General features: G+C 50.1%; 52 protein-coding genes (1 of these 52 running past the window's edge). 48 read left to right on the forward strand and 4 right to left on the reverse strand.

The window, feature by feature from the left end:
- Window positions 1-322 precede the first annotated feature (322 nt).
- From B5G27_RS08535 to metG, 23 genes are all read left to right on the forward strand, one after another.
- Window positions 323-2,554 (forward strand): ATP-binding protein, encoded by a 2,232-nt coding sequence (locus B5G27_RS08535; protein WP_087178501.1) that lies wholly within the window; start codon window positions 323-325, stop codon window positions 2,552-2,554.
- A gap of 58 nt (window positions 2,555-2,612) precedes the next feature.
- Window positions 2,613-3,860 carry a hypothetical protein gene (locus B5G27_RS08540; RefSeq protein ID WP_087178502.1) on the forward strand — a complete coding sequence of 416 codons (1,248 nt, stop codon included), beginning with the start codon at window positions 2,613-2,615 and terminating at the stop codon, window positions 3,858-3,860.
- Complete coding sequence (locus tag B5G27_RS08545) at window positions 3,857-5,014, forward strand: nucleotidyltransferase domain-containing protein (protein WP_087178503.1); 1,158 nt, start codon at window positions 3,857-3,859, stop codon at window positions 5,012-5,014. The genes B5G27_RS08540 and B5G27_RS08545 overlap by 4 nt, the downstream gene beginning before the upstream one ends.
- A gap of 28 nt (window positions 5,015-5,042) precedes the next feature.
- Window positions 5,043-6,497: an LCP family protein gene (locus B5G27_RS08550; RefSeq protein WP_087178504.1), complete on the forward strand. Its 1,455-nt coding sequence runs from the start codon at window positions 5,043-5,045 to the stop codon at window positions 6,495-6,497.
- A gap of 303 nt (window positions 6,498-6,800) precedes the next feature.
- Window positions 6,801-6,980 (forward strand): hypothetical protein, encoded by a 180-nt coding sequence (locus B5G27_RS08555; RefSeq protein ID WP_087178505.1) that lies wholly within the window; start codon window positions 6,801-6,803, stop codon window positions 6,978-6,980.
- Between the two features lie 50 nt (window positions 6,981-7,030).
- Window positions 7,031-9,898 carry a hypothetical protein gene (locus tag B5G27_RS08560; RefSeq protein ID WP_087178506.1) on the forward strand — a complete coding sequence of 956 codons (2,868 nt, stop codon included), beginning with the start codon at window positions 7,031-7,033 and terminating at the stop codon, window positions 9,896-9,898.
- A complete protein-coding gene (locus B5G27_RS08565) occupies window positions 9,899-11,179 on the forward strand; it encodes an SIR2 family protein (RefSeq protein ID WP_087178507.1) in 1,281 nt (426 codons plus the stop codon).
- A gap of 80 nt (window positions 11,180-11,259) precedes the next feature.
- Window positions 11,260-11,832 carry a toll/interleukin-1 receptor domain-containing protein gene (locus tag B5G27_RS08570; RefSeq protein WP_087178508.1) on the forward strand — a complete coding sequence of 191 codons (573 nt, stop codon included), beginning with the start codon at window positions 11,260-11,262 and terminating at the stop codon, window positions 11,830-11,832.
- Window positions 11,829-13,307 (forward strand): hypothetical protein, encoded by a 1,479-nt coding sequence (locus B5G27_RS08575; RefSeq protein ID WP_087178509.1) that lies wholly within the window; start codon window positions 11,829-11,831, stop codon window positions 13,305-13,307. The genes B5G27_RS08570 and B5G27_RS08575 overlap by 4 nt, the downstream gene beginning before the upstream one ends.
- Window positions 13,304-14,248 carry a hypothetical protein gene (locus tag B5G27_RS08580; protein ID WP_087178510.1) on the forward strand — a complete coding sequence of 315 codons (945 nt, stop codon included), beginning with the start codon at window positions 13,304-13,306 and terminating at the stop codon, window positions 14,246-14,248. Before B5G27_RS08575 ends, B5G27_RS08580 begins: the two co-directional genes overlap by 4 nt.
- A 43-nt stretch (window positions 14,249-14,291) precedes the next feature.
- Window positions 14,292-15,011 carry an SH3 domain-containing protein gene (locus tag B5G27_RS08585; RefSeq protein WP_087178511.1) on the forward strand — a complete coding sequence of 240 codons (720 nt, stop codon included), beginning with the start codon at window positions 14,292-14,294 and terminating at the stop codon, window positions 15,009-15,011.
- A gap of 304 nt (window positions 15,012-15,315) precedes the next feature.
- A complete protein-coding gene (locus B5G27_RS08590) occupies window positions 15,316-16,059 on the forward strand; it encodes a LytR/AlgR family response regulator transcription factor (RefSeq protein WP_087178512.1) in 744 nt (247 codons plus the stop codon).
- The gene (locus B5G27_RS08595; RefSeq protein ID WP_087178513.1) at window positions 16,056-17,441 is read left to right on the forward strand and encodes a sensor histidine kinase; all 1,386 of its coding nucleotides are present in this window, start codon (window positions 16,056-16,058) and stop codon (window positions 17,439-17,441) included. Before B5G27_RS08590 ends, B5G27_RS08595 begins: the two co-directional genes overlap by 4 nt.
- The gene (locus tag B5G27_RS08600) at window positions 17,438-17,764 is read left to right on the forward strand and encodes a PqqD family protein (protein WP_087178514.1); all 327 of its coding nucleotides are present in this window, start codon (window positions 17,438-17,440) and stop codon (window positions 17,762-17,764) included. Before B5G27_RS08595 ends, B5G27_RS08600 begins: the two co-directional genes overlap by 4 nt.
- Window positions 17,757-18,794 carry a radical SAM protein gene (locus B5G27_RS08605; protein ID WP_087178515.1) on the forward strand — a complete coding sequence of 346 codons (1,038 nt, stop codon included), beginning with the start codon at window positions 17,757-17,759 and terminating at the stop codon, window positions 18,792-18,794. The genes B5G27_RS08600 and B5G27_RS08605 overlap by 8 nt, the downstream gene beginning before the upstream one ends.
- Before the next feature lie 6 nt (window positions 18,795-18,800).
- Window positions 18,801-19,226, forward strand: coding sequence for a hypothetical protein (locus B5G27_RS08610; protein WP_143449667.1), 426 nt, complete (start codon window positions 18,801-18,803; stop codon window positions 19,224-19,226).
- A 215-nt stretch (window positions 19,227-19,441) separates the two neighbouring features.
- Complete coding sequence (locus B5G27_RS08615; protein ID WP_087178517.1) at window positions 19,442-20,026, forward strand: hypothetical protein; 585 nt, start codon at window positions 19,442-19,444, stop codon at window positions 20,024-20,026.
- A gap of 111 nt (window positions 20,027-20,137) precedes the next feature.
- Window positions 20,138-21,898: an ABC transporter ATP-binding protein gene (locus B5G27_RS08620; protein WP_087178719.1), complete on the forward strand. Its 1,761-nt coding sequence runs from the start codon at window positions 20,138-20,140 to the stop codon at window positions 21,896-21,898.
- A 68-nt stretch (window positions 21,899-21,966) separates the two neighbouring features.
- A complete protein-coding gene (locus B5G27_RS08625; protein WP_087178518.1) occupies window positions 21,967-22,806 on the forward strand; it encodes an immunoglobulin-like domain-containing protein in 840 nt (279 codons plus the stop codon).
- A complete protein-coding gene (locus B5G27_RS08630) occupies window positions 22,803-24,257 on the forward strand; it encodes a polysaccharide biosynthesis tyrosine autokinase (protein ID WP_087178519.1) in 1,455 nt (484 codons plus the stop codon). Before B5G27_RS08625 ends, B5G27_RS08630 begins: the two co-directional genes overlap by 4 nt.
- Before the next feature lie 4 nt (window positions 24,258-24,261).
- Window positions 24,262-25,785, forward strand: coding sequence for an AAA family ATPase (locus B5G27_RS08635; protein ID WP_087178520.1), 1,524 nt, complete (start codon window positions 24,262-24,264; stop codon window positions 25,783-25,785).
- Entirely contained in the window at window positions 25,724-26,503 is a 780-nt protein-coding gene (locus B5G27_RS08640; protein WP_143449669.1) for a tyrosine-protein phosphatase, read from the forward strand. The genes B5G27_RS08635 and B5G27_RS08640 overlap by 62 nt, the downstream gene beginning before the upstream one ends.
- Window positions 26,504-27,001: 498 nt before the next feature.
- The gene (gene metG, locus B5G27_RS08645; protein WP_087178522.1) at window positions 27,002-28,939 is read left to right on the forward strand and encodes a methionine--tRNA ligase; all 1,938 of its coding nucleotides are present in this window, start codon (window positions 27,002-27,004) and stop codon (window positions 28,937-28,939) included.
- A 142-nt stretch (window positions 28,940-29,081) separates the two neighbouring features.
- On the opposite strand, the gene B5G27_RS08650 is transcribed toward metG, so the two are convergent.
- Window positions 29,082-30,173, reverse strand: coding sequence for a pyridoxal phosphate-dependent aminotransferase (locus B5G27_RS08650; RefSeq protein WP_087178523.1), 1,092 nt, complete (start codon window positions 30,171-30,173; stop codon window positions 29,082-29,084).
- A gap of 127 nt (window positions 30,174-30,300) precedes the next feature.
- Window positions 30,301-31,167: a DegV family protein gene (locus B5G27_RS08655; RefSeq protein WP_087178524.1), complete on the reverse strand. Its 867-nt coding sequence runs from the start codon at window positions 31,165-31,167 to the stop codon at window positions 30,301-30,303.
- Between the two features lie 261 nt (window positions 31,168-31,428).
- On the opposite strand from B5G27_RS08655, the gene mgrA reads away from it, so the two are divergent.
- The 16 genes from mgrA (at window position 31,429) to B5G27_RS08730 (ending at window position 47,940) form a co-directional block, all read left to right on the forward strand.
- On the forward strand, window positions 31,429-32,418 hold the full coding sequence (gene mgrA / locus B5G27_RS08660; protein ID WP_087178525.1) for an L-glyceraldehyde 3-phosphate reductase: 990 nt from the start codon (window positions 31,429-31,431) through the stop codon (window positions 32,416-32,418).
- 240 nt (window positions 32,419-32,658) lie between these two features.
- Window positions 32,659-33,954 carry an MATE family efflux transporter gene (locus tag B5G27_RS08665; RefSeq protein ID WP_242958288.1) on the forward strand — a complete coding sequence of 432 codons (1,296 nt, stop codon included), beginning with the start codon at window positions 32,659-32,661 and terminating at the stop codon, window positions 33,952-33,954.
- Between the two features lie 464 nt (window positions 33,955-34,418).
- The gene (locus tag B5G27_RS08670; RefSeq protein ID WP_143449671.1) at window positions 34,419-34,766 is read left to right on the forward strand and encodes a hypothetical protein; all 348 of its coding nucleotides are present in this window, start codon (window positions 34,419-34,421) and stop codon (window positions 34,764-34,766) included.
- Window positions 34,736-35,188 carry a hypothetical protein gene (locus B5G27_RS08675; protein WP_087178526.1) on the forward strand — a complete coding sequence of 151 codons (453 nt, stop codon included), beginning with the start codon at window positions 34,736-34,738 and terminating at the stop codon, window positions 35,186-35,188. Before B5G27_RS08670 ends, B5G27_RS08675 begins: the two co-directional genes overlap by 31 nt.
- 243 nt (window positions 35,189-35,431) lie before the next feature.
- On the forward strand, window positions 35,432-35,908 hold the full coding sequence (locus B5G27_RS08680) for a helix-turn-helix transcriptional regulator (protein WP_087178527.1): 477 nt from the start codon (window positions 35,432-35,434) through the stop codon (window positions 35,906-35,908).
- A gap of 2 nt (window positions 35,909-35,910) precedes the next feature.
- The gene (locus B5G27_RS08685) at window positions 35,911-36,216 is read left to right on the forward strand and encodes a hypothetical protein (protein ID WP_087178528.1); all 306 of its coding nucleotides are present in this window, start codon (window positions 35,911-35,913) and stop codon (window positions 36,214-36,216) included.
- A gap of 306 nt (window positions 36,217-36,522) precedes the next feature.
- Window positions 36,523-36,870 (forward strand): hypothetical protein, encoded by a 348-nt coding sequence (locus tag B5G27_RS08690; RefSeq protein WP_143449671.1) that lies wholly within the window; start codon window positions 36,523-36,525, stop codon window positions 36,868-36,870.
- Window positions 36,840-37,316 (forward strand): hypothetical protein, encoded by a 477-nt coding sequence (locus B5G27_RS08695; RefSeq protein WP_087178529.1) that lies wholly within the window; start codon window positions 36,840-36,842, stop codon window positions 37,314-37,316. The genes B5G27_RS08690 and B5G27_RS08695 overlap by 31 nt, the downstream gene beginning before the upstream one ends.
- 55 nt (window positions 37,317-37,371) lie before the next feature.
- Window positions 37,372-39,963, forward strand: coding sequence for a UvrD-helicase domain-containing protein (locus tag B5G27_RS08700; RefSeq protein WP_330399023.1), 2,592 nt, complete (start codon window positions 37,372-37,374; stop codon window positions 39,961-39,963).
- The gene (locus B5G27_RS16755) at window positions 39,848-40,483 is read left to right on the forward strand and encodes a 3'-5' exonuclease (RefSeq protein ID WP_330399024.1); all 636 of its coding nucleotides are present in this window, start codon (window positions 39,848-39,850) and stop codon (window positions 40,481-40,483) included. The genes B5G27_RS08700 and B5G27_RS16755 overlap by 116 nt, the downstream gene beginning before the upstream one ends.
- 181 nt (window positions 40,484-40,664) lie before the next feature.
- Window positions 40,665-41,495, forward strand: a complete 831-nt coding sequence (locus B5G27_RS08705; protein ID WP_087178530.1) for a CvfB family protein — start codon at window positions 40,665-40,667, stop codon at window positions 41,493-41,495.
- Window positions 41,496-41,604: 109 nt separating this feature from the next.
- A complete protein-coding gene (locus B5G27_RS08710; RefSeq protein WP_087178531.1) occupies window positions 41,605-41,844 on the forward strand; it encodes a polya polymerase in 240 nt (79 codons plus the stop codon).
- A 122-nt stretch (window positions 41,845-41,966) separates the two neighbouring features.
- Entirely contained in the window at window positions 41,967-45,440 is a 3,474-nt protein-coding gene (locus B5G27_RS08715; protein WP_087178532.1) for a DNA polymerase III subunit alpha, read from the forward strand.
- Between the two features lie 96 nt (window positions 45,441-45,536).
- Window positions 45,537-46,556, forward strand: coding sequence for a 6-phosphofructokinase (gene pfkA / locus B5G27_RS08720; protein ID WP_087178533.1), 1,020 nt, complete (start codon window positions 45,537-45,539; stop codon window positions 46,554-46,556).
- A gap of 64 nt (window positions 46,557-46,620) precedes the next feature.
- On the forward strand, window positions 46,621-47,442 hold the full coding sequence (gene murI / locus B5G27_RS08725; RefSeq protein ID WP_191375052.1) for a glutamate racemase: 822 nt from the start codon (window positions 46,621-46,623) through the stop codon (window positions 47,440-47,442).
- A 3-nt stretch (window positions 47,443-47,445) separates the two neighbouring features.
- A complete protein-coding gene (locus B5G27_RS08730; RefSeq protein ID WP_087178535.1) occupies window positions 47,446-47,940 on the forward strand; it encodes a DUF1934 domain-containing protein in 495 nt (164 codons plus the stop codon).
- 133 nt (window positions 47,941-48,073) lie between these two features.
- Here B5G27_RS08730 and B5G27_RS08735 read toward each other — a convergent pair whose 3' ends face one another.
- Entirely contained in the window at window positions 48,074-48,505 is a 432-nt protein-coding gene (locus B5G27_RS08735; protein ID WP_087178536.1) for a hypothetical protein, read from the reverse strand.
- 121 nt (window positions 48,506-48,626) lie between these two features.
- Here B5G27_RS08735 and B5G27_RS16020 point away from each other — a divergent pair, with 121 nt between their 5' ends.
- The 4 genes from B5G27_RS16020 (at window position 48,627) to B5G27_RS08750 (ending at window position 52,396) form a co-directional block, all read left to right on the forward strand.
- Window positions 48,627-48,782: a hypothetical protein gene (locus B5G27_RS16020; RefSeq protein WP_162611224.1), complete on the forward strand. Its 156-nt coding sequence runs from the start codon at window positions 48,627-48,629 to the stop codon at window positions 48,780-48,782.
- A complete protein-coding gene (gene cls, locus B5G27_RS08740) occupies window positions 48,770-50,245 on the forward strand; it encodes a cardiolipin synthase (RefSeq protein ID WP_087178537.1) in 1,476 nt (491 codons plus the stop codon). Before B5G27_RS16020 ends, cls begins: the two co-directional genes overlap by 13 nt.
- Before the next feature lie 108 nt (window positions 50,246-50,353).
- Complete coding sequence (gene tig, locus B5G27_RS08745) at window positions 50,354-51,427, forward strand: trigger factor (RefSeq protein ID WP_087178538.1); 1,074 nt, start codon at window positions 50,354-50,356, stop codon at window positions 51,425-51,427.
- A gap of 99 nt (window positions 51,428-51,526) precedes the next feature.
- Window positions 51,527-52,396 carry an aldose 1-epimerase family protein gene (locus tag B5G27_RS08750; protein ID WP_087178721.1) on the forward strand — a complete coding sequence of 290 codons (870 nt, stop codon included), beginning with the start codon at window positions 51,527-51,529 and terminating at the stop codon, window positions 52,394-52,396.
- Between the two features lie 120 nt (window positions 52,397-52,516).
- Here B5G27_RS08750 and B5G27_RS08755 read toward each other — a convergent pair whose 3' ends face one another.
- On the reverse strand, window positions 52,517-53,134 hold the full coding sequence (locus tag B5G27_RS08755) for a TetR/AcrR family transcriptional regulator (RefSeq protein ID WP_087178539.1): 618 nt from the start codon (window positions 53,132-53,134) through the stop codon (window positions 52,517-52,519).
- A 255-nt stretch (window positions 53,135-53,389) separates the two neighbouring features.
- Here B5G27_RS08755 and B5G27_RS08760 point away from each other — a divergent pair, with 255 nt between their 5' ends.
- The 5 genes from B5G27_RS08760 to B5G27_RS08780 form a co-directional block, all read left to right on the forward strand.
- The gene (locus B5G27_RS08760; protein ID WP_087178540.1) at window positions 53,390-53,731 is read left to right on the forward strand and encodes an SCP2 sterol-binding domain-containing protein; all 342 of its coding nucleotides are present in this window, start codon (window positions 53,390-53,392) and stop codon (window positions 53,729-53,731) included.
- 149 nt (window positions 53,732-53,880) lie between these two features.
- On the forward strand, window positions 53,881-54,825 hold the full coding sequence (locus B5G27_RS08765; RefSeq protein WP_087178541.1) for an alpha/beta hydrolase: 945 nt from the start codon (window positions 53,881-53,883) through the stop codon (window positions 54,823-54,825).
- Entirely contained in the window at window positions 54,825-56,228 is a 1,404-nt protein-coding gene (locus tag B5G27_RS08770; protein ID WP_087178722.1) for a condensation domain-containing protein, read from the forward strand. The genes B5G27_RS08765 and B5G27_RS08770 overlap by 1 nt, the downstream gene beginning before the upstream one ends.
- A gap of 65 nt (window positions 56,229-56,293) precedes the next feature.
- Complete coding sequence (locus B5G27_RS08775) at window positions 56,294-56,530, forward strand: acyl carrier protein (RefSeq protein ID WP_087178542.1); 237 nt, start codon at window positions 56,294-56,296, stop codon at window positions 56,528-56,530.
- A 93-nt stretch (window positions 56,531-56,623) separates the two neighbouring features.
- On the forward strand, window positions 56,624-57,671 hold the 5' portion of the coding sequence (locus tag B5G27_RS08780; RefSeq protein ID WP_087178543.1) for an AMP-binding protein. The gene runs 461 nt beyond the window's last position; only the first 1,048 of its 1,509 coding nucleotides appear in the window; the start codon lies at window positions 56,624-56,626; its stop codon lies off the right edge, out of view.

Here is a 57,671-nt window from a genome sequence, read left to right on the forward strand (position 1 = left end):
GTCTTATGACAGTATACAGAGCAATCCGCTGACAGGCAAGTAGATCATAAATATGCTATTTTAAGAAATCAACAACAGATAAAACCAGTTCTTCGAACTTCCCACATTTCAGATATGCAGGATCATTCGAGCAAAATCCGATATCCCAATCGAGCAGCAGGTCGTCCTCAATCGGGATTCCATCTTGCGCCTAAAGCTTTGGCTCCATCTTTAATCAGAGAATCATGAAGAAGATGTTGTGCTCTTTTTTTATCTATTGTAATATGAGGATATATACGCAGAGGCATCGATGTTTTCAGAGCGCTTAGTGAGGAGCAGGCATATGGAACTGGTTTATCTTTATATTGATAATTACAGAAACTTTAAGGAAGCAGAATTTAATTTCGGACAGGACGTCAGGCTCCATTTTGACAATGATACAAAGAAGCTGACAGCCAGACGGTGTGACCCTGCCCTTCCGGATGGATTCTGGGGCGGGAATATTAAAAATCTTACGACCCTGATCGGGAATAACGGATCAGGTAAGACAAGTGTGTTCCAGTTTATCATCCTTCTCCTGAAGGAGATGTGGGGTGAACTCTATGGGACATCGATCCAGGGAAATGGGATCATTGCTTTTAAAGAAAATGAAACTATATTCTGGTATGCAAATCGTTCATTCGAAGAGACCGGACAGATCCGGGCTGAGTGTGATACGGATCTGGCAGGCCGCAGTAGGGCAGAGATGTACAGAATGAGAAATTTGATATCAGATGAAGTCCCTGATATTATGGGAAAGGCCAAGTTTATTTATCTGACCGGTTCTCTGTCCCGGGAGGATTATCAGCGGGGAATGCTCAATGGATCCGGACGTTACGATCATCTGTACGATGCTTCACTGGGAAATCTGATCAGTCAGGATATGGGGATGGATGTAAACAGAGCACTGCGCCTGAGGCCTCTCCGATATCCGCAGGGGAAGGGCACGGCATATTTTTCTGAGATAGAGACGTACTTTGCATATGAACAGTATAAGCAGATCAAGTATGTATTTGACAGAAATCAGTTCAACATTATCAGGAAGATGCGGCAGGAGGGGTATCCTGTTCCTGTACCGGATGTGCTTCATATAGAGCTTAGAGCATGGAGCGGGACAGATGATATCCTCTGTCAGAAAAAGCTCCCCCAAAAGATATCTTTCAGGGATATGGAAGAAGCTGTCTGCGGAGAGACGATCAGCCATTTCATCGAGTCTTTTCCCCGTCCGTCTGTCTGGGATGAGCAGGAGAAACAGCAGTATTTTATTGGATTATTACGCTTTCATCTGCAGCTGTCAGGGATCATCTGTGCCTTTCGCAGCGCAGCCCGCCTGATGGATGAGGGAGATCTGTATATTATGTTTCGGGACCTTCCCCAACATTTGGACATAAGGGAAGGCGAGGAGGAAGATTTTGAACAGCTTTTCGAATCTCTGTGGGAGGCTGTGATCACTTCGGCAGGTGAACGGACGAAAGCAGCGCCGGGATGGGAGGCTCTGAAAAGATGCCGGAGGTGTTATATAGACTACCTTGAATTTATTAAAGCGGCAGATTTAGGACAGCATTTCTTTGCGGAAACAGAACTGAGCGGAGATATAGCTCATGATATGGACGAACAGGTATTAAGGTTTTATGTCCGGACATCTGATGCCGAGTGGTTTATGGAATTTGTACAGAAGTACCGCTATATATGCAATCCGGATTATTTCCTTGATTTCCAGTGGGGATTGAGCAGCGGGGAATACAACCTGCTGTCGATGTTTTCCACGCTGTATTACATATTCGACGCTGATTACACGAATAAAAAGAACGGAGAATATACGATCTGGAACTGCGGGCCGTATGGATCGATACGGACACAGAAGACAGCGTGTGACAGTGTGGTGCTGATGATCGATGAGGCGGATCTGTCATATCATCCCGAGTGGCAGCGGCAGTATATTTCTATCCTGACAGCATTCCTTCCACGGATATATCCCAGGGAATGCTGCCGTGATATACAGGTCGTCCTCTCCACGCATTCGCCATTGCTGCTCGGAGATGTGCCGCAGGAGAATGTCATCTATCTCAGCTGCGGCGGGGAGGGGGATCCGGTATGTGTGGCAAAGAGGGAAGGCTGCGGAACTTTTGGGCAGAACGTGCATCTGCTTTTTAAAGACAGCTTCTTCCTGGAGAATGGCACGATCGGCCAGTTCGCGCAAAGTAAGATCAACGGGACATACAGAGAACTGCTTGATCTTGAGCGTGAAATAGACAGGGCGAAACAGGACAGGCAGGGATGGGCGGAAAAGAGGGCAAAATTGATATCAGACCTCAGCGGCCGATACCGGAAGTTGGCGGAGGTGATCAGTGAACCGCTTATCCGGGAAAAGATGAAGGAGAAGATCGGTTCGCTGCTGCGGCAGCTGGATGCGCCTGTACAGAGGCCGGACGCAGCAGCGGAAGGATATGGGCGGATGACGGAGAAGGAACTGCGCCGGCAGCTTGCCCTTATCGAAGAGGAGCTTGGAAAGAGAAGCCGGAAAAGAGAACTCTGAAAAGAGGAATCTGAAAAGAGAAATCTGAAGACTGCGAGATGAGGTGGAGAGAACACAAATGATAAAGATAAGGCCATATTACGATCACCCGGCTCATAAAAAGATCATTGACCGGTATTTATATCTTGCAGCCCTTGTCCTGCCTTTTCCTCCGGAAGCTGTGATCGGGGATGAGAAGCTGACAGTGGACGGAATAGAGATCACGGCAGAGACGGTGCTGGAGGAACACCTGCAGAGGTGCAGGAAATATCTTGGGAAAAAGTCTGAAAAATATCAGGAAGCATTGGCGGCATATTCGATCACGGGTACTCCGGGAGACGAACAGGAGCTGCTCGCTCAGGAACAGCTCCTGGCGGCAAAGGTCATCCAGGCAGCGAGCCAGGATTTATATGGTTATTTATATGAAACTGGAAATACAGGAGTAAGTCCGGCGAAAGTGCCGCCCATGAATAAGGAACATGTACGGAGACTGCTCACGGTCCCCATGAATGCACTGGATGCTGATCTGAAAAGGATCGGGCAGATTACAGGAGAGCATAAAAGGCCAATACAGAGCAAGACAATAAACGGGTCAATAAACGGGAAAATATACAAAAGACAAAGAAGCGATGAACTGCTGGATTTTGTGTTCCGGTATGAGTCATTTTCCCAAAGAGCGCAGGCGTTCAGGCTTTTGAAAGATATGGACGTCAATGTGTGCCCGTACTGCAACAGGATCTACACGGTGACTCTGACGAAGAACGGACACAAGTCCAGGCCGCAGTTTGACCATTATATGAGTAAGTCGAAGTATCCTTATTTTGCTGTCTCCCTTTTGAACCTGATCCCCTGCTGCGGGCTGTGCAACCAGGCGAAGAGTGATAAAGAAGATCAGATACTTTATCCCTATTTTGAAGAGATGGGGACGGATGTCCTGTTTCGGACAAAGGCGGAAAACGGGCTGACCTACCTGACGGGATGTCCGTCCGCGCAAGATGAGTTCAGTATTTCGCTGGAGGCAAAGGAAGGCACAGCGCAGGAGTTAAGAGAAAAAGTTAAAAATTCGGATGAAGTTTTTCATTTGACGGAACTGTATAATGAGCATAAAGATTATGTGCTTTATCTCTATCGGAAAAGATATATGTTTTCTGATGAATACCTGCAGATGATCTGTGATACCTTCCCGGAAATGGCGGGAAGATTTGATGAATTGAAAGGTCTTCTGTACCTTATGGATCTGGAAAAGGAGCAATGGGGCAGAAGGCCGCTGGCGAAGCTGACGCATGATATTGATCTCCAGATCACAGAAGAAAGGAACAACCCATGAACAATACTCAGATCTATCTTCTCACCCTGGTGCGGTGCGCCCTGGGTGAGAAAAACCTTCCAACAGAATTACGCTCTTTGTCCACGGATGAGAAAATAGAGATCATCCGGTATGCACAGAAGCAGGGGCTTCTTACGTTCCTGCAGTATTTTGACATATTTATGGAAAAAGACTGCAGGGATATTTTCTTCCCCAGGGCCGCAGCTGCGGTCTGTGAGGATGTGAGGCAGGCTTCGGAGATCGTGCAGCTGTTGGAAGCTTTTGAAAAAAACGGGATCTACTGCATCCCTCTGAAAGGGATCCGGACTAAGAAGCTTTACCCGTCGTCAGAACTGCGGACAATGGGGGACCTTGATATACTGTACCGGAAGGAGCAGACAGACGGATTGCGACGGGTCATGGCAGAACAGGGATATACATGGAGCGGCGAGGCGGCAAAGCATGACCACTATGAAAAAGGCGGACGGACTGTGGAGATGCATAAAGAGCTGCTCTCTTCAGAGAGCCGGGCGTATGATTATTTTCTGAAGATCTGGGACAGGGCTCAGCCGGAAGAGGGAAAGCGGTATTGCTGGCAGATGTCCATGGAAGACCATTATCTCTTTACGCTGTACCATCTTATCGAGCATTTTATCCGGGGCGGCATCGGGATACGCATGGTCCTGGATATCTATATCCTCAGCGGGTTCCCGGAACTGGACAGGGACAAGACGGCAGAAGAGCTTAAGAAGTTAAAGATCGACAGATTCGAAAAGAATATCCTGGACATTGCGGGAAAATGGTTTGATCCCTCCCGCGGGCTCCAGGGGACAGGGGCGTTGTCAGGGCTGGAGGAGATGGAAGAATATATTGTAAATGGCGGGATTTTCGGCAATACTGTAAATGAACAGGCAAATAATGCCCTGAGATATGGGAGTAGAGGGAAGTTCCTTAAAAGTGTGATATTTCCTTCCTATAAAACAATGCAGTCGGTATTCCCGGATCTGGACAGCCCCATCCTGCTTCCGGCAGCATGGGTGAGACGATGGTGGAATGTGTGGACGAAACGGAGAGGAAATGTCCGGAAGCAGCTCGGCCGGGCAGGGCAGATCGGACAGCAGGACAGCGGATACATAGAAAAGCAGAGACGTTTTTTTCAGCGCTGCGGGCTGTGAAAAGAACTCAGGATAAGGGAGTGGTCAAATGAAAGAACAGACAAACAGGAAAAAACATAAAAAAATACGCCGTTACCGCAAAGTCGGATATTCGTTCCTTTCCGTCTACGCAGTGGCGGCAATGATACTGATCACATTCTGCGTCAGGCTGGGCATGGTACCGGGGGGATATCTGGCAGCCCTGGGCGGAGTCCTCGCTGTTTTGGGCGGGCTGTTTGTGCTGATGCAGAGAAGGAAAGTGTGGTCCATTATTTCGGATGTGCTGTGCGTGCTGCTTACAGTGTGCTGCATCGCAGGATGCTTTTATATCGGAAAGGCTGATACGACAGTGCGGGATGTGGCGCGTGTGACCTCAGAGACAGACGAGGTGGGGGTCTATGTGCTGACGGATGATCCGGCGCAGGATATAGAGGATGCGGCGGACTACCGCTTCGGTATGGCTGAGGCAGTGGACAGGGAGAACACAGACGCAACGGTTGCGGATATAGAGGAAGAGTTAGGCAGAGAGCTGGATATCGGCGGATACGGAGATATGTTTAAGCTCCTTGACGCGCTGAAGGAGCAGGAGGTCAGGGCGATCATCCTGAACAGCGCATATGTCCCGGTCGCGGCGGACGCGGGGAACTATGCGTGGGTGACGGACGGGCTGCGCCAGATCGCGTCCTATACACACGAGACCGGGGAAGAGACTGCGGCGGAACCGTCGGAGGATAACAACTCCTTTATCGTATACCTGAGTGGGATCGACACATACGGAGAGGTGTCGGCGCGCTCGCGGAGCGACGTGAATATCCTTGCGGTCGTTAACACAGAGACTAAGAATGTGCTGCTCTTATCGACACCGAGGGATTACTATGTGGAGTATTCAGCGACCGGCGGTGCGAAGGACAAGCTGACCCATGCGGGGATCTACGGTGTGGACGCGTCCATCGACGCACTGGAACGGCTTTACGGAGTGGATGTCAATTATTACCTGCGGGTGAACTTCACCGGTTTTACCCAGATCATCGATGCGCTGGGCGGGGTGGACGTGTACTCGCAGTATGATTTCACTGCGGGCGGCAGGCAGTTTTCCCAGGGATATAATACGGTCAACGGTACGGAAGCACTGTCCTTTGCGAGAGAGAGGTACAGCTTTGAAGACGGGGACATCCAGAGAGGACGGAACCAGATGGAAGTCATCCGCGCTGTCATCAAAAAAGCGGCATCTTCTTCTCTGCTCGCTAATTATGCGGCGGTAATGGATGCAGTATCAGGAAGCTTCGAGACAAATATGCCGCAGGAGAAGATCGCAGAGCTCGTAAGGATGCAGCTCTCGGATATGGCGTCATGGAATATTACGACCTATACAGCGGCAGGGCAGGTCTCCACCGGGGAGACATACTCAGCACCCGGGGAGATGCTCTCGATCGTCATCCCCGATGAAGCCAGTGTGCAGGAAGCGAAAAACATGATCAACTCAGTCCTGAACGGGGGAGAATGAAGGAGTGATGCTTTTGATCGAATGAATAGGTGTATATATATTCGCCGAGAACAGAAAAGAAATATTTATGCAGAGTAAAGATTGGTAAAAATATACAAAAAAAACTGCTTTTTATGAAAAATATTGATATAACAGATTGTTATCGGTATAATATCACTGTGGTGTATCTTTTGGGGGATCATGGGCATACTTTGGTACGGAGGAGGCATTGATTCACAGATTAAAGATGAGCGTTATAGCGCATTTACCACAGAGGTATGGGGACCCTTGCGTGAAGAAATCGGATTGATTAGGAGATTTAATATGAAAATTAGACAGATGCAGCGGGGTGGCGGCGCAGAGCTGCCTCGCGCCGGGAAGAAGAGAAGCCTGCATTCTTCAGCGGGTGGAGTGAAACTGCCGGTGAAAAAGGAAAATTCATATGATGCACCGACACAAGATTACAGCCATTCATTTGGTTGGAAGCATTTTGATAAGAAATAGACTGCGGAAGCGGTCTTTTTTTTTACTAAAAATGATGAAGAGGGGAAAAGATGAACAAGTTCAAAGGGATGTTGTTTACCTTAAAGAAGAGAATAGAAAACATTTCTGAAAATGATAATGATTATTATAAGTATATGATGATGGGATACTATGATGGGCTTGATATTAATACTGTAGAAAAATGGTATACAATGAGGCCGCGTGGTTTGCGTGAACGTAACCTTCAGGTGGATATCTCGTCACCTTTTGTAGATCAATACACGATACGTGCTTTTTTTCCTGCAAATAGAGAGGAACTTGAAAAGTACGGATTTGACTATCAGATATGGGATAAGATTGGAGATACAGGATTAGAGGAATTTAAAAGAAATGTGTGGGATGAGAGAAAGAAAAAACCGTATATATGTATGTCAATTCTGAATCTTGCGAATCCAGTTTTATTCGGCGCTAACTTAAGTAATGTTTCGGAAATGCTGAAAGACCGCTTGATCGAGTCCGCAGAGAATTCGGAGATATCATTGGCGGAACTGCATTGTGCTGTTTTTCCGAGTATTGGATACATAGATTACATAGTGCTTTTTTTGACACAAGATCTCAAGAAAGTGTCAAAAATATTGAGTGGATTGCGAAAAGAAATCGAAACTCAAATACTGATATCAGGTGTTTATTCTGTCTGTGGAATAGACAGTGCAGTTACTGGCTGCGGGAATGCAGAGGAACATACCGATGTTCAGATTGCCCTATATATTAATTTGCGTGAAGGAATATCGGTGGGAAATTTTATCCGGGGACTGGATGATGAAATAGACGGGATAAAAGGACAATTGTCAGGATATAGAAAGGAGTTGGAGTGTCTCCGGCAGGAACTTGAAGAAAATGTGTATCTTACATTTGGATATTCAGACTCAATGATTGTATTGTATAAATCCATCAGTACTTATAAACAACTGTATGCAGAAAATCATATATTGAATCCAGGGCATGGATTTTATAAAAAATACATTGCGAATCTGAGGACATCTGTGCGTATCAAAGATAGAGAGATAATACTGGAAACTGCAGAAATGACACAAGACATCTCAGGGCCCGGCAATAAATTTTGCCAGTATGACGAGTTTGTCAAACAATATTCTTCTTTTTTGGAGAAAAATAATTTTCCGGTCAGGACGGCTATTGGATTAAAGCAGATAATGAAAAATTATCTGAATATTTCATCGCTTGTCAGGAGCTTTGATATATCAGTAGTAGTGGGAGAGGCTTTTTCTGCCCTTATAAATGCTGTTACATATTATATTAACAAATCAATGGAACTGCCGGATGAAATAAAAGGGGATGCCGAGAAGAAAGAAAATTATACAATTAAAATCAAAAATGAATATGCGCAGACGGTAGAAGCGGTTAAGCTTTTTAAAGAAAATATAGGGGATTTTATTGCCGATTTAATGAGATCGGACTGCGCTTTTATCGAAGGAAATACACTGTCGCATCCGGCAATCGGTTCAGCTACAAAATTACTTTTTGCATATACAGAGCTTTTAAACAGGTTAACGATGGAATATAAAGAGGAAGACAGGATTCGGTTTATTGTGATCAGCGGCGGTTGTGATAAGACAGAATCTGTAGATCTGTTTTCGTTTGCATCGCCTGATGAGATTGAAAATATTAAAAAGCTGATCATAATATCAATACCGGAGATGAGTCTGTATGATGTGCAGGGAACCTTATTCCGTATTCTGCATGAATGCATGCATTTTGTCGGAGACAGATGTAGAAAAGAACGGTACAACTATATAATCAGAGCTTTATCCGCATATATGGCTCATGATATTGTGAGTATAAGATTCAGCGAAAGTTCTTTGGAGAAGTATATAGAATGTGCGGTAAATGGATGCGATGGAGAAAGTGCTTCGGAGATAGCCGAAAAGTTCAGCGAAAGTTTTGGCAGGATTGCTGTTAAGGCAGAGCAGGATATGCAGAAGGTAATAGTGGATCACAGACTTTATCAGGAGTATCTGAAGTATAGAAGTGATATATATTATCACAGAGGTGTAATGTTCTGTAATGTGCTGAGGTTTGAACGCCTGGCAGACAGCCTGGCATCAGGCAGTCTCATAGAGAAAATTTATGAAATCTTGTGTGTGAGACGAATAGAATTGTTAGAAAGTTTTACAGAAATCCTTAATTGCCTGTACAAAAAAGAAAGAGATATGAATACGGACAAAGCGTTGAGACTTCATGCTTCTATCCGTCAGTTCAGCTTGCATTTATGCCGGTGCAGGCATATTATGGACGTCAGTGAATGTGATCAGATCGAGATGCAATTTATAGAGGATTATTTCGAGTCCTTTTTATATCGGGCTATAGACAAATCGACAAAGTTAGAGCAGTTTTATACAGAAATTGCAGATTCAATTGTCTCGGCAATGGTTGAGTGTTATTCAGACTGTACTGCCATAGCATTAACAGGAATGCCGGCAGAGGATTTCCTTCTTTCATTTATGTATGAACTATGGGATGTTGATCAGGCGTTCCCGGACAATCTTAGTGATGCCCTGCGTATGGGGACAGATCTGAAAGTGATGTATGGAATTGAAGGACGCCTTGGGGAAGAATTGGAGACGCAGATTATAAGAAAAGTAGAAACGAAGCAGGAAAATGGATATGTGTACAGGCACATTTCGGAGATGATAGAGAGGATTAATTTTTTGCTGAGTCAGTATCAGAGTGAAAAGTTTAAGGGAATAGCCCAAAATGTAGAAGGTTACATAAGAGAAATATGTACTCATCAACAACAGGATGATTATTCTGAACTGAAAGAAATGTATAGAAAATGCACATTTAATGACGACAGTGAGGATGAGAATGTATATGTTTCCATCAGCTCGATGCTGCGGATGTGGAAAGAACTGGGGGATTAAATGAAAGTTCAGGATATTTTATTTGAACAGATGTATAGAAATAATGAAGCAAGGTTGAATAGATTGAAAAATAATCTGGAAAGAGAAGATTCGGAAAGTGAGTGGGCATTATGTCTGGGAGCAGGTATCAGTATTTCAGCAGGGCTGCCTGATTGGTATGGGCTTTTGGCGAAAATGACTGCACAGATCATTCCGGATGAAATGATGTTTGAACTTCAGAATAATACAAGGGCGTGTCAGCTGGATGCTTTTGGTTCTGGCCGAACTGAAAGTGATCCGAAGACTGATGATGAGGCGTTTCAGGTGGATGTACAGAGATTTTTTGAAGAGTTAAATGCAGCCGGGGGCAAGACAGAGTATCTGGAAAAATTGGAATCTGCCCAGAACGGGAAATATAAATACGTTTTTGCGAATATCAATGTCCTGGAGTCGGCGGAATATATCAGAAATTACATTGCTCATCTGCTTCAACCTGAAAATAATTCTAAAGAAAGTAAAGGAACGGCAGAAAGAAATATTAACTGGCATATTAATTATTTTATCCATCAGAGCTGTTTGCAAAGCCTGAAATATTCTATGGATAGCGAAAAAATGAAAAAGTCAGCTCTGGGAGCGGCTGCCAGATTGCTTAAAAGTGATAAGGATTCAATCATACACGATGTGATCACATATAATTATGATAATCTGCTGGAAGAATATTTGCGGACAAACTGTGGGTGTGATGCTGCTAAAATACATTCAGTCATAAAGACTGATGTATTGCCTCGGTTTGGTGACCAAGGGGCATGGAATATTTATCATGTACATGGACGGATACCGGTTTTTGAGTGTGAAAGTGAGCCGATGAGCGAGGAAGTAATCCTGACAGAATCGGATTATTATAAAGAAGAACGCATTAATTACAGCTGGACAAATACAATCCAGTCATATATTTTAGGTCGTGCGAATGTAATTTTTATCGGATTCTCAGGAACAGATTATAATTTTCGGAGACTATTGAAATATATCCGTCAGGACAAGAGCAATGCGCATAAAAGATATATTTTTTTCTCTGTTGATGATATTGTTAATGCAGTATTTGGCAATCGGGAAAACATTGATGACAGTGTTTCACAATGCATAAAAAAGATGAATCAGAATGAGGGCAGTTATGCTTATGAGAAATTGATGATTAATTACCTGATCCATGCTCAAACACTGTACTGGTATAAAAATGGGATGGAGGTAATATGGACATCACACGAAGAATTACCGTATAATCTGGACAGGATGCATTTGTAGATGTGTTCTGGTAAAATGGAAGGGATGATAAAAAACATGGAAGAAATTCTGGCAGGTATGAAAAGGAGAGAAATCTGGAAATGAGCAATATAACGATAAATATGGGGACAATGAATGGTAATATTATCCAGACAGACTGCGCAGGGAATTGTGGTTCAGGGAAAGAACCCGAAAATTCCAAGGAAAGATGCAGCCAGGATAAGGAACTTCAGAAATATGAATTTGATATCGCAGTTTCCTATTCCAGTGCGGAGACAAAATATGTTTCCAGGGTGGTTAAGATTTTGAAAAAGGAAGGGCTGAGAGTATTTTTTGCGCCTGATTGTGAAGAAGAGTTTATGGCACGAAATATGATATCAGAATTTTATGGGATATATCGGTATAGAAGTATGTTTGTGGCAGCCTTTGTTTCAAAATCTTATGTGGAGGGAGATATTACTATGAATGAAGCGTCAGCCGCCATGATCCGGGAAAAAGATGAAAAAAGGAATTGTCTGATACCGATTTATATGGATGATGCAAAGCTGCCTAAATTAGATCCGGATATTAATTATATTCCTGTAAATGGCAAAAATGGCAGCCTCACAGAAATCGAGACGGCTGATAAGATTATACGAATTGTAAAAGGATATGTTAGAGGAAGAGAAAAATGAGCGATGTGACCATGGATAGAAAATCAGGAGACGATGGGAAGAGACAGGACATTCTGGATATGATCACAGAACCGATTACGGAAGCTGAGAAAGCGGAGCATCTGAAGATTAGCGTTGATAATGGGGGCTCGCCTGTTAATATGATCGTAAATCTTGGATCTATACATGGAGATATAGCGCAGCATCATGTCAGAGGTTCAGATGAAGAAGCAGGATCAGTATGCCTGGAGAGGGTAAAGGATCTTGGGGACTTTATACAGATACATAAAAACACGCACACAGTTCCTGTTATGATCGTTACTGCTGTCTTGGAGACGATCCCTGAACATTTGCTCTCTTCATTATGCCAGCAGTTAGAGAGGTGGATCAGCCGCTTATCTGGCGGCGGGGGAAAGACGGAAAAAACAGATACCGGATACGCGTCCTTAAAGGAGATACTCGCGCTCATTAAGGCAGAAAAGATCGATGCACAATTGAGAAGGGAAGGGACCGCGGTTCCGATCCGATGCGTTGTGTTTACGGATCCTTCTTACCCGGAATGGATCAGAAGAGAGATTTGGGCGGATTATTTTGAATTGAGAGAGGCTGTCACCGGATGGCTAATGGAGTTGAAAGATGACCCTGCTGTAAATGTGATCTATTATCAGGTGGTAAAAGGCATTTCCGAACTGGCAGTCCTGGATTGTGTATACGCAGTTGAAAAGTTTATCGATCCGGTAGATAAGCCCTGGCGGGCTGACCGGATCGGATATATAGTGAAGGTACTCGGAACGTTGAGAAAAAGCACGCAGCATAAAGAATATGTTGAACATTTGCTGTGTACGTGGCTGAAATCGAGGGAACCATACTGGAGAATCGCATATCAGATGTATGATCCGTCTGTGTGTACTCAGTGGTACGAAAAATTACTGCATGATAAATTATCGGAGGAGATCAGGCATGATGTGGATGCACTGCGGGAAGAAGAAAATGAACAACATCGGATATCAAAAGGCTATCTTCTCGTACCGGCCCGTATCAATCTGGCAGCGGCTCATATGCTTGCAGCAGTTTTGGAAGAAATATTTTCAAAGGCGGGAACGAAGCCGGAAAAGGGTGAAATTGTCATATATTTTTTGAGCTTATTTCGGGAGGATTATCTGTATACAAATCCTCAGCACCGAAAAATGCTTTTTATTGATTTATGCAATCAAAGGGAAGAACGGCATCTGCTTGAAGGCATCCTTGTGTTCGCGTGGCGGGATATCAGATATAGAAATGTAATGGCGCGCATTTTCTTACAGCATCTTGGAGATATGAAAAAGACTGCGGACTGGGAATATATGCAGTGGTTTTTTAAAACCCTGGGATTTACCGGAAGAGAGAGAGACCACTATAATATGCGCTATATGCTGGAAAGGAGCAAGGCTGAGCTGGCAGGAGAGGCCCTTGATTGGTTTAATAAAATTACAAAAGAACGGAGAAGAACAAAGTGATCAGGAAAACATATAATCCAATTTTAAGACAAGAAACATATAAACCGAATTTTTTTGCGAAAATACCTGAGCCCGGGATCAATAGCGCGATCCTGCTCATCCCGGGGGATGATCTGAGACAGGCGCTGTGCATAACTGCAGGGACTGATATCAGACCGTCTGATCTGCGGAAAAAGGCATATAACCGTCTTATTGAGATAGATACGGCGGATCATTATATAGAAATAGAGCTCACCCTTTTGACAAGAGATAATGTGTCCAGTTTTATTCTCACAGCAGGAATGACTGCCAGAGTAACAGATCCGGCTGTTTTTCTGGAGGAGGGGATTACTAATGCCGCAGAGAGGGCTGAAAAAGAGTTAAAACAAATCTTTGAAGAACTGGCTGATGAGTTTGAACCGGAAGAATTCCGGGAATTCCGTGAAGCGGCGCGCAATGAGATTTCCCATTTTACACTTACAAGATGTGGGCTTTCTTTGAGCGGCGGGACTGTCAATGTGCGGGGAGACCAAAAATATCAGGAATTTTTGCAGAAGAAAAAAGATATTGCGCGGCAGAAAGAGCTTGAACAGGTAAAGGCAGAGGCTGCCCGGCAGCTGTCCGGCATATATGCGGATATGATAACAGCTGTGTATTCCGAAGTGGCAGACGGTAAGATCACAGCTGCGGAGGCTCAGAGAAAAATAAAGCAGATAAAAGACACTGATTTTAATGTGGGAATGCAGCAGAGAGATCAAGTGCTTGAATTTTTCACGAAAATGCGGGATGCAGGTATAGCAACGGAAGAAGAGCTCCAAAAACAGATTGAATTGCTGACCGGCGGGATCGCTATTCGGACTGAGGCGGGACGGATTACGGGACCTGAAACCAGGGGGATTGAGAAAAATGAAGAAAACGGCGGGGATTCTTCTATTTATGCCCCATTTGATGATGATGAATAAATATAATGTTTTTTATCGGTGAGAAACGTGAGAGAGGATAAAAATGGATATATACTATGCTGTATGGGCACAGATGAGTAACTGGACGATTAACCAGAGAGCAATTTTAGTATTGGGGGTCGGGTGCCTGATTTTTGTTGTTTTTTTAAAATTGATCGGATTTAGGCTGGCTGCTCTTTTTTTATGGATTCTGAACTGGCTTCTGAAAGCAGTTTTTATTTGTCTGTCAACTCTGTTTTCTATCCGGGCTTACGGGGCGGGCGCAAAGAGATGGAATCGTATTAGCGGAGGATTCGAGAAAGTTTCCCTGTTTTTGGACAGGTGGAAAGAAGCGGCGCTCCAACCGAATAAGAAAATAGCGGGAAAGATATTGATATTGTATTGCTTACTTCTGATCTGCGTGGTCGTCCCCGGTTGGCTGGGAAAGGTTATGGATACGGAATATGTTGAGAAAGTGTCTGGAATACGTAATTTGTATATGAAGTGTGAACAGATCCCATTGGAAAAAGCAAAAGCTTATGCCCCTCTGATCGATCCGGCGGAGACTCAGGTGCAGTCGGAGCGGATCCTGAAGCTGTCGGAGCGGGGTGTGCCGGGAGCGAATATCAGAACAGAACCGAATCCGGACAGTGGAAAGATAACTGTAATTTGGGGAGATGCTCAAATGACATATATACGAGAGCAGGACGGTTGGATTTATGTCAGGCTGTCTGATGGTACTGAAGGGTGGATAAGAGATTATCTTGTGCAGGATGCCGGATAAAAGGATCAGCTCAGTCCTGAACGGGGGAGAATGAAGGCCTGATGCCTGAACAACAGTGATAATGCCCGGATAACGGGCGGAAAAAACGTGATCTGTGATATAATATCCAGAGCGCAGAAAGAAGAAAAAGCGGGATGTGCGTCGCGCAGAGGCAGATAAAAGCTCCGCATGTGCGCCGCGAAGAGGAAGAACAATCCTGCAGATGGGACAAAACGCATGAAAGAGGGCTGAAACGCAGGGAGGTTGAGCCCTCTTTTTTGGTAAAATATAACTATATTATACGCTAAATTTGAAGATAACAGTGATGGTGAATAATTTGAAAGAAACGAAGATCATTGTCTGTGATGATGAAAAGAGAGACCGGGAAGAACTGGTCCGGGACATTAAGGAGGTCTGGCAGGACCCTGTGGTCGAGGAGGCACAGAGCGGAGAGGAGGTGCTCCGGAAACTCGGGAAAGACGGGGATTATGACTTCGTATTCCTTGATATTTATATGGATGGGATGAATGGGATCGAGACAGGCAGAAAGATCCGGGGTGAGTTCCCGGATATCCCGCTCGTGTTTGTGAGCAGCAGCAGGGAATTCGGCCCTGAAGCTTTTGAGCTGAATGCGTCTCATTATCTCCTCAAGCCGTATAAAAAGCAGCTTCTCGCCGAGATACGCGACAGGTTCAGTGTCCCTGACAAGAGCGAGATCACGTTTTACGATACGGGCAGCAGGCAGGAGGTGACAGTCCCATGCAGGAGGATCGCGTACATAGAGAGCGCGCGGAATTATATTTATGTCCACCTGTCTACAGGCGCGGAGCTGAAAGTGCGCAAGAGCATGCAGGAAGCTGAGGAGGAGCTTGACGGCAGATTCCTCCGGATCAGCAGAGGCGTGATCGTAAATATGGATGCAGTGGAGAGGATGAATTATGATTCCTGCGAGATCGATGGTATGACATTTATGCTGAGCAGGGGACAGCGTATGGAATACAGGAGAAAATATAATGATTATATTTTCAGCCGATATATGGATATACCGGGGGGTAAACGAAAGCAATGATGGATTATGGAATATGTAGTTATACAGTGGTCCAGTTCTGCGGGTACCTGCTCCAGCTCCTGCCGCTGCTGTTCCTGTTCTATGTCCCTTACAGCCAGGAACTCCTGCGCTTCCCGAAAAGAAGGATACTGCTCTGCCTGTCGGTCTTTTATGTGATAATGTCCGCGCTTTCAGCAGTATTTCTGAGCGTGCAGGTGTGGCAGGGAGCGGATGTGACGGCAGTGAGATGGGCTGCGAACATTTTGTTCCTGACGGATATCGTAGTGGGGACGGTCGTCTATTTTAACAGCTTCCGCGTAAAAGCGGGCGGGACGGTTTTCTTCTATACGGTCGTGCTGGAATACGGCATCATACTCTACATATTAAATGAGATCTGGACAAGGTTCGTGCCTGCTGTGTCGGAGAATTTCGCTCCGTATGATATCACGACTCTTCTCGTATATGCTGTATGTACGGCAGTGACATATCCTGCCATTTACCGTTCGCTCATAAGGTTCAAAGCGAGGAATCTGTGGGAGATAAGCCGGAGAAATCTGCGTATGATCACGATCTGCGCGATCATCATCGTCCTCCTGACTATGGTGGCTCTCCAGATGGAGGTCGGTCTCCGCGGATTACACAGCAGCATGACGGAAAAAATCTATGAAAGCATCCTGCTCGGATGTATCCTTCTGGCAAATGTGATCTCATATGTGATCTACTTTTTCTGTATGGTGCTGGAGCAGGAGAGGGAGCGGATGGCGTCCAGGGCTTCCGCATATGAAATGCAGTATGCAAGTGTGCGTGAGGGGATGGACAGGGAACGGCGGATGCACCATAATCTGAGACATCATTTCCGGACGCTGGGCGTACTCGCGGCGGACGGGCAGAATGAGGAACTGCAGGAATATATCAGGGGCTATATAAAGGAACTGGTTGATTTCGAGCTGAGGAAAGTATCGGGCAATCCGGTCATTGACAGTGTGCTCAGTTATTATATCCAGCAGGCAGAAGAAGAAAAGATAAATGTAACCTGCGATATCCAAGTGCGAGGAGATTATCTGTTCGATATCAAAGATATGACCGTGCTGATCGGGAATGCGATGGAGAACGCGCTGAAGGCATCAGCGGGCTGCGCCGAAGGCGCGGGATATATCAGATTCGTGATGAAACAGTACCGCCAGAGTATCCTCATCAAGATAGAAAATAAGGTCTGCCCGGGAAACATCATCGGGAATCCGGAGAGAAAACGGACAGAGAGAAGTTACGGGCTCGACAGTATCGAACTGATAGCGGAGAAGTATGAAGGGAGCATGGAGGCATGGCAGGAAGGGGATGTATTTATCCTGAGAGTCGTGCTGAATATGCCGGATCGCAGAGAAAAAGGGAGTGATAAGGGATGAAGCTGAAAGACGGGCTGATCCTCAGGGAGGTGGCAGGGCAGTATGTCATCGTCCCGACCGGGAAGCGGGTGCAGGAAGTGACCGGCGTCCTCTATATGACAAAACCCGCAGCGTATCTTTGGGACTATATGCAGAGCCATGAATTTGAGAAAGAAGATCTGATCAGATTGACGCTGGAACGATATAAGGATGCCACGCGCGAACAGGTCAGCGGCGATCTGGACAAATTTTTGAAAGGACTGGCAGATAAAGGTGTTTTGGAGATTGAAGGCCAGATAAACGGCAGCTTCAGCGTGCGCCTGCCAAAGAAGATAAATGAGTGAGACACAGTTTGGACCCGCCTGCCGCAGGATGGAGTGGCTTGATCCGTTTTATAAGGCGGTGTGGGAAAAAGCATATGCAGACGCCATACCTATATCCGGGACATTCGAGCTGACGCCCAGATGTAATTTTAACTGCCGGATGTGTTACGTACACTTGCCGGAAAATGAAATAGAACGCCATGGGGCGGAGCTGACTGCGAAGGAATGGGTCAGGATCGCGCAGGAAGCGAAAGAGGCCGGGACGACATGGCTGTGCATCACGGGCGGAGAACCTCTGATGCACCCGGGATTTGAGACGATCTGGCAGGAACTGACGCAGATGGGATTCTTTATTACGCTGCAGACGAATGCGTCTCTGGTCACAAAATATGACAAGCTGTTTGAAGAGTGCCCGCCCCGCGCTTGTAAGATTACTCTGTATGGCTCAAATGATGATGTCTATCGGGACGTGTGCCGGGTAGAAAAGGGATTTACAAGAGCGGATGAAGGAATCCAAATGCTCAGAGAAATGAAGATTCCTGTTGAATTGGTCAGTACCATAATACAGCAGAATCTGGACGATGTGGATAATATCATAAGGTATGTCGGTGGGAACCGATTCCGCTGGATACCGAATATCAATGTAAGGACTGCCGGGCGCGGTGTGGATGTAGATATGGAGCATCTGCGGATCAAGCCGCCGGCGAGAGAAAATCCGGCTGATAAAGATGAAGGCAAAGAAAAATACAGGATGGATCCGGACAGAAAGCCATGTACATATTGCCGGGATTACCGGCTGGGCTACTGGATTGTCTGGAATGGATATATGAGATTCTGCAGTTTTATGAATGGTCCGGATATTCCGGTGAGGGAAAAGAGTTTTAAAGAGTGCTGGGAGGAGCTGGTTGAATTCCAGGAAGGACTGCAGTGGCCGGAGGAATGTACAGAATGTGAATATCGATGGAACTGCACAAGATGTGCGGCGCTGTTTGATATAGAGGATGGAAGATTGAAGATAAGAGATGAATTTTGTGTCAGTAGGAAGGAGTAGATGATTATGGAAACAATAAATGGAACATCACCGACTATACAAGTGGAAAATGGTTATATAGATGACGGGGGAATTGCGGTATTTTCAACTACGGATGATACAGTTACTGGCGGATCAATAAAAAATCCTGATGGCTCATATTTTGATGCTTATCAGATCTTGTGGACAATAACTCGGGTACCAAGTGGCGATGGCTATACATATACTGGTGGAATAACGGGGGATTATGGATGGTATTTCGCTGAATCGAGTAGTCCGTTTTATGGATATAATATAGAAGCTGTGGCAGCAGAAGCATTTCCTCCGGGACCAGGTAATTTAAATCGGTTTTTTACAGATTGGTTAGCCAATACTTCTTCAGATGAAAAATATACATTTTTGCATGAGAAAATGCAAAATGCAAGATATTGTCTACATTATTCAGGCAGTTGATAAAATATTAAGTAGTGATGTATAAAGTAATATCAATTTATATAGAGTTTACAGGAATACAAGGTTTAAATTGGAGTCCCTTTACCACTAATAAAAAGCACTCTCCTAATTTTACGGTAAGGACATTGGCAGAGAATAATATTTCTTATCATGGAATAGAAAATTATAAGATGATTTCAGGATATAAATATCTATTGCGATGCAATGGAGATATCATGCTTGCAGACAAAACCTGGGAACATGCGGTCATTCTCCCCTTGCAGGAGCGGACACACGCTGACAGTTTCCTCTGCCAGTTATTCTATACCCATGCCGTCCAGCGGCACATTATCTATCTCCACAGTTCCCTGATTGACTTCCAGGGACGCGGGCTCATGTTCTTGGGACCTTCCGGCATCGGGAAGACCACCCAGGCAGAGCTGTGGAATAAATATCGTGATGCCCTTATCATCAACGGCGATGTGGTCTTTGTCCAGGAGGCAGAAGATACATTTCTCGGCTGGGGAACTCCGTGGCACGGCTCGTCGCCATATTGCGAGAATGCAAGTGTTCCGGTACATGCGATGATCGTGCTGAAGCAGTCATCAGAAAATTCGATCCGGGAGCTGACCGGCTTTGAGAAAGTTACTGCAGTGTCAACCAGTGTTTTTTATCCGCGGTGGCTGGAAAACGGCATGGAGCTCTGCCTTGAGACGCTTGACCATTTCCTGAGCAGAGTCCCGGTCTATGAATTATCCTGCCGTCCTGATGAGGACGCGGTCAAACTCACAGAAGAGGCGGTCTTCGGATCGCGATTATAGCAGAGATCCCATCCTGTATCTGGGGGAGATGCAGAGCAATGAAGACGTTCTGCCGCCCGGCTGATGCGGGAAGGGGATTTTTTGTTTAAAGGGGAGTGTAAAAACATACATATGAGTGATGTGAAACGAATCATTCAGCGAATTAAAGAGGGAAGGCTAAAGCAGCTGATCGGTGAAGTGCTGTGGATGTATGCGTATGTGCGCAGGTACTGGCTGCTGATCGCGGTGTATGTCCTGCTCGGGGCTTCGGGTTCTGTGCTGGGGCTTGGGACCTCTGTGGTGAGCAAGGAGCTGGTGGATGCTGTGACCGGGGTGAATTCCCGGGGGATCGTGCAGGTGGCGTGCCTGTACGTGGGTGTAGGCGTGGGACAGATATTTGTCAACGCGGTGAAGTCCCGGCTGTCGCTCAAGGTGCGGCTGAAAGTGACGAATGAGATCCGGGCGGATATTTATGAGCAGGTGCTGCGCACGAACTGGGAGTCGCTTGCGAAATACCGCTCGGGAGACCTGCTCTACCGTGTCAACGGGGATGCGGGGATGGTGGCGAATACGATCCTGACATTCCTGCCGAATGTAGTGACGACACTGATCAGCTTCGGCGGCGCGTTCCTGATCGTGATAAAGAATGACCCGTGGATGGCGCTGATCGCCCTGCTGGGCGCGCCGGTCTCGTTCCTGACTTCCAGATATTCGGCGAAGCGGATGCGCCAGTTCCAGAGGGACAATCAGAACGTCGCGAGCGACCGCACGGTATTTGACCAGGAGACGTTCCAGAATCTCCAGTTCATCAAGGCGTTCGGCATGCTGGACCGGGTGACGGAGAAGTTCCACCGCATCCAGCAGGAGAGCGTGGACGTAGCGCTCAGGCAGAATAAATTCCAGCAGTATATGACTATCACGACGTCTCTCGTGGGGCAGGCGGTCGGGTATGCATGTTACGGGTTCGCGGCATTCCGCCTCTGGCAGGGGCAGATCAGCTACGGGACTATGACCATGTTTATATCCATGGCAGCATCCCTGAGGGGATCGTTCAGCGGGATCCTGAACCTGGCGCCAATGGTCATCCGCGCCGGGATCAGCGCGGAGAGGATCATGGAGATCACCGGGCTCCCGAGGGACTCTATGGCAGATAAGGAAGAGGCGGAAGAGATCCGGAAGCAGAGCCGGGAAAAGGGCGTTTATGTACATATGGAGAATGTAGACTTTGCCTACGAAGAAGACAAATGGATCTATCAGGGGGCGGATTTCCGGGCGGAACCGGGAGAGATCGTCGCCCTGATCGGGCCGTCCGGGCAGGGGAAGACAACGACGCTGAACCTGATACTCGGGCTGTATCATCCAAAGAAAGGAACGATCAGGGTGGGGAATCCGGGCGGAAATGAGCTCAGGGCGTCCTCTTCCACGCGCTGCCTGTTCAGCTATATCCCACAGGGGAATACCATGTTTTCCGGTACGATCGCGGACAATATGCGCATGGTGAAGCCGGAGGCTTCAGATGAAGAGATCCGATCAGCGCTGGAAGCTGCGTGCGCATGGGAGTTTGTCGGGAAACTGGAGCATGGCATGGACACAGAAGTGAGGGAGAGGGGGACCCGTTTTTCCGAAGGGCAGAAGCAGAGGCTGTCCATTGCCCGTGCCCTTCTCGCGGATGCCCCTGTGATGATCCTGGACGAGGCGACAAGCGCTCTCGATGTGGCTACGGAGAGGCGTGTGCTGCGCAGCATTAGCAGGATAGAGCCGAACCGGACCGTCATAGTGGCAGCGCACAGGCCCAGTGTGTTCTCTATGTGCAGCAGGGTCTATAAGGTAGGCGGAAGCAGGATCACAGAATTGGATGAACAGGGGATCCAGGAGTTCCTGGAGGCGTTTTGACAGGAAAAAACAGCAGCGGGAAACAGTGGAGAAAGAACTACAAGATCACAGCATAGGAGGAAGCGCGCATGAGGATTGTCAGGAGCATATTGATCGCTGTCAGTATCCTGTCCCTGGGGCTGTTCGGGATATCGGAACTGGTCCGGATCAACGGCAGGGATACAGAAGCGCCGGTGATCACCAGCGACAGGGAAGTGCTGGAAATACCGTGCGGATATACACAGGAGCAGCTTATGGAAGGATTGTCCGCTGAGGATGGGACAGACGGAGACCTGACCCCGGAGATCATAGCAGGGTCATTTTCCCGGTTTATCGATACAGGAGTGTGCAATCTTACTTATGTAGTGTTCGACTCCTCGGATCAGCCGGCAAGCCTGACCAGGAAAGTGAAATTTACGGATTATCATCCGCCCAGGTTCACACTGACTGAGCCTCTCGTGTTCTCGGAGCAGGAAGGGAGCTACACGGAAGCCATGGAGCGGCTCGGGGCACAGGACCAGCTGGACGGCAGCCTGAAAGAATGGATCACCCAGACAGATACGGATGTAAACTACCAGCGTGTGGGGGCGTATACGATGTCCGTGGAAGTGAGCAACAGTTTCGGCGATACATCGTCAGCGGCTCTTCCGGTGCATGTGGTGAGCGCGGAAAACCGGCGTGTGGATATTGCCCTTGCTTCCGGGATCGTATACGTTGGCGCCGGGGAGAGCTTTGATCCGGCAGCTTATATTTCAGGTGTGACAGCAGCGGACGGGACAGTCCTCGATGCGTCTGCAGTGACAGTGGAGTCTGCGGTGGATACGAATACTCCGGGGTGTTATGAAGTACATTACCAGGCCTTTGACGCCGGGGGGAATACAGGAGAGACGTGGATGACTGTCATTGTCGGAGAAGGAGGGACAGAATGAACGGAGAAAGATTCAGCCTGGCTGAGATCAGTGTCAGGGGCTTATGCATGGATCTGTTCAGGAATGCGTGGATGATCCTGCTCGCGGCGGCAGCAGTATGGCTTGCGGCGACAGGCTGGCATAATCTTACCTATCAGCCGGAATATACATCTTCCGCGACTCTTGTCGTCACGGTAAAGGGCAGCTCCAGTACATACAGTTCCCTTTCACTGACAACGCAGATGGCAGATGTATTCGGACAGGTATTCCAGAGCGATGCCCTGGCTGAGAAGATCGCGGAAGAGACTGGGGAGGAGATCGCCGGAAAGATCAGCTGTACTCCGATCCAGGAGACGAATCTCCTCGTGCTCAGCGTGACATGCCGCCATCCCAGGGACGCATATCTTTTTATCAACGCGGCGCTGGAACATTACGGGGAAGTGGCGGGCGATGTGTTTTCCAATGCTTCTCTCCGGACAGTACAGGAGCCGGAAGTGCCGTCCGCTCCGTCGAATACTTCGGCGGCCATGAGATACAGGTATCCTCTGATGGCGGCGGGGGCGGCAGGAATGGCAGCTTTGATCTGTCTGCTGTATGTGATGCGTTTCACGGTGAAGAATCCTCTGTGCGCACAGCGCCAGCTGGACGGGAAGGTCAGAGGCGTGATACCGTTTGAGCAGAAAGGGACAGCTCTCAGACAGAAGAAAAACCCGAAGGAAGCGCTGCTTTTGGATTCCCCGGTCGTGAGTATGGGATTCGCAGAGGCGGGGCGGCGGACTGCTGCGAGAGTTGAGTATCATATGAGGCGGCACAGGCAGAAGATGCTGCTCGTATCCAGTATCGCGGAGAACGAAGGAAAATCTACCGTAGCGGCAAATCTGGCGCTCGCTCTGGCGGAAAAGCATAAAAAGGTGCTCCTCGTGGATGGGGACCTGAGGAGGCCTGCCCAGCACAAGGTGTTTGAAGAGAAGGGGAAGGAAAGGTTCTCTTTCAGCCAGGTGCTCAAAGGAGAGGCTGACTGGAAGGATGCCGCCTTCTACAATAAGAGGAGTGATATTTGGGAATTGTTCCAGTTCCGCGCTGTCCGGGAGCCGGCAAGGATACTCAGGGAGGAGAAGCTGGAAGGACTCGCGGAGGAGTGGAAGCGGGAGATGGATTATATCATTATAGACTGCTCGCCCGTGGCAGTATCCGCGGACGCGGAAGTCTGGGTGTCTGTGGCAGATTCGGTCCTCCTCGTTGTAAGAGAAGACTGGGCGGATGTGCGGGTGATCAATGATGCTGTGGATATGATCAGCCAGAACGGGACGGACTTTACAGGGTTTGTGCTGAATGCATTCCACAGGGAATGGTCCCGGCCTGCGGGGCGGCAGGAGTATTCTTACGGCCGTGCGTACCGGAGCCAGGATATGCCGGGCGAGGGGCTGACAGGGCGGAGCGGGGAGCATACTGCCCGTGGAGAAAGAGGTTAGATATATGCAGGATCAGAGAAATCGGATTGATGAAAGAGAAGATGAGATGGAGATCGATCTCGGGCTGCTGTTTGCGGGAATGTGGAAGAATATCCGCAGGTTCTGGTGGCTGGCGCTGCTCCTGACTGTGGCTGGCGCCGCAGGGGTAACTGTATATCAGAGAGTATTCCATCAGCCAATGTATGAATGCAGCGCGACATTTACCGTTGCCACCGGGAACAGCGAGAACGGAAGCTACAGCTTTTATTATAATTCCAGCACAGCGGACCAGATGTCGCTGACATTTCCGTATATACTGGAGAGCAATTTTTTCCAGAGCGCGCTTATGGAGGAACTGGGGACCGATACGCTGAACGGGGAGATCAGCTCTGAGACGATCACAGATTCGAATGTGGTCACTATGCGTGTGGAAAGTCCTGACCCGGAGGATGCGCGGGCAATCCTGGAGGCAGCGCTGGCGATCTATCCGGAGACCGCGAGATTTGTCTTGGGAGATATCCAGTTCAATATGCTGGACGGCCCTGAGACTCCGGCAGCGCCTTTTAACCAGATGAGCGTACGGCGCTGCCTTCTCCTCGGCGGGGCCGGCGGGGCGGCTGTGTCCCTGCTGATCTTCCTGCTGATGTCGCTGTTCTGGAAAGCGGTGTGCAGCCCGGAGGATATGAAAAAGATAACGAGCCTGCGGTGTCTGGCGTTTATCCCTCATGTCCGCTTTAAGGCAAGGAAGAAGCTTGACGATACGCGGCTTTCTCTGCTGAACGAAAAGCTGCCGTTCGGATACAGGGAGAGCATACGCTCTCTCCAGAAAAGAGTCGTAAAAAACCTTGAGCATATGGATGGGAAGATCCTTATGGTCACGAGTTCCACGGCGGGAGAGGGCAAGACGACAGTGGCCGTGAACCTTGCGCAGATGCTGGCGGCGGATGGAAGCAGAGTCCTCCTGATAGACGGCGACCTGAGAAAGCACGGGAGCGCAGGGCTCCTGGGAGTGAGCGGGAAGTACAGCCTGAAAGATGTGGCAGGTATGGACACGAAAAAGGTGAAAGCCGGAGAGCTCCTGGAAAGGATCCCCGGGAGTACGATGTGGCTGCTGGGAAACAATGAGGTCGTGAAACAGCCGGCGCCGGTCCTGAGCAGCAGGATGGTGAAGCTGTTTATCAGGGAGATGCGGCGGAAGATGGACTATGTCATCATAGACAGCCCGCCGTGCACGATGTTCCAGGATGCGGGAATACTTGCGGATCATGCGGACGCAGTCCTGTATGTGGTGAAATATGATGAGCTGCCCCTGCAGAAGATACAGGAGGGGCTTTCCTTCCTGGGAAGCCAGAGGACTCCGTTCACAGGATATGTCTTTAATAATTTCCCGGAAGGACCCGGCGAATATGGTTACAGCCGTTATGGGTACGGAAGGTACGGTTACGGAAAATACGGGTACGGCAGATATGGCTATGGGAAATATGGCTATGGAAGATACGGTTATGGAAGCGATGGAGATGAAACGGAAACAGAGGAGCAGGAGGATTGACCTGCACATGCATATCCTCCCGGGAGTGGACGATGGAGCGGAGACAATGGAGGATGCGGTGGAGATGGCGGAAATCTCTGTGCGCAGCGGCATTGGCACAGTGGCAGCCACACCGCACGGAGATTTTTCCCGCTGGGATGCGATAGAATATATCAGGCTCTGTTCCGCGAAGCTGGATGCGCTGCGCTCTGAGCTGGCACGCAGGAAGATCCCTCTTAAAGTGGTGGGCGGGATGGAGCTCCTGGTAAATGAAGCGCTCATAAAGTGGGCGCGGGAGAACCGGCTGCCCGGGATCAACGGAAGCAGATGGCTGCTTGTGGAATTTTATTTTGACATCAGCTTAAGCCGTGCGCTGAGGATGGCGGATGAGCTTGCCGCACTCGGATACCGGCTGATCCTGGCGCATCCTGAGAGGTACGGACTGGCGCGGCGCAGCCCGGAAGATCTGAGGGCATTCTATGACAGGAATATCATACTGCAGGTCAATAAGGGCAGTATCTTACAGGAATTCGGGAGAAAGGCGTTCCGCGCTGCGGACTGGATGCTGTCCGCAGGGATCGCCGGCGCAGTGGCATCGGATGCGCACGACCCTGTCCTGCGGACGCCGGATATGGAGGATGCGGTGGATGTGCTGGAGATGTATTATGGAAGGGATGCGGCTGAGGTGCTGATGGAGAGAAATCCGGGGAGGATCGTGGAAAGCGCACCCGGCGCTTGACATTCCCCTGTCCATATGCTACCCTTTTTTACAGATCAAAATGATCCGAATATATTTTGAAACGCAATGACGAAGAGAGTAGTCTGCCGGAGATCTTACAGAGAATTCCCGGAGGGATACAGCGCACAGGCACGGCGTGCCGGTATATCAGCCGGCCGGGTACTGCAGCAGTATCCCGATGCTGAGAGGGACAGGTCGAACACAGATGAACATGGCTTCTGAGCAGCGCACCGAACGGCGGATATACAGTCAGACACAGCCAGAGAACAGGGCTGTTTATCGGGTATCTGCGGCAAGGCTGCGAAGGGTCCGCCCTTTACAGCGGGGGATGCAAGCGGCAGGCTAGCTGTGCGCGGGCACCCGGTGAGGCCTCTTCCGTGAGGGGGAGGCGAAGAGAAGTGGTAACACGGTAAATACCCGTCTTCTTACAGGTTAAGGAGGCGGGATTTTTTTCGCCATTGTAAGCCGGAAGTAATAAGGAAAGAGAGGAGACGCTATATGTCAGACAAACAGAAATACTACATTACAACAGCGATTGCCTACACATCAGGCAAGCCGCACATCGGCAATACCTATGAGATCGTGCTCGCGGACGCGATCGCGCGCTACAAGAGGAGCCAGGGATACGATGTATTCTTCCAGACAGGAACAGACGAGCACGGGCAGAAGATCGAGCTCAAGGCGGAGGAAGCGGGGATCACCCCGAAGGAGTTTGTGGACAATGTGTCCGCTGAGATCAAGAGGATCTGGGACCTGATGGATACTTCCTATGATAAATTTATCCGTACAACGGACGCGGACCATGAGAAGCAGGTGCAGAAGATTTTTAGGAAGCTTTATGAGCAGGGAGATATTTATAAAGGATATTATGAAGGCATGTACTGTACACCGTGCGAGTCCTTCTTTACGGAGTCCCAGCTCGTGGATGGCAAGTGCCCGGACTGTGGGCGCGAGGTACAGCCTGCGAAGGAAGAGGCATATTTCTTCAAAATGAGCAAGTATGCGGACCGTCTGATCGACTATATCAATGAGCACCCGGAGTTCATCCAGCCGGTGTCCAGGAAGAATGAGATGATGAATAACTTCCTGCTCCCGGGTCTTCAGGATCTGTGCGTGTCCAGGACGTCCTTTAAGTGGGGAATCCCGGTGGATTTTGACCCGAAGCATGTGACCTATGTGTGGCTGGACGCTCTGACCAACTATATCACGGGGATCGGGTACGATGCGGACGGGAACAGCACGGAGCAGTTTGAGAAGCTGTGGCCCGCGGACCTGCATCTGATCGGGAAGGACATTATCCGCTTCCATACGATCTACTGGCCCATCTTCCTGATGGCGCTGGGGCTGCCCCTGCCGAAGCAGGTATTCGGGCATCCGTGGCTCTTACAGGGCGACGGCAAGATGAGCAAGTCAAAGGGAAATGTGCTCTATGCGGACGAGCTGGTGGATTTCTTCGGGGTGGACGCGGTGCGCTATTTTGTGCTCCATGAGATGCCGTTCGAGAATGACGGTGTGATCACCTGGGAGCTGATGGTGGAGCGCCTGAATTCCGACCTTGCGAATACGCTCGGAAACCTGGTGAACCGTACGGTTTCCATGACGAACAAATATTTCGGCGGCACAGTGACGGATAAAGGTGTGGCGGAAGATGTGGACGCGGACCTGAAGGCAGTGATCGAGAATACGCCGAAGGCAGTGGACGCAAAGATGAACGACCTCAGAGTCGCGGATGCGATCACAGAGATCTTCAATCTGTTCAAACGCTGCAACAAATATATCGATGAGACAATGCCGTGGGCGCTGGCAAAGGATGAGGCGAAAAAAGACCGCCTGGAGACAGTGCTCTGGAACCTGATCCAGGGGATCTCAGCAGGTGCGCGGCTTCTGGAATCCTTTATGCCGTCTACGAGCAAAAAGATACTGGAGCAGCTCGGAGACGGGCATGTGACACAGAAACCGGAAATCCTGTTCCAGAGGCTGGACCTGGAAGAAGTGATGAAGAAAGTGGAAGAACTGCATCCGCACAAGGATGACGCGGCAGAGAACGGAAGCGGAGATGCGGCGGATGGCGCTGAGAAAGAGGATGCTGTGATTGACATCGAGCCGAAGGATGAGATCACTTTTGAACAGTTCGGGACCATGCAGTTCCAGGTGGGCGAGATCATTGCCTGCGAGGAAGTGAAGAAATCCAAAAAGCTTCTCTGCTCCCAGGTAAAGATCGGCAGCCAGGTGAAACAGATCGTGTCAGGCATCAAGGCGCACTATACGCCGGAAGAGATGGTAGGCAAGAAGGTCATGGTGCTGGTGAACTTAAAGCCCGCGAAGCTGGCGGGAGTACTGTCAGAGGGAATGCTGCTCTGCGCAGAGGACGCTGACGGGAACCTGTCGCTGATGGTGCCGGAGAAGGAGATGCCGGCAGGAGCGGAGATCTGCTGATTCAAAGTAGACGCACAGCAACCTTAAGGACGACAGGAGCGGACCGGCCGCAGAAATCGGATGGCTTGCGGATTGGCCTCAGAAATCAGACAGTTTGCGGACTGGCAGCAGAGATTGGACAGCTTGCGACCGGCTGAGGGGCTCAGACGGCCTCCAACACCTCAAGCAGCCGTGAGTTGTCCTCCGGCATCATAATACAGAATCGGACGAATTCCCCGTCCAGGCACTGGAAGGAGGAACAGTCACGGATCATCAGACCGCGTTTGATGCATGTCTCGAACACATCAAACGCGGTCTTTCCTTCTTTTAAGATCCTGAGCAGAAGGAAATTGGCATAAGGCGGATAGACCTTGTAAGCGCCCTGTTGTGACAATGCCTCATACATCCTGCTGCACTCAGTGAGCACCAGTTCCCTGGTGCGGTCGATATAATCCTTATCCTGGAACAGCAGCTCTCCGGCAAAGGCTCCGATACTGTTCAGCGACCAGGGAATCTGCTTTTCCTTCATCTTTTTGAGGAAGTTTTTGTTCCCGGTGACAGCATAACCCAGGCGCATGCCCGGAGCCGCGAAGAATTTGGATACACCGCGGAGGACGCAGAGATTGCCGAATTTTTTTGTAAACGGCACTGCGGTGACAGCGTCAATGTCCGGGGCAAATTCCACATAGGTCTCATCGATCATGACGAACACATCGTGATCTGCGCAAAATGAGAGCAGTTTTTCCATATCATCATGCAGGATCGCCGATGAGGTGGGATTATTCGGGTTGCAGAGAATGAGAAAATCATACCCGCCTTTATCAAGCACAGAACAGAAATCGTCCACGTCCAGCGCAAAGTCCTGTTCCTCCCTCAGATGATAGTATTCCTGTGTGCTCCCGGAAAAAGAAAGCTCCCGGGAATACTCGGAATAGGTCGGCCCGAGGATGAGAGTATGTTTTGGCGCCCGGGCGTCGATCAGCAGGGAGATCAGTTCGCTGGAGCCGTTCCCGGGGAGTATGAAGTCCGCAGGGATCTGGCAGTATGCGGACAGGACACTGCGCAGCGCAGTATAATCCCGGTCCGGGTAGGAAGAAAGAACATCCAGGTGCGATGCAAGCTCTTTCTTTACGGAATCAGACAGCCCCAGCGGGTTGACATTTGCCCCGAAGTTGGTGATGTCTTCTTTATTCAGATGATAGTATCCACAGATTTTCTCAATGTCGCTCCCGTGAAAAACAGGTCGTGTATTCATGTTCTCCCTTCCCTTCGTATAAAAACTCAGTATAAAACTCAGTGTAAAAGCATAAAACACAGTGTAAAAATCCAGATTGGAAAATCAACCTGAAAATTTAGTTTCAAAGCCTGGCGGAACCGTGCTGCTACATGGTCTCAAAAAGGATCCCCAGAGTATTCGGACCGCAGTGGCAGGAGATGGTACAGCTTGCTTTGGTCACATGGATCTCTTTAAATTTCATCGTCTCTTCAACTGTCTTCCGCACAAGGTCAATATATTCCTGCGGGATCCCGGAGTGGGTGATAAAGAGCAGGTCTGTATTGATGTCTGAATATTTCGCCAGCTCATCCTTTACATATTTTACAAGGACCTTGTCCAGTGAGCCCCGGTACTTTTTTCCGACTCCCATGCTCCCGTCCCGGTTGTCTACCTGGATGCATGGCTTTAATTTCAGCATATTGGCGCCGAGGGCTGCGACAGCGGAGCAGCGTCCGCCCGCGTGGAGAAAGGTCAGGGTATCAAGGATGAAGCTGGCGTGGCATTTTGAGGTCCGCTTCCGCAGTGCATCTGCGATCCCGGCTGCATCCATGCCCTGTTCGATCATCTTCCCGGCGGCAACGACTAGCAGGCCGGTCCCGGTGGAGAGATTGCAGCTGTCCACCACGTGGACATGTCCCAGCTCTTCTGCGGCAAGGCAGCAGTTCTGGTATACGCTGGAGAGCGCGTGCCCCAGATTGATGTGGATGATCTCGTATCCGTCTTCTACCCATGGGCGGAAATGGTCGATGTATTCCTGTACATTGACTGCTGCGGTTTTGGGGAGTGTTTTGTGGTCGTAATATTCCTGATAGATTTCTTCCGGTGTGATATCTACATTATCCCTGTACTGCTTTTCATTCAGTATGATATGCAGGGGAAAATAGTTGACATTATAACGTACTTTTAGTTCCTCATCCAGATCGCAGGTGCTGTCCGCACTCAGGATGATCTTCTGTGCTGTCTTGTCTGACATGGTCCAAACCTCCTGATGAAAGCATGATATATACGGTTCTTTGAAAGACAGTATAGCACGTTTTAAGAGAAAGGGGAGGGGCGAAATAAAACTTGTATTTCCTATATGCCGGTGTTACACTTTTTTAGTATGTTTGGTCCCTGCGCCTGTTTTTACGGTGGGAATCGAAGGGATAAAGAGAAGAGCTGCTGCATTAAAAGAACTGCGGCGCGTCAGTGCTCCCTAAATGAAGGGAAATTATATGGAAGGAGAATTTATTTTATGTACAGAGCATCAGAAAAGCGATATGAAAGAATGGCATATACAAGGTGTGGGCGGAGCGGGCTGAAGCTGCCGGCTGTGTCCCTCGGGCTGTGGCACAATTTCGGGGATACCGGGGTATATGAGAATATGCGGCAGATCTGTTTTACTGCATTTGACAATGGGGTCACGCATTTTGACCTTGCGAATAATTATGGCCCGGCGCCGGGAAGCGCGGAGAAGAATTTCGGCAGGATCCTGAAGGAAGACCTGGGACAGTACAGAGACGAACTCATTATCAGCACAAAGGCGGGTTACGAGATGTGGGACGGCCCTTACGGCGACTGGGGCAGCAGGAAATATCTCCTCGCCAGCCTGGACCAGAGCCTGAAAAGGATGGGGCTGGAGTACGTGGATATTTTCTACCATCACAGAATGGATCCGGAAACGCCGCTGGAGGAGACAATGGGCGCCCTGGCGCAGGCAGTGGCTTCCGGGAAGGCGCTGTATGCAGGACTGTCCAATTATGACGGAGAGACCATGAAAAAGGCGGCAGCTATCCTGGATGAGATGCACTGTCCGTTTATCATTAACCAGAACCGCTATTCTATCTTTGACCGTACCATCGAGAAGAACGGGCTGAAAGATGCGGCGGCAGAGACCGGGAAGGGGATCATTGCGTTCAGCCCTCTGGCGCAGGGGCTCCTGACCAACCGTTACCTGAACGGGATCCCGGCGGACAGCAGGATACGGACGGATGGAAGATTTCTTCATGCAGAGACACTGACAGAGGAGCGTCTGCAGCAGATCCGGAATCTCAACGGGATCGCGGCGGGCAGGGGGCAGACCCTTGCGGAGATGGCTCTGAGCTGGGTGTTAAAAGACGGAGCAGTGACAAGTGTGCTGATCGGCGCGTCAAAGCCGGAACAGGTGCTGGACAATATCAAAGCGATTGAAAACACACAGTTTACGGAAGAGGAACTGAAGAAGATCGACAGCGTGAGCATGTAGCGCGGCGGTATCTGGAAATAAACGGCAGTAAAATCAGGCAGAAAAGAGGCAGGGAGAATGGAAGAGCGGGATACGCAGGAGAAAAAGGCAGTGCAGGATCAGCCATCAGAGGCCATGGCGGCAGTACGGGATGAGCCGTCAGGGAACATGGCAGCAGCGGCGGATCAGCCATCAGGGACCAGGACAGCAGTACAGAAGCCGGGAAAGCGGGATCTGACGACCGGGAGCGTGACATCTACCATGCTCCTTTTTGCTGTGCCCATGATACTGGGGAATGTCCTCCAGCAGTGCTACAACCTGGCGGATACATGGATCGTGGGGAAATTTGTCGGGTCAGGGGCTCTGGCGGCAGTGGGGAGCGCCTATACACTTATGACATTCCTGACTTCTATCCTCACGGGCATGTGCATGGGCGGCGGCGCGCTGTTTTCTATCTGCTACGGCCGCAGGGATATCCGTAAGATGAAGGAATATATGGTGTCATCCTTTGTGCTGATCCTGGGGATCACCGCGCTTTTGACCGCGTTGTCTTTTGCATTCCTGCATCCCATCCTCAGGCTGATGCAGATCCCTTCGGATGTGTACGATATGATGTATGACTATATGTGGATCATCCTGTTCGGGCTGCCTTTTATCTTTCTTTATAATTATTTCGCATTCCTTCTGCGCTCAGTCGGAAATTCCGTGACTCCTCTGGTATTCCTCGGCGTCAGCACTGCGCTGAATATCGGGCTGGACTATGTGTTTGTGGCTGTCTTTGACTGGAATGTGGAGGGCGCTGCGATCGCGACAGTCCTTGCCCAGATCATATCCGGGATCGGAATCGCCGGATACAGCTTCGCGAAAGAGGAAGTGCTGCGCCTGAAAAAAGAAGAACTGAGGGTAAACGGCGGGCTCCTGGGAGAGATCTTCTCCTATTCCGCAGCGACCGGGATCCAGCAGTCGGTCATGAATTTCGGGATCCTCATGGTGCAGGGTCTTGTGAACAGCTTCGGGACCGCGGTCATGGCTGCGTTTGCGGCGGGAGTGAAGATCGATACGCTGGCGTATATGCCGGCGCAGGAATTCGGAAACGCTTATTCCATCTTTATCTCGCAGAATTACGGAGCAGGGAAAAAAGGCAGGATCAGGAAGGGCTCGAAAAGCGCGGTGGCCGTTGTGCTGGTATTCTGCCTGGCGGCATCTGCGGTAGTCTTTATCCTTGCCCGGCAGCTCATGGGGATCTTTATCGCGCCGGAAGAGACTGAGATCATTAACATCGGAGCCGGATATCTGCGGATCGAAGGGGCGTGCTACTGCGGGATTGGAATTTTGTTCCTGCTGTACGGATATTTCCGCGCGGTGGAAAAGCCGAAGGTTTCACTGCTTCTGACGATCATATCGCTCGGGACGAGAGTCGTGTTGGCTTACGCTTTTGCTCCTGTCTTTGGTGTGGGAGCAATCTGGTGGGCAATCCCCATCGGATGGGCGCTGGCGGACATGACCGGGGCGGTGCTTTTAAATCTGGATTTGCGGGGGAGCCGACCGATTGGCTGAATGTCCGAAAACCGTCGATGTGATCGAGGATGTTTTCGCGGCGGGCGGGGATATGGCGACGGTGATTTGGAGTAATCTGCCGAAACCTGAGCCATATCCCCGCCCACCGCGAAAGACTTTGCATCAAAGGGGACGGTTTTCTTCGCGCATCCGATCGGAAGGCCCCCGCAGGCAAATGCAGGATTTCTGAAATATCAGAACTGAAAAATGTACAAAATTGTTGTGGGTGGTTTGAGTAAAACTGCCCATAGTTTTTTCTGCCCGGATATGCTATGATTAAGTCCACCTGATCCCCGGTCATGGGGATCAAACTATCAGTTTCAAATTCATTTTATTTCAAGGCTGGTTCAGCCGGTTATTCACAGATGTGAGACGTGAACTGCAAAGGAAAGGAGTGAGGAGCAGGAGCTGTTTATTTATTGTAAATCAAAAGCAAAAATACTATAATCAAAGGAGAAAAGCTTATGGAAGAAAAAACAAAACTGAATATGCAGATGTATGATGCTGAGAGTATCCTTGCTCCCCTGCAGAAGCTGAACCTGATGGATGATTTCCTGTTTGATGCTGCCACCGGGGATCTGGAAACATGCAGGATCATTATCGAACTGTCACTGGGCATCAGGATCCGTAACATTGCCTGGAAAGAAGGACAGAAGGTGATCCGCAATCTTCCGGGGAACCGGGGGATCCGGATGGATTTCTATGTGGGTTCGACCTTTATGGATATGGGCTGTACCGATATACATTTGACAACCGGTGCAAAGAGCTCCCGGATCTGGTCATGGGAGACGAATGCAGCAAGATCATCCTGAATACGAAGGGGAAAAATGAAGACAGAGTAGACAGGGCGCTGATCGATTTTTTGCATTACGTGGAAAAGAGCAGCGACGAGAATGTGCCGGAAGACTGTGATGAGCGTTTGAAACATCTGCATAAAAAGATTCACCAGATCAAAATGAGTGAGGAGATTGGAGTGAGTTATATGAAGATGGAAGAACGCGACAGATTGATAAGAGCAGAAGGAAGAGCAGAAGGCGAGGCCCGGCTGGTCGGTGTTATCCGAAAAAAGGTTTCAAAGAACATGTCGGCTGCTGATATTGCAGACTGGCTGGAGACAGGGCGTGAAGAGGTGGAGAGAACAATAGAGCTTCTTGGAGCGCATCCTGACTGGACGGACCTTCAGGTCGCGGAAGAACTGCTGGGCAGGGGAAACCTTGCCAAATTCGATGCGTAGTTTTGATTTTTAAGTTTTGGCAGCCGGATATACAGTCACCTTAGCCCTCTCCACATACATACCAGCTCCGTCCTGCCCGCCAATTCTGAATTTTTCTGGTATATGAGAAGAAAATAAGAGAATGTCAAAGAAATTTACCTATGTTCCAAGCAGATTTACTGGTATCAGGCAACGTTATCTGGTACGATACAGGCGGAATAAAAGAGGATTTCAAAAAAATGTGGACATGAAGGAGAATTATTAATGCTCGGAGATAAGCTAATGGAAGTGAGGAAAAAGCACGGGTACAGTCAGCAGGAGATCGCTGATATGCTGTCCGTCAGCAGGCAGACAATCTCGAACTGGGAATCTGGTCAAGGGGCGCCTGCCTTGGATAAAGCGTGCGAGCTTGCCAGGATATATAAGATCAGTCTGGATGAGCTGGTTGGAAATGAAGTGAGAAACAGGGTGGAAAAACAGAAAGAAAAAGATATCCATGTGTTGAAAAAACTGACAGGGAGGACTTGTATTCTGGACTGCTCGGACTGGGATGTACTGCTTTTAGATGGAGCGGAGGATGCTTCCGGCAATATCCGAGTAAGAATACTTGATGTGAATGAGGCATGGATGAAGATTGAATATACCCGTAGAAAAGAAGGGACGATATTCCAGAAGGAAACCGTGCAGAGAGTGGTTGATCTGTCGAAGATACAGGGGATCGGATTTGAAGAGGGGGAGTAAGGATGGTCGTTTTTTTGTTAATTGTGCTGATCGTGCTTTTGATCTATATTATCTGGGAAAAGAAAAAAGGAAATGAGCAGGGAAAACAAGAATTTTCATGGAGCCCTTTTCTGCCGGGATATAAAGGGAAAAACTGTGAGATTGCTGTAAAAGAACCCCTTCCTTACATTGATATTATGTACAGTGAAAAAGGAATGCTGCTTGATATGGATGACGAGTGGATCATGCTTTTATGCAGACGGAAAAAGAAGACAGTAGTAAAAATACTTCGGATCGATAATATAAGTTCGGTGAAAGAAATCGTCTGATAAAAAATGTTCTGACGGGTTATTTCCTACATAATATTAAAACTGCAAAATGTACAAAATTGCTGTGGGTGGTTTGAGTAAAACTGCCCATAGTTTTTTCTGCCCGGATATGCTATGATTAAGTCCATCTGATCCCCGGTCATGGGGATCAAACTATCAGTTTCAAATTCATTTTATTTCAAGGCTGGTTCAGCCGGTTATTCACAGATGTGAGACGTGAACTGCAAAGGAAAGGAGTGAGGAGCAGGAGCTGTTTATTTATTGTAAATCAAAAGCAAAAATACTATAATCAAAGGAGAAAAGCTTATGGAAGAAAAAACAAAACTGAATATGCAGATGTATGATGCTGAGAGTATCCTTGCTCCCCTGCAGAAGCTGAACCTGATGGATGATTTCCTGTTTGATGCTGCCACCGGGGATCTGGAAACATGCAGGATCATTATCGAACTGTCACTGGGCATCAGGATCCGTAACATTGCCTGGAAAGAAGGACAGAAGGTGATCCGCAATCTTCCGGGGAACCGGGGGATCCGGATGGATTTCTATGTGGGTTCGACCTTTATGGATATGGGCTGTACCGATATACATTTGACAACCGGTGCAAAGAGCTCCCGGATCTGGTCATGGGAGACGAATGCAGCAAGATCATCCTGAATACGAAGGGGAAAAATGAAGACAGAGTAGACAGGGCGCTGATCGATTTTTTGCATTACGTGGAAAAGAGCAGCGACGAGAATGTGCCGGAAGACTGTGATGAGCGTTTGAAACATCTGCATAAAAAGATTCACCAGATCAAAATGAGTGAGGAGATTGGAGTGAGTTATATGAAGATGGAAGAACGCGACAGGCTGATAAGAGATGAAGGTTTAAGGCGGGGAAAAGCGGAAGGCAGGGCAGAGGGCGAGGCCCGGCTGGTGAGTATTATCCGAAAAAAGGTTTCAAAGAGCATGTCGGCTGCTGATATCGCAGATTTGCTGGAGACAGGGTGTGAAGAGGTGGAGAGAACAATGGAGCTGCTTGGAGCGCATCCTGACTGGACGGACCTTCAGGTCGCGGAGGAACTGCTCAGACAGGAAGCTACATCAGAGGGGCAGGAGTAGCTCAACAGCCGATATAGAGAACGAAACTTAAGCAAGAAAGAGAAGGTGGCATTCTATGTACATAGCGGATCTGCACATCCATTCCCGGTACTCCCGGGCGACCAGCAGAGAGTGTACCCCGGAGTATCTGGATCTCTGGGCGAGGAGAAAAGGCATCCATATCGTGGGGACAGGAGATTTCACACACCCGGCATGGCGGGAGGAACTGGCAGAAAAGCTCGTGCCCGCGGAGGACGGACTGTATGTGCTGAGAGATGAGTACCGGATCAAAGACGGCAGTGTGCGGGGAGATATGGTTCCCCGCTTTGTCATCACCGGAGAGATCAGTTCCATATATAAGAAAAATGGGAAGGTGAGGAAGGTCCACAGTGTGATCATCCTGCCTGGGCTTGAGGATGCAGAGCGGATCTCAAATAAGCTGGAACAGATTGGGAATATCCATTCCGACGGGCGTCCGATCCTGGGGCTGGACTGCCATGACCTGCTGGAGATCACTCTGGAGCTATGCCCTTCATCGGTGTATGTGCCTGCGCATATCTGGACGCCTCATTTTTCCATGTTCGGCGCGTTTTCCGGGTTTGATACGGTGGAAGAGTGCTTTGAGGATCTGACCCCGCATATCCATGCCGTGGAGACAGGGCTTTCTTCGGATCCGCCTATGAACTGGCGCGTCTCCGCCCTGGACCGGTTCCAGCTCGTGTCGAATTCGGATGCTCATTCTCCGGCGAAGCTGGGGAGAGAGGCAAATCTGCTGGATATTCCTATGTCCTACGAAGGGCTTGTGCAGGCGATACAGACAGGAGAGGGACTGTACGGTACCATCGAGTTTTTCCCGGAGGAAGGGAAATACCATATGGATGGGCACAGGAAGTGCAATCTCTGCCTGTCTCCTTCTGACACTATGAAATATAATGGGATCTGTCCGGTGTGCGGCCGCAAGATCACCATCGGCGTATCCCACCGGGTGGAGGAGCTTGCGGACCGTCCGGAAGGATATGTGCGGGAAGGGGCAAAGGCCTTTGAGAGCCTTGTGCCGCTCCCGGAAGTGATCGCCGCTTCTATGGGATGCTCGGCGGCGAGTAAAAAGGCAGGAAAAGAGTATGCGCATATGCTCTTGGGGCTGGGCCCGGAGTTTGAGATATTGAGGACACTCCCCATCGAGGATATCCGGCGGGTGTCCGGCACAAGGATTGCGGAAGGAATCCAGCGGCTCAGGGATGGGAAAGTAGAGCGCATCCCCGGATTTGACGGCGAGTATGGTGTGATCCGTCTGTTCAGCGCGGATGAGCTGGAAAATACAGAAGGACAGATGAGCTTCTTTGATATGATCGGCGCGGCAGCCGTTGGTGCGGAGAAAGACGGCTGCACGGATAAGACTGTCGGTGAGGATGAGGCCGGAGGGGAAAGCGCTGTTGAAGAGAATGGGATCGATCGCAAGGGCAGCCGTGTGCAGACCGCAGCCCTGGATCCGGAGCAGCTCCGGGCGGTCACATCAGGGGCTGCGCGGATCGCTGTCAAGGCAGGACCGGGCACGGGGAAGACAAAGACTCTTGTATCCCGCCTGAAATATCTTCTTGAAACCCGCAGGGGGCGCCCGTCTGAGATCACAGCAGTCACATTTACAAATCAGGCGGCGGCTGAGATGCGGGAGAGAGTAGTCAGAGAGACCGGGAAAAGATCAGCGGGCAGGATGATGACGATCGGCACTTTCCACGCGGTCTGCCTGGATTTCCTGAAAGCGCAGGGCAGGGAATTCTTCCTGGCAGGAGAGGCAGAGCTCCGGGAGCTGGCGGAACAGGCATTGGACGAGTGCGGGCAGACGATGAGCGCAAAGGAATTCCTTGAGCAGGTGTCGCGGCAGAAATCAGGGATCGCGGACGCACAGACAGGACAGGCATATGACCGCTATGAACAGTTAAAAGCAGAGAAAAAACTGTACGATTTTGACGATCTTCTCCTCTGCACCGCAGATCTGATCGAGAGCGGGAATGTGCAGCCCGGGTGGGAGAAGAGTTTCCGGTATCTTCTTGTGGATGAATTCCAGGACATCAACCTGATCCAGCGCCGTCTGATCAAGATCTGGCACAGTTTCGGGCAGGAGCTCTTTGTGATCGGGGACCCGGACCAGTCGATCTATGGTTTCCGCGGGGCGGACGCGGAGTGCTTTGAAAAACTGGCAGAGGATTATCCGGACCTTGAAGTGATCGGGCTGAAGGAAAATTACCGCTCCGCGCCGCAGATCCTGACAGCGGCGGAGACAGTTATGGGCAGGAGGGAAAGCCTGCACGCCAACTGCCCGGACAATGTGCCTGTGCGTGTCGTGCAGGCGGCAAGCCCCCTGGCAGAAGATATTTTTATCGCAAAGGAGATCGGGCACATGGCAGGCGGCGTCGGAATGCTGGAGGCCCACAGAGAAGCATGGGAAAACGGAGACCGGAAGGTCAGAGGCTTCGGGGATATCGCCGTCCTGTACCGGACGAACCATCAGGCGCATCTCCTGGAAAAATGCCTGAAAAAAGAGGGGATCCCCTATGTCGTGGCAGGGCGGGAAGAGTTTCTCCAGGCTGATCTGGAAGCTCCCGTGGAATACTATGACGGAGGAGCTGATCAGGAATACAGCGGAAAAACTGAGGCTATCATGGAATAAGAAAAAGCCGCAGAAATTCCTGGAAGAATGGATTTCTGAGATGGGACTGGAAGAAGAGCAGGCGATGGCGCAGTTTGCGGGAATGACCGTATTTTACAGGACAATGGATGAATTCCTGAGCGCTCTTGAGCTGGGCGTGGAGAGCGACCTGAAACGGTGCGGGAATAAGCAATATGTATCAGAGGCAGTGACCCTGATGACGCTCCACGGCTCAAAAGGACTGGAGTTCCCGGCAGTATTCATCTGCGGGGCAGAGAAAGGGCTGATCCCGCTGGAGAGCGAAAAACACCCGGCAGACAGAGATGAGGAACGGCGGCTGTTCTATGTGGGGATGACCAGGGCAAAGGAAGAGCTGGTCATTACATCGTCAGGCGAACTCTCTGAGTTCCTAGAGGAGCTGAAAAAGAAAAACGGAGAAAATGGAGAAAATGAGCTGCCGGACAGCCGGATCAGATGGGAACAGGCCGCGGAGCGGAAAGTGGAAGAGGACTTCCACCAGATGAGCCTCTTCGAACTATGACCTTTTTGAACTATGACCTCTTTGAACTATGACATTGACATTCTTCCCGTGATACCTTAGATTATAGTGAGACGAAAATATAGTAAGATGAAAATACAGCGGGATAAAAATATAGTAAGATAAAAATACCGGGAAAGCCTGACAGACAGAAGGGGATGTCCCGAAAAGGAGACCAAAAGATATGAGATTAGGAGAAAAGCAGGTGCTCACCGTGGTCAAGACCGTTGACTTCGGCGTGTACCTCGGAAGTGATGAAGAGCGGGTGCTGCTGCCGAAGAAGCAGGTGCCGGAAGGGATCGAAGTGGGCGATCCGGTGGAAGTATTCCTCTATAAAGATTCCTCGGACAGGATGATCGCCACGACAAAGGAACCGAAGATCACCCTGGGAGAACTGGCTGTGCTCGAGGTGGCTGACGTGGGGCGTATCGGTGCGTTCCTGGACTGGGGGCTGGAGAAAGACCTGCTCCTGCCGTTTAAGGAACAGACTGTAAAAGTGGAAAAAGGCGACCGCTGCCTTGTCAGCCTCTATGTGGACAAGAGCGGGAGACTGTGCGCGACGATGAAAGTGTACCCCCTGCTGCGGACTGATTCTCCGTATAAAAAGAATGACATGGTCAGAGGTACAGTCTATGGGATCAGCCGGGAGTTCGGCGTATTTGTCGCGGTAGATGACCGGTATTCCGCCCTGATCCCGCGCAGGGAAGTCTATGGCAGGATGTTTATCGGCCAGCAGGTCGAAGCCCGGGTGGCGGATGTGAAGGCGGACGGGAAGATGGACTTAAGCGTCAGGGGCAGGATCCCGGAGCAGATGGACGCGGACGCGCAGCAGATCATGGAAAGGATCGAAAAGAACGGCGGATGTCTCCCGTTTACGGACAAGGCAGACCCGGAGCGGATAAAAAGGGAGTTCGGCATGAGCAAAGCCGCGTTTAAGCGGGCCGTGGGCAGACTGTTAAAACAGGGAAAGGTCACCATAGACGAAAATCAGGGAAAAATCTTGCAATCCAGATGAAATCGTTTATAATAGGCATAGGAGCGGGTCGGGCGCGGAACAGTGCCTGCGTTCCTCCGACAGAGGTTGAAAATGTAAAAATCAGAAAGCATAGAAAGGAGAACATAAAATGAAAGTTCAGAATATTACAGATATAGACGGCTTTTTTAAAGTCATTGATTCCTGCAAGGGTAAGGTAGAGCTGGTGACAGGAGAGGGAGACAGGCTGAACCTGAAGTCCAAACTGTCCCAGTATGTTTCCATGGCAAATATCTTCTCAAACGGCGAGATCCCGGAACTGGAGGTCATCGCATATGAGAAGGAAGATATAGACAGGCTGATCCAGTTTATGATGGAAGGCGCAGAGTAAGATCCTGCCGGAGAAACATAGACACAGGCTGTCTGACGGCGGTCTTCAGACAACAGCAGGACAGGATAAGCAGGGCAGTTTCCGAAAAGGGAGCCGCCCTTTTCATTTAATCGAGGTAAGAGATGAGTTTTGTACATTTGCACGTCCATACAGAATACAGTCTTCTGGATGGCTCGAACAAGATAAAAGAATATGTATCCAGGGTGAAAGAGCTCGGGATGGACAGTGCGGCGATCACGGACCACGGCGTGATGTACGGTGTGATCGATTTCTACCGGGAAGCGCACAGGCAGGGGATCAACCCGATCCTGGGCTGCGAAGTCTATGTGGCGCCGAATTCCCGGTTCGACCGGGAAGTGACGGGCGGGGACGACAGATATTATCATCTGGTGCTCCTGGCGGAGAATAATACCGGGTATGCGAATCTCATGAAAATCGTATCAAAAGGTTTTGTAGAGGGATACTATTATAAGCCCCGCGTGGACAAATCGCTCCTGCGGGAATATCATGAGGGTATTATCGCGCTGAGCGCCTGTCTGGCGGGAGAAGTGCAGCGCTATATCGTGAAGGGATTATATGATGAGGCAAAAAAGACTGCCCTGGAATATCAGGAGATCTTCGGTGAGGATAATTATTTCCTCGAACTGCAGGACCACGGCATCCCGGATCAGGCGTTGGTGAACCAGCAGCTTTTGAAGATGTCCCAGGAGACGGGGATCGGGCTGGTGGCGACCAATGACGTCCACTATACGTATGCGGAAGACGCGAAGCCCCACGATATCCTGCTCTGTATACAGACAGGGAAGAAGCTCTCTGATGAGAACAGGATGCGGTATGAAGGCGGGCAGTATTATGTGAAATCTCCCGAAGAGATGGAAAAGCTCTTCCCGTATGCGCTCCAGGCGCTGGACAATACCCAGAGGATCGCGGACCGGTGCCATGTGGAGATCGAGTTCGGGGTCACGAAGCTGCCCAAGTATGACGTGCCGGACGGGCTGACTTCCTGGGAATATCTTCAGAAACTCTGCTATGAAGGGCTTGAGAAACGCTATGGGGAGCCGACAGAGGAGCTGAAGGACAGGCTGGCATATGAGCTGGATACGATCCGGAACATGGGATATGTAGACTACTTCCTCATTGTATGGGATTTTATCAAATATGCCAAGGATCATGGTATCGCGGTCGGGCCGGGTAGGGGATCAGCGGCGGGGAGCATCGTCTCCTACTGCCTGGGCATCACTACCATTGATCCGATCCGCTACCAGCTCCTGTTCGAGCGGTTCCTGAACCCGGAGCGTGTATCCATGCCGGATATCGACGTGGATTTCTGTTTCGAGCGCAGGCAGGAAGTGATCGATTACGTTGTGCGCAAGTATGGCAAGGACAGGGTCGTACAGATCGTTACGTTCGGAACGCTTGCCGCCCGGGGCGTCATCCGCGATGTGGGAAGAGTGATGGACCTTCCGTACGCGTTTGTGGACAGCATCGCGAAAATGATCCCCCAGGAACTGAATATCACGATCGACAAGGCGCTGAAGGAGAATCCGGAGCTGAGGCGGACTTATGAAAATGACGAGCAGGTGAAGACGCTCATCGATATGGCGAAGCGTCTGGAAGGGCTTCCGCGGCACAGTTCCATGCATGCGGCGGGCGTAGTCATCAGCCAGAAATCCGTGGACGAATACGTGCCTCTGTCCAGGGCTGCGGACGGTACGATCACCACCCAGTTCACCATGACGACCCTGGAAGAGCTGGGGCTTTTAAAGATGGATTTCCTGGGGCTCCGGACGCTGACTGTGATCCAGAACGCGGTGCAGATGGCGAGGAAGAAAGAGCCCACCATTGATATGGAGAAGATTGATTACAATGACGCAAAGGTGCTGGACTATATCGGCACAGGGAAGACGGACGGCATCTTCCAGCTCGAGAGCGCGGGGATGAAGAGCTTCATGAAGGAGCTGAAACCCCACAGCCTGGAGGACATCATCGCCGGGATCTCCCTGTACCGTCCGGGCCCCATGGATTTTATCCCGCAGTATATCAAGGGAAAGAATGACGCGTCGTCCATTACCTATGACTGCCCGCAGCTGGAACCGATCCTGGAGCCGACCTACGGGTGTATCGTGTACCAGGAGCAGGTTATGCAGATCGTGCGCGACCTTGCGGGGTACACGCTGGGGAGGAGCGACCTTCTGCGCCGTGCCATGTCCAAGAAAAAAGGCGACGTCATGCAGAAGGAACGCCAGATCTTTGTCTATGGGGACGAAGAGGCGGATGTGCCGGGATGTGTGAAGAACGGGATCGACGAGAAGACGGCGAATAAGATCTATGATGAGATGATCGATTTCGCGAAATATGCGTTTAACAAATCCCATGCGGCGGCATATGCGGTCGTGGCATATCAGACCGCGTGGCTGAAATATTATTATCCTGTGGAGTTTATGGCAGCGCTCATGACGTCTGTGATCGATAATCCGTCGAAAGTGGCAGAATATATTTACAGCTGCCGCCAGATGGGGATCCAGATCCTGCCGCCGGATATCAACAAGGGAGAGGCGGATTTTTCCGTTGACGGCGGGAATATCCGTTACGGGCTCGCAGCGATCAAGAGCATCGGCCGCCCGGCCGTGCAGGCAGTGATCGGGGAGCGGGATGCATTCGGGCCATTTAAGAATCTGGAGGATTTCATTACCCGGATGTCATCAAAGGACGTGCTCAACAAAAGAACGATCGAGAACTTTATCAAAGCCGGGGCACTGGATGCACTGGGCGGGACCAGGAAACAGTTCATGAGCATCTATGTGCAGATCGTGGACCATGTGAACCAGGAAAAGAAATATTCCATGTCAGGCCAGATGAGCCTCTTCGATCTGGTGGGAGAGGAAGAGAAAGCGGATTTCCAGATCCGTATGCCGGACGTGGGAGAATATGCAAGGGAAAACCTGCTGGCATTTGAAAAAGAAGTGCTTGGGATCTACGTCAGCGGACATCCTCTGGAAGAGTACGAGGAGAAATGGAGAAAAGTGATCTCCGCGACCACCCTGGATTTCCAGCCGGACGAGGAGACAGGGAGGACAAAGGTGCGGGACGGCTCCAGGCAGATCATCGGAGGCATGATCACGGATAAGACGGTGAAGCATACGAGGACGAACCAGATGATGGCGTTCGTGACGGTGGAGGATCTGCTGGGTACGGTCGAAGTCGTCGTTTTCCCGAGGGATTACGAAAACAGCCGGGAATTCCTCGAGGTGGACAACAAGGTATTTATCCGCGGGAGAGTGTCCGAGGAGGACGAGAAGGCGAGCAAGCTGATCTGCGAGAAAGTGATCCCCTTCGAGAGGACAAAACGGGAGCTGTGGCTCCAGTTCCCGGATAAGGAGACGTATCTCGATGAAGAGCAGATCGTGTACGGATACCTGGCGGATTCCGAGGGCGAGGACGAAGTCGTGATCTACTGCGCGAAGGAACGGGCGGTCAAGAGGCTGCCAAGGAACAGGAATATCCACATCGATGACCGGGTTTTGAGCAGACTGATGAATCATTTTGGGGAGAGCCGGGTAAAAGTGGTGGAAAAAGCTATTGAAAACCACTTCTAAATAGGGTAGAATAATTTCGAAATTGTTAAAAAATTTACAATTTTTGGGTTTGACAGTTATCTGACTTTGACTTTTAAAGGAAAGGTGGAAAAAATCATGGCAGAGAACAGTATGATGGACAAAGAAAAATATTTAGACGAGATTGAAGACAGCATCCGCACGATCGGTGTCCTGACCAGCGGCGGCGACGCACCGGGAATGAACGCAGCGATCCGCGCCGTTGTGAGGAGAGCGCTTTCAAAAGGACTGAAAGTGCGCGGCATCCGCAGAGGGTATCACGGACTTCTCAAAGAAGAGATCATCGATCTTTCCGCACGGGATGTGTCTGACACGATCCAGCGCGGAGGTACGATCCTCCAGACTGCGCGCTGCAAAACAATGCGCACGGAAGAGGGACAGCAGAAGGCGGCTGCGATCTGTAAGAAATATGGGATCGACGGGCTTGTGGTCATCGGCGGAGACGGATCATTTGCAGGTGCTCAGAAGCTGGCGAACCTGGGAGTAAATACGATCGGCGTGCCGGGTACGATCGACCTGGATATCGCATGTACAGATTATACGATCGGTTTTGACACAGCGGTCAACACCGCGATGGAAGCGATCGACAAGGTGCGCGATACTTCTACATCCCATGAGAGATGCAGTATCATCGAGGTTATGGGACGTGATGCGGGATACCTGGCCCTGTGGTGTGGTATCGCCAACGGCGCAGAGCGTATCCTGATGCCGGAGGAGCACGATTTCGACGAGCAGGCTCTGATCGAGGATATCATGAAGAATAAGAAGCGCGGCAAAAAGAACTATATCATCATCAATGCCGAAGGTATCGGTGACTCCATCAATATGGCGAAGAGGATCGAGGAAGCGACAGGCATTGAGACAAGGGCAACGATCCTGGGACACATGCAGCGCGGCGGAAGCCCGACATGTAAGGACAGGGTATATGCTTCTATCATGGGGGCAATGGCTGTGGATCTTCTCTGCCAGGGCAAGACGAACCGCGTAGTCGGATATAAGAACGGCGAGTATGTTGACTACGACATCGAGGAAGCGCTTGCAATGAAGAAGTCGATCTCAGAGTATCAGTATAATATCGCAAAATCACTTGCGATCTAAATGACGGGATAAGATCAGGGGCAGACAGAATAAGAGCAGGGTCAGGAGAGATCAGGACGTGAATATGGAGAACAGGAAGACAGCGCCGGTGGGCGTGTTTGATTCCGGTGTAGGGGGGCTGACGGTGGCGAGAGAGATCGCCCGTCAGCTTCCTGACGAAAATATCATATATTTTGGCGATACTGCGCGCGTACCGTACGGAAGTAAATCCCAGAACACGATCATCCGCTTTTCAGAGCAGATTATCCGCTTTCTCAGGACAAAAGAGGTCAAGGCGATCGTGATCGCGTGTAATACGGCCAGTGCGCTTGCGCTGGATGCGGTGAGGGATGAATTCGAGATCCCGATCCTGGGCGTGGTGATCCCGGGCGCGAGGGCGGCTGTGGAGGCGACCAGGAATAAAAAGGTGGGGGTCGTAGGGACAGACGCCACGGTGCAGAGCGGGATGTATACAAAGGTGATCCATGGGATGGATCCGGACGTCACGGTCATTGAGAAAGCCTGCCCTCTTTTTGTGCCTCTGGTGGAAGAGGGGTTCAAAGACCATATCGTGACGCAGGAGATCATAGAGTATTACCTGGAATCCATGCGCAGCACGGATATTGACGCAATGATACTCGGGTGCACGCACTATCCGCTCCTGCGCTCCAGGATCCGTGATTACATGGGCGATAAGATCCAGATCGTTAATCCGGCGTATGAGACGGCCATGGACCTGAAAAAGCTGCTGCATGAGATGGATATGGAAAATGACGGATCAGATGCGCGGCACAGCAGGTATTCATTCTATGTGAGCGATACCGCGGAGAAATTCCGCAGATTTGCGAACACAGTCATGCCGTTCGACGTGCCGACCACAAATGTGGTAAATATCGAGGAGTATTAACTGATGACAAAGGATGTACTGGTCAGTATTTCGGGAAAACATATTGATATCATGAATGACCCCGCAGAGGGGTATGAGACCGGGGATGACGCCATTGAGGTCGTTACCCCGGCTGATTATTACTGCCGGAACGGCAAACATTATATTATCTACGACGAAGTTTTCGAGGGGACGGCAGGGACTGTTAAGAACAAGATCAAGATCACAGGCACAGATATGGTAGAGATCATGAAGAGCGGCCTGACCAGCTCACACATGATCTTTGAAAAAAACAAAAAGAACCTGACCTATTATAAGACCCCGTACGGGCAGATGCTCGTCGGAGTCAATACAAAGAAAATGGAGATCAGCGTGGAAGACGATAAGATCGGCGTCCTGGTCGACTATGAGCTGGACGTCAACCACGAACCCCTCGCTGACTGCAAGATCAAAATGAGCATCATGCCCAAAGAGAGTGCGGAGTGGATAAAAGGGGCGTCCCCGGAGTATGTATCATAACGCGGGACCCGCTCCTCCTTCCGTCTTAGAAAAAACAAGTTCCCGGACTGCTTTGAGGTAGAGCGGAGCGGGTCCTGCGTTATGATATGCAGTCCGGGAACGGACCTTATACTAAAACCATCAGGGGAGCGATTTACCGCTTAAAGAACCCTTTCTTTTTCTGCGGCGGCTCTATGGAGCCTCCTCTGACGCTTTTGATCTCTGTTATGTAGAGACCGCTGACAACAGCCTTGATCTCTTTCTTGACCGGCATGACTTCGAATACTTTGTTCTCACACATGAGAGTCATGATCCTGGGGCCGATCTTAGCCTTTACCACCGGGATCTTCGTACGTCTTAAATACTTGGGAGTATTCTCAACGACAGCAGCGGGCAGCCCCGCTTCTTTTAGTTTCATTTTCTTTTTATCGATGATCAGCATACTGATGACCTGGGCGGCTGCCTCCATCTGTTCCTTCTGGGCTGCCTGCTTTTTCTCAGCTTTTTTTCCGAAGATATACAGGGCGATGCACGCTGCGATCACCAGTACAAGAATAACGGTCAGTACGATAGTTAATGGACTCACATCATAATCCTCCTAAATCATAGATTTCCGCTTTTGCGCAACTAGTATTGTAACATCCTTTCAGGGCAAGTGCAAGCAAATCAGCATATTTGGAGCGGGTTCCGGAAGCAGATCAGTATATTTGGGGTTTACTTTTTATCGGGGAAGCGGGTATACTGTTAGAGTAGCGTTCCTGCGCGGGAGTGAGATCCGGCGCAGAGGGCTGATCCTGTTCCCGGAGCGGAAGCGGCGGGTGGCAGGGAAGATGAAAAAGGAGTTTTTTACATGGCAGAAATGATTTGGAACGGAGCGGTGACGGTCTATGATTTCATCATGGACAATATCGTTATCATTAACATCCTCTTCGCGCTGATCATCGTCTTTTTCCAGAGAAGGTCTCCCCAGACTGTGTGGACATGGCTGCTTCTGCTGTATTTTATACCGATCCTGGGATTTATCCTGTATCTGGTCATCGGGCAGGATTTCCATAAGAGCAGGATGTTTAAGGCGAAAGAGATTGAAGGGGAGCTGAAGTACGCGGTCAGGAGACAGGAGGAAGCGGTCTATCACAGGCGGCTTAAGCTGGCGAACCCGGAGATGGAAAGGTTTAAGGATCTGATCCTCTATAATCTGGAGGCGGGCGAGGCGGTCCTGACGGATAACAATGACATCAGGATCTATATAGACGGCAAAGCAAAATTCCGTGCCCTCATAGAAGAGATGAAGCAGGCGAAGCGGTATATCCATCTCCAGTACTATATTATCCGCAATGACGAGCTGTGGCAGGAGATTGAGAAAGTCCTGATCCAGAAAGTGCGTGAGGGTGTGGAAGTGCGCGTGCTTTTTGACAGTATGGGATGCCGTACCATGAAGAACCGGGACTGGGAGCGCCTGGAGAGAGAAGGGATCCAGGTGGCGGAGTTCTTCCCCGCACTGCTGGGGAAACTCCAGCTCCGCGTCAATTACCGCAACCACAGGAAGATCGTGGTCATTGACGGAAGGATCGGATTTGTCGGCGGATTTAATGTGGGAAGGGAGTATCTTGGCAGGGAGAAGAAATTCGGCTACTGGCGGGATACCCATCTCTGCATCGAGGGGGCGGCTGTCACTTCGCTTGCAGTGCGTTTTGTCCTCGACTGGAATTATGCGTCTAAGGAAAATCTGTTCCTGGAGGATAAGCTGTTTGAGATCCCGGAATATGTCCGAAAAGGCCGTGACCCGGTGCAGATCATATCCAGCGGCCCTGACTCGCAGACCAAGACGATCCATGACAATTACCTGAGACTGATCCACAGCGCGAAAGACCATGTGTATATCCAGACGCCGTATTTTATACCGGATGAATCCATACTGGACGCCCTGAAGATCGCCAGCAGGTCCGGGGTGGATGTGCGCATCATGGTACCGTGCAAGCCGGACCATCCGTTCGTCTACTGGGCGACATACTCTTACATAGGGGACATGGTCGCGGCGGGAGCGAAGTGCTATGTGTACAATAATGGCTTCCTGCACGCGAAGACGCTGAGCGTGGACGGCATGGTAGCCTGTGTGGGCACCGCGAACATGGATATCCGCAGTTTCGGGCTGAACTTTGAGGTCAACGCTGTTATTTACAGCGAGCGTACTGTCCAGCGACTGGAGCGTGCGTTTGAAAATGATATGACACAGTGTACGCATGTGACGAGAAAAGTTTATGACGAGAGAAGCCTGGTCATCAGAGGCAAGGAACAGTTCTCAAGGCTTCTGTCCCCGCTCCTGTAAGCAGGAAGGAACTGCGGACAGGGCGGAAGGATTATGTTATCAGACCGGCGCAGATGTGCCGGAGCAGATAAAATATAATATACAAAGGTTATAAAAGGAGAAAGAGAAATGAAAAGCAAGATCATCGCAGTTATGCTTGCCGCGGCTTTAGCCGGTACACTTCCGGGATGCAGCAGCGGAGAATTGTCCAATGAATATGTGACAGTGACCCAGTACAAGGGGCTGGAAGTACCGCAGGCGGAAAAGTCGGAAGTGACCGACGACCAGGTGGAGCAGGCCATCCAGACCAATCTTCAGAGTACGGCAGAAAAAGTGCCTGTAACGGACCGCGCGGCAGAGATGGGCGACTGGGTAAATATAGATTTTACAGGATATCTGGATGGAGTGGCATTTGACGGCGGGACTGCGCAGGCGCAGGAGCTCCAGCTTGGCGCCGGCGGTTACATAGGCGCCTCGGGAGACTATGCGGGATTTGAAGATCAGATCGCAGGTCACCAGGCAGGGGAAGCGTTTGATATCACCGTACAGTTCCCGGATAACTACACAGCGGATATGGCAGGAAAAGTGGCTGATTTCCATATCGTGCTCAATGAGATCTACACGGAGAATGTACCGGAACTTACAGATGACTGGGTAAAAGCAAACATCGAAGGGACAGATACCGTGGACCAGTACCGCGAAGACCTGAAAAAGCAGCTGGAGGAGCAGGCGGAGCAGACAGCGCAGGCGCAGCTGAAAAATTCTGTCCAGACAGCTCTCATGGATAAGATCGAAGTGGAAAAGTATCCGGAAGATGCCGTCAATGAGCAGGTGCAGCAGATGGAAGACTATTACACGCAGATGGCGTCTATGTATGGTATCGAGCTGACAGAGTTTATCGAGACCTATCTCCAGACGACGGAGGATGATTTCCACGCTAAGATCAAAGAAGCTGCACAGCAGACTGCTGCCCTGGAGGAAGCGATCCGTCTGATCGCGGAAAAGCAGAAACTGGAACCCTCTGACAAGGAGTATGAAGAGATGGCTAAGGAGTATGCCCAGCAGGCGGGCATGGACGATGTGGATGCCTATAAAGAGCAGGTGGGAGAAGACGTGCTCAAAAATGCGATCCTGGTGGATGTAGTGACAGACTATCTGGTAGATGAATGCGTCCAGGTGGAGGATACGGATACAGCAGAGTAGGCAGATACGGCGGGCATGCGGATACGGCAGGCATGCGGATACAACAGGCATGCGGACCGGCAGCCTGGGATGAGGAAAAAAGAAAAGGAGGAGAATGGAATGAAGCTGGAAAATGAAAGACTCTGTGTAGAAATCTCAGAGCAGGGAGCGGAAGTGACGAGGATCTATGATAAAAAGAAGGATACAGAGCTTCTGTGGAACGGGGATCCCGCATACTGGAAGAGGCATTCCCCGATCCTGTTCCCGAATGTGGGGAAGACATACCACAATACAGTGCTCATCAACGGGACACAGTACCCGACCTCGCAGCACGGGTTCGCGAGGGATAACAGATTTCAGTGTGTCAGGGAGACAGCGGATACAGTTTCTTTCCTGTTTTCCTCAAACGAAGAGACAAAAGAAGTATATCCCTTTGATTTTGAGCTGACAGTCACGTACAGGCTGGAAGGAGACTGCCTCACCGTAAAATGGGGAGTCCAGAATACAGGGGATGAGGAGATGTACTTTACGATCGGCGGGCATCCGGCATTCTGCTTCGCGGACGCAGCGGATAAAAAAGAAGACTACATCCTGAAATTCCCGGGGAAGACATCCCTGGATTATATCCTGATCGACCTGGCGGAGCTGGCGGCGGATACGGAGAAGGTGTATAAGCTGGAACTGGAGGATGAGTGCTGCCCGCTGAATGAAGAAATGTTTGAAAATGACGCCCTGATCCTGGACCATGGCCAGATCAGCGAGGTGTGGCTCTGCCATAAGGACGGCACGCCGCGCGTGGGGATGAAGTGCGGCGGCTTTCCCAATTTCGGTATCTGGTCCGTAAAAAACGCGCCGTTTGTCTGCCTGGAGCCGTGGATGGGAAGATGCGATGATATCGGGTTTGACAGAGAGCTCTCGGAGAAGCCGGATGTCAACAAAGTGCCGGCAGGCGGCAGGTTCGAACAGAGCTATGTGATCGTGGCGGGCTGAGCTGAGCGCGCGGCGATTGCAACTGACCGTGTGAGACGAAAGCTGGCCGCGGCGGGACAGGCTGCCGCAGCGTAAGAAAAAATGCCGTGAAACACGTCACGGCATGAAAAACTGATATGATCAAAAACCAGACATAAGAAAATTCAGCGAGCCGGGCGGGTTATCTGTCCCTTTTTCCAGAAGGGAGACCAGCCCGGCTATTGTATTCTCTATCTCTTCCCGGGAAGACGGGATCAGAGTGTTATCCATCTTTACTGTCAGTATGATCAGTACGATCTCTGCGAGGGCATCCGGCTTGTCGAAAGAAATTTCTCCTTTATCGATCCCCTGGCGTATGATCTCAGCCAGCACGGGCTTCAGCTCTGTGATCAGATGGTTGAGGTATTTCTGGTGGAGGAAGGATTCTTCCTGCGCCCCTGTCCCTTTGCCTTCCCTGGACCTTAAATATTCGGAAGAAGAATTCCGGCAGGCCTGGAAGATCATCGCCATCCTGGTAAACGGCGGGATCTCTGTCTGGGAAGAAAGATTTTTCGCGGTAGCCAGCGGTTTTTCATAGTTCCGCTCAACGAGCGCGTCCAGGATCGCGTCCTTTGACGGGAAGTAGTAGTAAATGCTGCCTTTCCCGATCCCGGCGGTCTGGGCGATCTCGCTCACGGAAATGGTCTGCAGGTTCCTGCTTTCCAGAAGCTTCTGCAGGGAATCTAATATAAGTTCGTATTTTTGTGATTGTACTGCCATGATTTTCGCCTTTCAAAATGACTGGATATGTGAGTGTTATCATGCTGCCGTAAGTTCTGTGTGATTTTACACCTCAGTATAGCACATCAGCAAAAAAAGGACTACTGATCAAAACGCACAAAAAATTGTCCGGAAATCATGTTTATTTTGATGATAGCGCAAATTGACCGATGGTCGAAAAGGTGATAATCTAACGGAAGAAAAGGGATGACCGGTGGTCGAAAAAAGAAAGACACGGTCGAAAAGGAGGAAACCATGACTTACGCAGATATGTTTTCAAAAGTAAAAGGGATGCTCATTGGCGCTGATGTGAGCGATATCCAGGAGCACCTGGCTTATCAGTTTAATATCACAGGCGAGGCGGAAGGGATCTTTTACGCGGAGGTAAAAGACGGACAGCTCTTTGTGGAGCCGTATGAATATTTTGACCGCGACGCTATGTTCACATGTTCGGCGGAGACGCTGTTCAAGATCGCGGAGGGAAAGACAGACCCCATCCTGGCAGTGACACTCGGCAAGCTGAAAGTAGAAGGGAATATTGACAAAGCGCTCAGGCTGAAAGACCTGATCAACAGCAGGAAAAAAGCGGCAAAATGAGCAGACGCGGCAGCGGACAGAGAGTGCCGGCGGCAGGATCCTGACAGCGCAGGCGCAGACAGAGCGCAGGTATAGCGCAGGTATAGTACAGATAGAGCACAGATATAGTACAGAAAGTTTGGACATGACAGGAAGGAAGATGCCAGAAAATGAGCAGGATATTAAAGACAGCGGCCGCGCTTCTCGGAGCAGCGGCAGCAGCGGAGGCGGCGGGCAGCGCCTACCTTTACAGGAGGACCATGATCCGCTATAACGCGAAGACGGAACGCACGATGAAGATGTCCGGCGTGGACTGGGAGAAATACATTCCCATGATGAAAGAGCGCAGGGAATGGATGATGCAGCAGCCCCACGAGGATGTGTGGATCACTTCCCATGACGGCCTGAAGCTCCACGGTACTTATTTCAAAGGCGATGAAGGGAACAAGGCGGTGATCTGCTTCCACGGGTATACGAGCGAGGGGCTGAACGACTATGGCAGCCTTTCCCATTACTATCTGAAGCACGGGTTCCGGATGCTGCTCATCGACCTGAGAGCCCACGGGAAGAGCGAGGGCGAGCACATCGGCTTCGGCAATATGGACAGGCTCGACGGGATGCGCTGGGTGCAGTGGATGGTGGAGAAGATGGGAGATGACGCCCAGATCCTGCTCCACGGGAATTCCATGGGGAGCGCGACGGTCTGCATGATGAGCGGGCTGGAGCTTCCGCCCCAGGTCAAGGGGATCATATCCGACTGCGCGTTCACCTCGATGAAAGAGGTGTTTACCCACGTGCTGCACAGCATGTACCATATCCCTGCATTCCCCATGCTGCAGATCGCAGACTGGGCGAATAAGAGGCAGGTCGGCTACGGGCTGGACGACTTAAGCTCAGCGCGAGAGGTCAGGAAGGCGAAGGTGCCGTTCCTGTTCATCCACGGAGAGGACGACGTCTTCGTGCCGTGCTGGATGACGGAGGAGATTTATAAGAACTGCGCGTCCCCGAAGACGAAGCTGATCGTCAAGGGAGCCGGGCACGGAGAGAGCTATTATAAGGATACAGAAGGCTATGAGAGAGCAATGGATTCATTTATAGGAGGAGTCATAAAATGATGAAGACAAGGAAGGGATACAAAGTATATCCGCTGACAGTCGCACAGAAGTTTCATATGTATTACGCGCCGCACTGCCCGAGCCTGGCTGTGCTGAATATCGGGACGAGCCTGACGATCGAGTTCGAGCTCGACTGGGACGAGCTGAAGAGAGCGGTCAATAAAGCGTATGAGAGAAGCGAAGGGATGCGCGTCCGCTTCGCAAAGGATAAAGAAGGAAACTACTATCAGTACATAGTTAAGCATGAAGATCAGGACATCGAGTTCGTTGATTTCTCGAACGGGACGATGGAAGAAGCGGAAGAGACGATGAAGGCATGGACGAGAGTCCCGTTCAAGCTTGAGGATACGCAGCTTACAAGAGTTGTTATGATCAAGATGCCGGACGGGTTCAACGGACTCTATTTCCTCGGTCAGCATATGATCGTGGACGCGCAGTCGCTGATCTGTTTCCTGAAGGATATCATCGAGCTCTACTGCAATGCGAAGTTTGAAGGAGTTCCGTACCCGAAGGAAATGACGTCCTATCTCGAACAGCTGCAGAAGGATCTCGCGTATGAGGCGGGGAGCAAGGCGCAGAAGAGAGATATCGAGTATTTCCAGAAGGAGATTGAGAAGGGAGAGCCGATCTTCAGCGGCATCACAGGAAGAGATAAGCTGGAAGCGGCGAGAGAGATGTTCAAAAATCCGGAACTGCGCACCGCATTCAGTGCATCCGGTGATACGACGTCCGCGCTGGATATCTTCCACCTGGAGGAGGAGCCCACGAAGCGGCTCATGGACTTCTGCGAGAAGTATCATGTCTCCCTGGCATGCCTGCTCCTGATGGGGCTGCGCACCTATCTCCAGAAGATGAACGGATTCGAGGATGTGTCCATCAACAATGCCATCGCGAGACGTGCTACCCTGAAGGAGAAGAAATGCGGCGGCACAAGGATCCACTCCTTCCCGATCCGCACGATCTTCCCGGAGGATATGAAGTTCATCGACGGAGTTTTTGCGATCCGCGATAAGCAGAACGAGATCTTCCGCCATGCAAATTACGACCCGACGGCATATTTTGCATACCGCTCAAAGACCTATCCCCAGCCGCACGCAGGGCTTACCTATGAGCAGATTTCCCTGACCTACCAGCCGCTGACGCTGAAGGAGAAGGGGCTGGACCAGCTCGGGGATATCCGTTATAAGACAAAATGGTATCCGAACGGCACATGTCCGCAGGCAATGTACCTCACTGTGATGCACCGTCCGGAGGACAATGGGCTGGACTTCAACTTTGAGCATCAGGTCAAGGCAGTGTCCAGGGATGAGCTGGAATACCTGTACTATTATCTGTGCAAGATCATGTTCAAGGGTGTGGAGAACCCGGATCTGACGATCGGAGAGATCATCAAGTTAGTATAGGGCCGGACGCAGGGAAAATTCTTATATAGATAGAAAGATATATAGATAGGAAGAGGAGAACGATCATGTTTGAAAAATTAGTTGATATCATCTGCAATTATGTTGAAGTTGAGCCGGAGAATATTCATCCGGAGTCCCGTTTCATGGAAGATCTCGGATTTACCTCCTTTGACTTTATGAGCATGCTCGGCGAGATCGAGGATGAGTTTGACGTAGAGGTGGAGCAGACTGAGGCGGCGAACATCCGCACAGTGCAGGAAGCTGCTGACTATCTGGAGAAGCTGGCAGCTGAAAACGAATAAAGGATACACACAGTTTTAGTCTGCCTCTCCCGGGGAAGCTGCGGGAAGGCCTGGTCCTGCGCCCGGCAGGCGCAGAGAAAGGAATGTAAAAATATGCTTTGCACTACCGTCCGCGAGATCCTGGTCAATACAGAGAAAAAGTATGGGCCGGAAGACGCGATCCGTTATAAAGTAAAGAAAAATGAAATCGAATCGAAAACTTACACACAGCTGAGGGAAGACAGCGAAAGCTTCTCAAATATACTGAAAGACCTCGGCGAGCAGGGAAAACATATCTCAGTCATCGGCATGACTTCCTATGAGTGGCTCGTGGCATATTTCGGCACAGTCAACAGCGGGAGCGTCATCGTACCGCTGGATGTGAATCTCCCGGCGGAGGACGTGTGCGACCTGATCGCGCGTTCGGACTCTACGGTGCTCGTATACGATGAGGTGAGGAAGGATGTGGCGGCGATCGCCAAAGACCGCTGCCCGCAGCTTAAGACTCTGATCTCCATGCAGCAGGCAGAGCATGATGACCATGCATACTCTTTCCGGAAGCTGCTGGGAGAGCATCGGGGGAGCTTTGACTATACGCCGGAGCCGGACCAGCTCTGTACGATCATGTTCACATCCGGCACGACCGGGAAGAGCAAGGGCGTCATGCTGACCCACAGGAATGTAGCGGAGAACGCGACCTGCCTTGACATGAAGATCCCGGAGCGCACGGTCATTATGACAGTGCTTCCCATCCACCACGCGTACTGCCTGAGCATGGATATCCTCAAGGGCGTATCCCTGGGCTCGGTGATCTGCATCAATGACTCGCTGATGCGTGTGGCAAAAAATATCAAGCTCTTCAAGCCGGAGATGATCCTGATGGTGCCGCTCATGATCGAGACCATGGCAAAGAAGCTCGAAGAAGCTTCCATGCTCCCGGCGAAGCTTGTGAAGAGCCAGGTGTTCGGAAAGCAGTTCCACACGATCTGCAGCGGCGGCGCTTACCTGGACCCGTCGTACATCGACCTGTTCAGGAAATATGACATCGTGATCCAGCAGGGATACGGCATGACAGAGTGCGCGCCGGTCATCAGCGTGAACCAGAGCTGGAATATCCGCTCGGATTCTGTCGGGCAGCTTATCCCGAACTGCGAGGCAAAGA

The organism is Lachnoclostridium sp. An76, from assembly GCF_002161355.1.
GTDB lineage: Bacteria > Bacillota > Clostridia > Lachnospirales > Lachnospiraceae > Mediterraneibacter > Mediterraneibacter caccavium.

Coding starts and splice junctions, on each gene's coding strand:
- B5G27_RS08535 (WP_087178501.1), top strand. CDS start 323: ATGGAACTGGTTTATCTTTATATTGATAATTACAGAAACTTTAAGGAA.
- B5G27_RS08540 (WP_087178502.1), top strand. CDS start 2,613: ATGATAAAGATAAGGCCATATTACGATCACCCGGCTCATAAAAAGATC.
- B5G27_RS08545 (WP_087178503.1), top strand. CDS start 3,857: ATGAACAATACTCAGATCTATCTTCTCACCCTGGTGCGGTGCGCCCTG.
- B5G27_RS08550 (WP_087178504.1), top strand. CDS start 5,043: ATGAAAGAACAGACAAACAGGAAAAAACATAAAAAAATACGCCGTTAC.
- B5G27_RS08555 (WP_087178505.1), top strand. CDS start 6,801: ATGAAAATTAGACAGATGCAGCGGGGTGGCGGCGCAGAGCTGCCTCGC.
- B5G27_RS08560 (WP_087178506.1), top strand. CDS start 7,031: ATGAACAAGTTCAAAGGGATGTTGTTTACCTTAAAGAAGAGAATAGAA.
- B5G27_RS08565 (WP_087178507.1), top strand. CDS start 9,899: ATGAAAGTTCAGGATATTTTATTTGAACAGATGTATAGAAATAATGAA.
- B5G27_RS08570 (WP_087178508.1), top strand. CDS start 11,260: ATGAGCAATATAACGATAAATATGGGGACAATGAATGGTAATATTATC.
- B5G27_RS08575 (WP_087178509.1), top strand. CDS start 11,829: ATGAGCGATGTGACCATGGATAGAAAATCAGGAGACGATGGGAAGAGA.
- B5G27_RS08585 (WP_087178511.1), top strand. CDS start 14,292: ATGGATATATACTATGCTGTATGGGCACAGATGAGTAACTGGACGATT.
- B5G27_RS08590 (WP_087178512.1), top strand. CDS start 15,316: ATGGTGAATAATTTGAAAGAAACGAAGATCATTGTCTGTGATGATGAA.
- B5G27_RS08595 (WP_087178513.1), top strand. CDS start 16,056: ATGATGGATTATGGAATATGTAGTTATACAGTGGTCCAGTTCTGCGGG.
- B5G27_RS08600 (WP_087178514.1), top strand. CDS start 17,438: ATGAAGCTGAAAGACGGGCTGATCCTCAGGGAGGTGGCAGGGCAGTAT.
- B5G27_RS08605 (WP_087178515.1), top strand. CDS start 17,757: ATGAGTGAGACACAGTTTGGACCCGCCTGCCGCAGGATGGAGTGGCTT.
- B5G27_RS08610 (WP_143449667.1), top strand. CDS start 18,801: ATGGAAACAATAAATGGAACATCACCGACTATACAAGTGGAAAATGGT.
- B5G27_RS08615 (WP_087178517.1), top strand. CDS start 19,442: ATGCTTGCAGACAAAACCTGGGAACATGCGGTCATTCTCCCCTTGCAG.
- B5G27_RS08620 (WP_087178719.1), top strand. CDS start 20,138: ATGAGTGATGTGAAACGAATCATTCAGCGAATTAAAGAGGGAAGGCTA.
- B5G27_RS08625 (WP_087178518.1), top strand. CDS start 21,967: ATGAGGATTGTCAGGAGCATATTGATCGCTGTCAGTATCCTGTCCCTG.
- B5G27_RS08630 (WP_087178519.1), top strand. CDS start 22,803: ATGAACGGAGAAAGATTCAGCCTGGCTGAGATCAGTGTCAGGGGCTTA.
- B5G27_RS08635 (WP_087178520.1), top strand. CDS start 24,262: ATGCAGGATCAGAGAAATCGGATTGATGAAAGAGAAGATGAGATGGAG.
- B5G27_RS08640 (WP_143449669.1), top strand. CDS start 25,724: ATGGAAGATACGGTTATGGAAGCGATGGAGATGAAACGGAAACAGAGG.
- metG (WP_087178522.1), top strand. CDS start 27,002: ATGTCAGACAAACAGAAATACTACATTACAACAGCGATTGCCTACACA.
- B5G27_RS08650 (WP_087178523.1), bottom strand. CDS start 30,173: ATGAATACACGACCTGTTTTTCACGGGAGCGACATTGAGAAAATCTGT.
- B5G27_RS08655 (WP_087178524.1), bottom strand. CDS start 31,167: ATGTCAGACAAGACAGCACAGAAGATCATCCTGAGTGCGGACAGCACC.
- mgrA (WP_087178525.1), top strand. CDS start 31,429: ATGTACAGAGCATCAGAAAAGCGATATGAAAGAATGGCATATACAAGG.
- B5G27_RS08665 (WP_242958288.1), top strand. CDS start 32,659: ATGCTCCTTTTTGCTGTGCCCATGATACTGGGGAATGTCCTCCAGCAG.
- B5G27_RS08670 (WP_143449671.1), top strand. CDS start 34,419: ATGGAAGAAAAAACAAAACTGAATATGCAGATGTATGATGCTGAGAGT.
- B5G27_RS08675 (WP_087178526.1), top strand. CDS start 34,736: ATGGGAGACGAATGCAGCAAGATCATCCTGAATACGAAGGGGAAAAAT.
- B5G27_RS08680 (WP_087178527.1), top strand. CDS start 35,432: ATGCTCGGAGATAAGCTAATGGAAGTGAGGAAAAAGCACGGGTACAGT.
- B5G27_RS08685 (WP_087178528.1), top strand. CDS start 35,911: ATGGTCGTTTTTTTGTTAATTGTGCTGATCGTGCTTTTGATCTATATT.
- B5G27_RS08690 (WP_143449671.1), top strand. CDS start 36,523: ATGGAAGAAAAAACAAAACTGAATATGCAGATGTATGATGCTGAGAGT.
- B5G27_RS08695 (WP_087178529.1), top strand. CDS start 36,840: ATGGGAGACGAATGCAGCAAGATCATCCTGAATACGAAGGGGAAAAAT.
- B5G27_RS08700 (WP_330399023.1), top strand. CDS start 37,372: ATGTACATAGCGGATCTGCACATCCATTCCCGGTACTCCCGGGCGACC.
- B5G27_RS16755 (WP_330399024.1), top strand. CDS start 39,848: ATGTCGTGGCAGGGCGGGAAGAGTTTCTCCAGGCTGATCTGGAAGCTC.
- B5G27_RS08705 (WP_087178530.1), top strand. CDS start 40,665: ATGAGATTAGGAGAAAAGCAGGTGCTCACCGTGGTCAAGACCGTTGAC.
- B5G27_RS08710 (WP_087178531.1), top strand. CDS start 41,605: ATGAAAGTTCAGAATATTACAGATATAGACGGCTTTTTTAAAGTCATT.
- B5G27_RS08715 (WP_087178532.1), top strand. CDS start 41,967: ATGAGTTTTGTACATTTGCACGTCCATACAGAATACAGTCTTCTGGAT.
- pfkA (WP_087178533.1), top strand. CDS start 45,537: ATGGCAGAGAACAGTATGATGGACAAAGAAAAATATTTAGACGAGATT.
- murI (WP_191375052.1), top strand. CDS start 46,621: ATGGAGAACAGGAAGACAGCGCCGGTGGGCGTGTTTGATTCCGGTGTA.
- B5G27_RS08730 (WP_087178535.1), top strand. CDS start 47,446: ATGACAAAGGATGTACTGGTCAGTATTTCGGGAAAACATATTGATATC.
- cls (WP_087178537.1), top strand. CDS start 48,770: ATGGCAGAAATGATTTGGAACGGAGCGGTGACGGTCTATGATTTCATC.
- tig (WP_087178538.1), top strand. CDS start 50,354: ATGAAAAGCAAGATCATCGCAGTTATGCTTGCCGCGGCTTTAGCCGGT.
- B5G27_RS08750 (WP_087178721.1), top strand. CDS start 51,527: ATGAAGCTGGAAAATGAAAGACTCTGTGTAGAAATCTCAGAGCAGGGA.
- B5G27_RS08755 (WP_087178539.1), bottom strand. CDS start 53,134: ATGGCAGTACAATCACAAAAATACGAACTTATATTAGATTCCCTGCAG.
- B5G27_RS08760 (WP_087178540.1), top strand. CDS start 53,390: ATGACTTACGCAGATATGTTTTCAAAAGTAAAAGGGATGCTCATTGGC.
- B5G27_RS08765 (WP_087178541.1), top strand. CDS start 53,881: ATGAGCAGGATATTAAAGACAGCGGCCGCGCTTCTCGGAGCAGCGGCA.
- B5G27_RS08770 (WP_087178722.1), top strand. CDS start 54,825: ATGAAGACAAGGAAGGGATACAAAGTATATCCGCTGACAGTCGCACAG.
- B5G27_RS08775 (WP_087178542.1), top strand. CDS start 56,294: ATGTTTGAAAAATTAGTTGATATCATCTGCAATTATGTTGAAGTTGAG.